Origin of the sequence: Brasilonema sp. UFV-L1, from assembly GCF_012912105.1 — a bacterium.
Classification (GTDB): Bacteria; Cyanobacteriota; Cyanobacteriia; order Cyanobacteriales; family Nostocaceae; genus Brasilonema.
The window spans coordinates 1-55,080 of record NZ_QMEA01000029.1; the positions used below are offsets into that span (position 1 = coordinate 1).

The window sequence follows — 55,080 nt, forward strand, 5'->3', positions numbered from 1 at the left end:
CTCCCCCACTCCCCCATCTCCCTATCTCAAAATCTCCCTCACCCGACAACCATGAATAATCCCAATCCTCGCGACGTACAAGTTCTACCAATCGCTACAAACACGACAGTACTAAGAGCACGGAGTTGGACACGTCTACGGTTTGAAATTGAATACGCACTTGCAAAGGGTACTACCTCCAATTGCTATTTAATAGAAGGTGATAAAACTGCAATCATTGACCCACCTCCGGAAACTTTCACACAAATTTTTATTGATGCATTACAGCAATCTCTTGACCTGAAACGCTTAGACTACGTTATTTTAGGTCACTTTAATCCCAACCGAGTCGCAACTCTTAAAGTTTTATTAGAACAAGCACCACAGTTGACCTTTGTTTGTTCTCTTCCGAGTGCTGCGAATTTGCGTGCAACTTTCCCTAATCATAAATTGAACATCATGGTGATGCGAGGGAAGGAAACTCTGGATTTAGGTAAAGGTCATGTTTTGCGTTGTCTCCCTATTCCTAGTCCTCGTTGGCCTGGAGGTCTTTGTACTTATGACCAGCAAACCCAGATACTGTACACTAATAAGCTATTCGGTGCTCATATTTGTGGTGAAGAGGTCTTTGATGAAGATTGGGGCGTTTTAAAAGAAGACCAGCGCTACTATTTTGATTGCTTGATGGCTCCTCATGCAACTCACGTACAAGCAGCTTTGGAGAAAATATCAGAACTACAAGTCAGAATGTTTGGTACTCTTCACGGTCCCTTGGTACGCTATGGCTTAGTGGAACTGACTCAAGCTTATCAGCAATGGAGCCATTCTCAAACCGCTCGCGAGATTAGTGTTGCTTTACTTTATGCTTCAGCGTATGGAAATACAGCAACTTTGGCGCAGGCGATCGCCCTTGGTTTGACAAAAGGAGGAGTAGCTGTAGAATCTATCAACTGCGAGTTTGCTCAACCTGAAGAGATTCGTGCAGCTGTAGAAAAAGCTGAGGGCTTTATCATCGGTTCTCCTACCATTGGTGCTAACGCACCGACTCCCATTCACACTGCTTTGGGTATTGTGCTAGCAACTGGTGACAACAGTAAACTTGCTGGAGTATTTGGTTCTTACGGATGGAGTGGCGAAGCTTTTGACTTAATTGAAGGTAAACTTCGTGATGCGGGATATCGGTTTGGGTTTGAGACTATGAAAGTAAAATTTAAACCCTCAGATGTTCTTCTTAAAGAGTGTGAAGAAACAGGTACAGACTTTGCCCAAGCCTTGAGAAAAGCTAAAAAACTACGTCTGACTCAAACCGCAGCAACTCCTGTGGAACAAGCTGTTGGTCGGATAGTCGGCTCAGTTTGTGTTGTGACAGCAAAGCTTGGAGAAGTCTCTACTGGAATGATGGGATCTTGGATTTCTCAAGCCACCTTTAACCCACCAGGTCTTACTGTTGCTCTTGCTAAAGAGCGGGCGGTTGAATCTCTGATGTATCCAGGCGGTAAGTTTGTTCTCAATATCTTACCTGAAGGTCATCAACAAGAATACATGAAACACTTCCGCAAATCTTTTGCGCCTGGAGAAGACAGATTTGCAGGTTTTTCTACACAAATTGCGGAGAATGGTTGCATTGTCCTCACTGATTCTTCAGCATATCTTGAATGTTCTGTCAACAAACGCATGGAATGCGGTGACCACTGGGTTGTGTATGCGACTGTTGATAATGGGAAATTACTGAAACCTGATGCGGTGACAGCCATTCACCATCGCAAAGCGGGAAATCATTATTAAGCTTTGAACAAGTAGTCAGAATTACAGCGTATTGCAAGTAATTGAAGTACAGCGCTCTTGTCTAAAAGCCAGACATAAAGCCATTTTTACTTCTGACCGGATCTCCGGAGTCTGGTGGCTCCGCTTCTGAATTCTGCTGTAACAATTTTAGTTAATCCCCATAACTAAATGTTAGGGGATTTAACCCACATTCGGCACCCTAGAATATCACAAAGGGTTATTACTGAAACAAAATATGAGACAAAGAATAAAATAATACTGATTGTCGTTCATCAGTCAGATTGAATATTTGTATTTGATGATGATAATTGTGGCACAACGGCTCAAATCAGCGGCGGCAGATAACTTTGAACTCAGCACCAGCAGCTTTCGTCTGTCCGCTGCATTTGATATTGTTAGATGCCCTCCTGACACGCTAGAACTTCCACACATGGTCTGGATTATCAAGTGCCGCTTTCACAGTAGATAGATCAGCAAGATCTTTGAAAGGACTGGACTTTGCTAACTCCACAATTGCATGTAGTGCCAAGCCAAGCTGTTGATTATCACCGGATGACATCGCCTGATCAACTGCTTGAAAAAGTGACTGAAAATTTTTAGCACGCTCATCAAACGAACACTCAAGATAACCAACTAGGAAATCGCGTTTTGCCTTAATTTCAGCAAGAGTAATTTTCTCCCAAGCCTCGATTTCACGGCGTTTAGTTTTTTCCTCTTCAGCAATTTTCAAGTACTCAGTCCACGCTTGAACAATTTCATTCAAGTATTGGGTAGGACTAGCAAACGCTTCAACACCTCGCACAAAATCCATAGAGGGCTTTTTACTTGCCATGTTTTCCCTTAAATAGTGTTGTAACTTGCTTTTAACCTTGCTGTAGCCTGATTTAGATTGCCCTCAGCATCTAAAATAGGAGTTTTCATAATTTTGGCTAGTGCTTTAATTAAAAGTGCAACTTGTTGAAATTTCGCTGCATCTCGCTCACGCACAAAAGGCTTTGACTCAAGCTCTACCAAGCCATTAATAGCTCTATCATTTAAACCCTCTACAAGCTCCTTTAATTCTGTAATTCGTTGTTGTACTTGTCCAAGAAAATCCTCAAAGGCACTGAGTTTTGCGATCTCAGTATTTGCTTTCGCTTCATAGTCACGCGCCTCAGTCAAAGCTTTTTCCCCTTGTTCTCCCAATACAAAACCACCAATCATCAAAGCTGGTCCTACTGCAATCCCACCTAGCACTAAAGTACCTAACGCCATGCCACCACCACCTGTTGCTAAGGAACCTCCACCAAGCCATGCAAGAGTAGCATTCCAGGCAGCAGCACCACTAAGCCCACCGATTGCTGCTCCAGTGCTGGCTGTACCAAAAAGTCCCACGAGTGCTACTGTACCTTGACCTGCCGCATACGCAGCTCCAACGGCTGTGAAACCACCTTCTGCAAAACGCTGTGCCTCCAACGCCGCTGTTTTATATTCCTGGAGCTGCTGAGGCGAAACCCCCTCCAATCCCTCCAAAAACTCCATATCGCTTTGCGAAGCCTGTTGACCGATTCGTTCAATAAAAGTAACTAAGCGTCCAATGGTTTGAAGTTTGATTTGGATTTGAAGCTGACCATATTCTTCTGCCAAATCCTGAGTCACCTGTAACGCGCTCTCTACCGATTTTTGCTTCTGTTCATACCGTTTTTGAGCAGCTTTTCCAAGCTTCTTCGCTTCTTCGATTTTGGAAACGCCATCTACTCCTGCTGCAACTCCGACACCAGCAGTAATCAAAGCAGCAGCACCAAGAATGATTGGAATGATGAAAATCATGAGGAATCTCCTAACTACAAGGGTACACTTCGCTGAAAAAAAGGATGTGGTAAATTTCAAATAATTTATACCAACATAGCAATAGAGAACGTAACGCACCCTCAGTAGATACTCTTATTCTGATGTTTTAGGGCATCTAACTCTTTTATGTATAAAATTTTATATATTAACCAAGCAAATAGAGCATTTAAAAACTTCTCCGATTCAAACAGTTATTCCTAGAAACCAAGCATTTGTAGTCGGTTCTAATGCTTTCTAGCTGGGCATACAGTCGATTTTACGAGCTACTAGAAAGTATTCTAAGCAACCGAGGTATTTACCTTATCAAAGTCAATCCGGCGTACACCAGCGTTATTGGATTGGTAAAGTATGCACGTCAGTATGGTCTAGCTAGTGGTGAAGCTGCTGCTATGGCTATTGCTAGACGTGGTATGCGCTTGAAAGAAAAAATGCATGGCTCCGTCTCCGCCTATCTCTCCGTGAAGGATGGAAAGCACGTGTGGAGCCAGTGGAATCAACTGAATAAAACTCTTAAGTCTCGTACTCTAACTGGGGATTAGTGGTGAGCCAGGCGCTAACAGCAGGTTCCCCTACTTGAAGCGACTGGCGTTAGCGCAGCGTGTCCGAAGCGCGCAGCGTGCCCGCAGGGCATAGGTCATACCCGTAAGGGTCAAGGAACCTGAGTCACGAGGCGATGGAACCAAGCAAAAACGCACTTCTAATTGAGCGAACTTACACCGTGGAGTTGGACTTGTTCACATTTGCTGATGCTTGAGTAGGTTTGAATAGGTTTTTAGAAGCGGTAGCTTTATTTCCACCATTGTGTACTAGTAGGATGGTTTTTTACGCTTGAGTACTAAAGGTGTGCCGATAGTGCCGAGGACAAGTAAGCTAAGGATGGAGGTGGTTTCAGGGACAGTGATTATGGTTGCAGAAAAACGAATGGGTAACTCACTATCTTCCACTCCCAAATTTTCAAAACCGGGTACAATTGGCGGCGCAGAAAAAACCTCTAAATAACCCGGTGTCGCCAAAAAACTAGCGAAAAACGGACTAGAATAGTTTCCCCCTGAAGTGGAATACCCAAAACCGTCACCCGTTAATTGCTGAGTATTAAGACTAATTAAATTGTCAACCTCAAAAGGTTCGTTTCCTGGTATCGGAGTTCCCACAGGTTGTAGAGCAGTAATTGTTTCACCATTTCGTGTACCAGTAATTCCAGTAATCTGGTAAAAACCTAAATCGTTAGGGGTGTCATTAGTGGTGAAAGTACCGCTCGCTGTTATGCCAGTACCAGAATAATTCCAGTTCCAATTTAAAGCAAAAGCGTCTTGCATTGTCCCGAAAATCAATCCAGATGTGGCAGCAAGGGCTATGACAGATAGTTGAGCTAGATTTTTCATGAGGTCATTAGTGTGATCACGGATCTTGTAGCTTGAGTTAAGCTACAGCTCAACTTAAAACCTATGGTAGTTTAACACCACCGTGAATCTTGCGTATAATATCCCTCTAAGTAGGTCAGTACAAATGTGGATTGATGATCATTGTGCCTACAGCCGTATGATGCAAAAGTTTTAAGTACGGTTTTGTAGGCGAGGCGGAATGACGACCTTAGACACTGGGTCATTCAACGTACAGTTAAAACTTGCCGTCGTTGCCAAAATACGGAATCAGTCCAACGTCTTTCCTGTTTATAATACTCTACGCGTGTGTGCAGATAGTTTGTAAAGTTTTTTTCTACTTCCTGAGTGTATTTGTCTAGTGAATCCTGACAACCGTTTTGGCTTTCGTTGATAACTTTAGCAGCAGCAATACCTGATTGCAGAGCCTTGTAAATTCCTTGGGATGATAATGGATCGAAAGCAGAGGCTGCATCTCCAATAGCTAGCCACTGAGCATCAGCAACGCAATTTCTACGATAGCTCGAAGCTCCTACACAAACAAGACTAGAACTCCATGAGCATAATTGAACACGTGATAGGGTGTGAGGAGCTTTTTGAAGACATTTTTTCCAAAAATCAGCCAAAAGAACATGACCTTTTGGAAGTAAGTCAGCATCTGTCATGTAAGCAACAACGAGATTGTTATCAGGCAAAACAGCAGAATACCACCAGCCTTCCTCACTGGCTTCCACTAAGGTATAATAATCACTCTCAAGAGTGGGAGAGTTAACTTTCAAAAGCTTTATCACTCCCATAAGTTTGTCGTAGACAATTTTTTTTGTTGCAGGTTTCCCTGTGAGTGAATGGGTTCGTCCAGTCGCCTCCACTAAAAAGTTCGCCTGGAAACGAATCGGTAAACTCTCATGCATTGCTTCAATCCACCAACAACCAAATGGTTGCCGAGTACAGGTTACGACTCGTGTAGAAAGGTGTATACTGACTCCAGTCTTCTGTGCGGCTAATGCAAGCATCGCATCAAAGCGGCGGCGGTCAAGATGCCATCCACATCCGTAGGGATTGAAAATAAAATCGTTTTCATAACGTTCTGGACTACCCCAAGCAGAAATAATTCCAGGAGACGGGATATGACCATCACTTTGGAAATGGTCCCACACTCCCAGTTGGGATAGCAACACGCGTGCTGCTGGTGCTAGAGTTTCTCCGACTCGGATTTTCTCATAGCGCGATCGCTCAAGAACTGCTACGCTATATCCGGTTTTTGCCAGCGCGATCGCACAGGCGGTACCTGCAGGACCTCCGCCAATAACAACTACATCCACTCGTTGATTGGATGGCATATTTAAGACAAAATTCATTTCCAACAAATAAAACACATAAATATATGAGCATAAGTTATCAGCACTCAGCTAAAAGCTCACAGCTGAGTGCTACTGAGTACAACATTGCACAAGTTCGTAGCGTTATGGCAACTATAGCAATCCGCGCAGGATTCATGAGATAAAGAAACCCGGTATCTGAGAGATACCGGGTTTCTAAGGCTCAGTATCTTCTTACAAATGATTCCGGATTGCTATGGTTGCGCTAAGGGGGGACCACAAAAATAAAATACCAGCCGTCAGACCTAGATCCCTCGACACCAACCCGTTACCGTTAAACACGGCTGGTATTTTATTTCCAGGCAAATGCCTAAGCGCACGCTTAGCGCAACTACAAGCTTTTATTGCGATACGAATTGATGAAATGCAGTACTTAGGATCACAAGGCTAAAAACGACAAGGGAAATTAAGGACGAGGGAAATCAGAGTTACGCTCTTGTTCTATAAAAACGGCCGCCCCTGCTGAATTCGTTGTTTGTACGACAAACCCAAGCTTACTAAAATTGTTAACCATGTCGCTGTGACTAGAAATTCCAGCTTCCCACTGTTGTCTTGGTGGACCAGATTCAGGTGTTAGTTGAACCCTGTTAGGACGTTGAGAGGGCCACCAATTGGTACCGCATTTCCAAAAATCTGCTTGCCAGGGTATAGACATTTCTTCAGTGATTTCGCCAGGAACAAGAACCGTGTGAGATAGTCGAAAAGCCTCAGAATAGATCTCAGGTTTTGTCATGCTTTCTCCTGCTTCAATACCTGGTTCAAAACCTCCACCAATACAGGCTTCGAGTGCTGCTTGATCTAACTTTTCAGGTGTCACAGTTAGATCAGGAGTGGTTGGGGTTGTCCAATCATCCTTATAATTACCATTTCGCCACTGGTTAAGTATTGACAATTGAACCTGTGTAAGCTGCAAACTATTAATCCGATTTGTTCTTATACGGTTAAAGGTTTGTTCTCGTATTGGCTGTGCAGTTGGATCTTGCTTATCAGAAAGCTTTTTCCAGTCTTGCGAAATTCCATTCCAATAGTTCCAATCATTAACCCACCGTAGTGAAGCTGCACGATTCAAAATTGGAAAGATATCAAACTTAAATGATGGTTCGCTGGGTGCAGACAACCATCCACGGTCAACAGCTATTTGATAGGCTATGTCATACAAGGTAACAAGAGGTTGAATCTCAGGTGCAAAGTCTGATGGTCCTACAATCACCCAAGCTGGATGGTTAACTTCTTGTGGGGGTTGTCCAGCAAATGTAATTTTTGCTGTAACAGGACCATCTGAAATATCATCATACCACTTGGGATTATGTATAAAATTGACCTCTTCGCCAAATGGAGAAGCTGCATTTCCTCTACCACCAAGAACAAGGAGTCGTCCCAAAGAGTCCGTCTTTAACTCTCCTAAATAGACTTCGACTCCAAAACATTTGCCTTGAAATTCAACACCCTGTTGCTGTTGTCCAGAAATATTTTTTGCTCCTGGATCGTTAATGAGTTGGTCTTGAGGGATGTCTGGATTAAGATTATTCCATGCTGGTTTACGATTCGCAACATGAACCTGCCACTCGATAGTAGCTTCGTCAGAAGTGATCTCACGTCCGGCGCTTAAAGCACCTGTCGCATCATCCTGCTCATATTCAAAAACTCTAAAACGAGCAGCTTGTCGCTTAATCAGACCATTTTCATCTTTATACTTTGCAAGAGGCTGTTCTACTCCATTAACAATTTCGATGGGCGATGCACCTGGTATTTCTGAACCTATATAAAACTGAGTCGGACTATTTCCTACTCTAGCAATACCAATTGATGGATGGATTTTGTAGATTTTTGCCATTGATGTCTCCTGGATAATTTCTAAACAATTTAAAAGTTAAGCAACTCAATTTACCAGCTATTTTTAGCTATAAAATCTCGCTTCCGGTTGAATCTGAATAATTTAAAAATCGCACGAGGCAAGAGAGAACACACCAGAGAAAAAGGAGAAATAATTCCGAGACAAACGGATTTGATGAAATCAGCTAAAATTAGGGCGAAACAATCTTCAGCCAACTGGAATTTGAGCGTCAATTGTAGCTGTACGCATATTATTTAAGTCATGTAAATCGTCTAGCAATGATTGGTCTTCTTCATTGATATCCGGTCGTTGTTGGAGTTGTTCAATCAATTGATTTGTTTCTTCAAACAAATTTTTTTGCAATTGCCATTGCTGCAATTTTTCCTCCGGTATAATTTCTTGTGGTAATTCAAATGGAGAACCGGCAAATTTAGAACCAGAGCCATTATCAGATTCAGTGCGGTTGAGTGTTGTTAAATGTATCGCAGTTGCTCTTAAAGACTGCATCATTTCTACAAATGACCATTGAATCAATGTGTTACGTAACCGTGAATCTGTAGTTTTACTTAACAATAAACTCTGGGCAATCGACAAAAGAAGTATGTGATACCTACAGTTAAATAGTTTTGCCCATAGGCGACTTTTTGGGTGGGTGATACGACCATTTTCCCAAGATGGATTTGTCTGCGGCTGTTCAGATGTATTTGGAAAAGTTGGCACATCCAGGCTGGGTTGAGAAGACAAATTATCAAATTTTTGGTAAATTTCTAAAAACTTATCAAAGTGTGACGAGTTATTTTGATCAATTGGTCCCTCTCCTTGTCGTGCAATTTCGTAGATAGCTTCTAAAGCTTGTTGACGATTTGTCACTGGCTTAACATAAATGTCTCTACGAGCACGCCACTCTCTACTATCTGCTTGAATAGTGTTTAAAAAAGTTGCATCTTTAAAGTCTTGAGAATTCAGATGAGATCCTGAAGGGAAAGGGATATCATTAGGAAGCTGCCAAGGTCCTTGGGAAGTATCGCTCTCCTGAAACAGCCAGTAAAGTTTTGCATATATTACCCCAACCCGGTCTATTCTCTCCCCTGCTGCTGCTTGCGCTTCTTGGACAATTCTGTCCACTATCGGTTTGCGAGGATCTGTGCTGTCAAGTATGGGCATTTCAGCTGCAACATATTTTGCAAGCGATCGCTTACTTAAAGGCTCAAGAACAAAAGGGAATGGCTCGAATTCTCTGTCAGTCGGTTGTGTTTCCCGGTCTAAATGCAAAGAACCACCAATAGATAGTAGCAAGTTTTGGACTGTCAGTAAGTGCCCCATTTCTTGCTCTGCAATTTCAACAATGGTAAACTGCTCATCAATAGCAATTGCATCTAAAGAATAAGCGGCATATAAATATTGCACCAGCAAAGCATGCTCGACTTTAGCAGCGACTTGCAGTAAAGCAATCGCTTCTTCCCGAGGAGTCGTTGCATTGATGACGGTAGGAATACCTACTTCATTAATCAGCCTGATGAGCGGATCTACCTCGCTGACTTCTCTACCGACTTCTTTACCTATGAGTTGAAACTGTGTTTTCGGTTTTATCCATTGCAATTCAACTGCTGTGCTTTGACTCATGAGTATATTTCACTTATTTACAAAAGAAGTGAGCTTCGGGAGCTTGCGTTTCTTATTCTTGGTAGATGTAAGCAAAATTAACTTATGCACTTTACAAGAAAAGCAACAAACAAGAAACTTCCTTCTGATATTTTGAATACCGCACTTGGAGACTGATTTCCGGAGTCAAACCCCAAAATTCTTGCTAGTAAGCCAACGCTATACAGTCCTTGTATCCGACGTCAGGTGAATAAGCGTGCTCTTGTTCTTGTTTCCCACGTCTAAGCGACTAGTACATGAAGGCAGAAGTAGGGAGGCAGAGGGCAGAAGGCGCAAAAGCTTTTATTGTCAGCTTTTTGTCTGTTACTAATGGTTGCCTTATTTACGCGCCCGTTGTACTAGTCTCATCATATGCCGGGACTGTTCACTGATTTAACTGACCTAGAAATAGGTCAGTTTCTGAGTCGAGAACCTAAAACTCTTACAGAGACTACAATAAAGAAAATTAACTTAACTTTGAATTTACTCTGAAAATCAGGCAGAGGGCAGCTATGCTGAAAGAGTAAGGATTTTCATCCGTAGTGCTGTACTACAAGTTTATAATCCACTAAACTCTAACTGATAATTGGTAACCCTTCGGGAACGCGGGTCGCCTACGGAGGGAGACCCTCCTGCAGCGCTGGCTCACTAATAACTGTTTTAATAACCACAACAGGGCTGCTAAATTGGAAATATGTATTGTGCTGCTTCAAAAACCGACCAACGGATAGAGAGCATGTTTATTATGAAGAGCAAAAGTCAAGTCATCTTCGCCTTATTGTTGAGAAGCGCCATCATCTTCTCACCTATCTTAGTGTCCGTTGGTATTGCCAGTGCCCAAAAAACACCTTCTTCCCCACAGCCTCCAGTAGTTTCCACTCCATACCAGGAGGAACTACCGCGACTGACACAAGAACATCGTACTTATCTTCAGAAAACTATCTTGTTGAATGTCTGGCTAGCCATACTGACTCTGGTTCCATTCACAGTCATTGTTACTTTGTTGCTCCTGCGACGGGCTGCTATCCGTGAGATAATTGATAAAGCAATGGAACGGGTACACGGACTGGAAGAATTAGAAGAACAGTTAACCACTGTCAAGCAAGAAGCACAAACGCTCATCCAAGAAACTAGAAATCTTACTTCTGACTTAGACAAGGAAGTAAAGGTACTTCAACAAAAAGTGATCACAGAGCAAGAAAGTTTATCTAGACTTCCATCTGAGATATCTCATTTCAAAAAGCAACTCATAGCAGAATTAGAAACAGCACTAAGAAATTCTACACAAGAATTAAAAAGTTTAGAAAACAGATTTACCTCTCAAATTTCTGAGTTACACTTGCAAGCGCAACAGCAAAAAAATACAACTCTTGAGAATTTGAGAAAAGTAGAATTAGAGCTTGCATCTCAACTATCAGAATTACAAGACGGTGTTCAACAACAAAAAGATATTGCCCTTGAAAATGTAGAACAATCCCGCTTGGAATTTGCAAATCATTTATCCGTATTACACTCTGATACTGAGCAGCAAAGGAACAATATTTTTGAGGGTTTGGAGCAATTACGTTCCGAAGTCGCATCTCGACTGTCAGCATTACAAAATGATGTTCAAGAACAAAGAAATATCGTCCTTGAAAATCTAGAAAAATCGAATCAGGAGTATACATCCCAAATATCGGGATACCAATCAAACGCAGAGCAGCAAAAGAATAGAGTCCTCGAAAATCTGGAGCAATTGCGCTTAGAATTTACGTCACAAGTATCGCAATTACAAAACAGTGTTAAAGAACAAAAGGATATTACTCTCGAAAATCTAGAAAAATCGAATCAGGAGTACATATCCCAAATATCGGGATACCAATCAAACGCAGAGCAGCAAAAGAATAGAGTCCTCGAAGGTCTGGAGCAATTGCGCTTAGAATTTACATCACAAGTATCGCAATTAGAACAGAGTATTCAAAAACAAAAGAATATTAGCCTCGAAAATCTAGAAAAATCGAATCAGGAGTATACATCCCAAATATCGGGATACCAATCAAACGCAGAGCAGCAAAAGAATAGAGTCCTCGAAGGTCTGGAGCAATTGCGCTTAGAATTTACATCACAAGTATCGCAATTAGAACAGAGTATTCAAAAACAAAAGAATATTAGCCTCGAAAATCTAGAAAAATCGAATCAGGAGTATACATCCCAAATATCGGGATACCAATCAAACGCAGAGCAGCAAAAGAATAGAGTCCTCGAAGGTCTGGAGCAATTGCGCTTAGAATTTACATCACAAGTATCGCAATTAGAACAGAGTATTCAAAAACAAAAGAATATTAGCCTCGAAAATCTAGAAAAATCGAATCAGGAGTATACATCCCAAATATCGGGATACCAATCAAACGCAGAGCAGCAAAAGAATAGAGTCCTCGAAAATCTGGAGCAATTGCGCTTAGAATTTACGTCACAAGTATCGCAATTACAAAACAGTGTTAAAGAACAAAAGGATATTACTCTCGAAAATCTAGAAAAATCGAATCAGGAGTACATATCCCAAATATCGGGATACCAATCAAACGCAGAGCAGCAAAAGAATAGAGTCCTCGAAGGTCTGGAGCAATTGCGCTTAGAATTTACATCACAAGTATCGCAATTAGAACAGAGTATTCAAAAACAAAAGAATATTAGCCTCGAAAATCTAGAAAAATCGAATCAGGAGTATACATATCAAATATCAGAATACCAATCAGACGCAGAGCAACAAAAGAATAGAGTTATCCAAAATGTAGATAAATTGCGTTCCGATTTTGTATTTCTCCTCTCTAAACTACAAGTGGATGTTCAACAAAGAAAAGAAGTCATTGTAGAAAATTTAGAAAAATCTGGCGCTGAGTTTGCATCTCAATTCTCGGAATTACAGTTGAATGCTCAACAAAGAAAAAATACAATCCTTGAGAAGTTAGGAGAATTAGAAGCAGAATTTGTCTCTCAACTTTCTGAATTGCAGAAGGATGCTCAACAAAGAAAAAAAGTCATGCTTGAGCAATTATCTGTAGTGACACCCGTGACACCTCCTCCGTCTCTCCCAGAAGCCGCAACCCCAAAAGTAGAGGAAAAAATACAAGAGGTTCCACAACAACAACCAGAGGTGAGAGAACAGACTCAGACTCAGGAAGAATCAAAAGTTGATGATTTTCTCAAACAAGGAGATATTCTTTTCTCCCAAAAACGCTACGAAGATGCACTTGCTATTTACAACCAAGCAGTGAAAGTTAAGCCAAAAGACGCTGTTGCTTGGTTGAATCGGGGTATGGCTTTAGGAAGGTTGAAAGATTACAAACAGGCGATCGCCTCCTACGAACAAGCTTTGAAAATCAAGCCAGATTACCATCAAGCTTGGGTTGACAGGGGTGTCGCATTAGGATATTTACAAAGACACAAGGACGCTTTTGTTTCTTTCAAGAAAGCAACGCAAGTGAAGCCTGATGATGGTGTCGCATGGTTCAACCGAGGTTTAGCTTTGCAAGAATTGGAACGATACGAAGAGGCGATCGCCACTTTTGACAAAGCGATTAAACTCAAGCCTGACTCCTACAAAGCTTGGAATAACCGAGGTTATGCCTTAGTGAGGCTGGGGCGCGATGACGAAGCAATGGAAAGCTTCAACAAAGCGCTGGAAATGAAACCAGACTACGCCAGTGCTTACTACAACAAAGCCGCTTGTCATGCACTGCAAAAACAGGTGGAGTTAGCTTTAGAAAATTTGCAACGGGCAGTTGAGATTAATCCTAATTATAAAGAAGAAGCTGCAGCTGATATAGATTTCGATGAAATTGCTAGAGATAAGCGTTTCCAGCAACAAATTGCTGGGGAGAAGACAACAGATAACGGTAACTTGAGGAGGTTACAGGAATTGAAGCAAAAAACCCATCAGTAGCACTTTGAACAAGAAAGAACTCAGGAGCAATTTTCAGGTAATTGAACCACGAACTACAGTAAGCTAGACTCTGCTCTGATGTTGGCTGTCTTTAAAATAAAAGGGGCGCAGCCATACTCACTATCCCAAACAGAAATTCAATATTTCACGCCCTTTGTCTCATATTTTCTGCTATCAAGGCAAATTCAGACTTTGGAATTCAAAGAACGCGATACGCGTCGCGTCACTCGCTAGCCCCGCTTTCTTGGGCTGCGCTAACAAATTCAAAAAAGGTCAAGCCTTACTTTGCAAAGCGCACGCTGCTTTGTTAGCGCAAGCCTCCGCAGGACTTACAGCTGATCGCACTACAGGATGACGCTTTGCGTCATCCCAACATCTTATATTTTTTGAATCTGTCTATGTAATTTGGCGGTTGTTTTTAATTTATTTATAACCTGTTTGTACTTAAATCTTCTCCTTTATCTTCTGTCATATTTTTGTACTCGTTATTTGCCTTTTACGAGTTTGTTCGCTTAGGTGCATTTCGGTGAACATCCGACTGGCGGCTGCAGCCACCCGCTACGAATGAAAGAAACACCTTTTTTCCGTGATCCCCCTACACCTCTACATCCGCTTCCGTTGCGGGCTAGGTCAAGGTACAGATTGACCGTTTTCACCTTGAAAAACACCTCTAAAACCCTTGTTTTTGAGAGGCTTTTTAATTATTAAATACTATTAAATAGGAGTCATCACGATGCAACCAGGTATTTTGACGATATACAGATTAGAAGATAATTTTAGTTGTGTTTACCGTTTAGTTTTTACAACTTATGAACCAATTCCATCGCCAAAAAATAGAGAAACATGCCTTGAAACATGGCGAGTGGACGATATTGAACACTGGCACAGTTACGTTAAAGACAATTTTGAGTATTTAGGAAATGATTACTATTTAATTCCTCAGTACTACGAATTCTCTAGATTACTCCGAAGTAAGGTAACACACCCAAATATTGTGAAAAGATTTCTAACGTCAGTTGTGCAACGTGCAGCACAACTCAGTTTAGACGTAACACCCCCAAATATCGTGAAAAATTTTCTAACAGTTCCAAATATTGCCAAGTTTCTTCTCGTCAGTACAATTATAATCATAGCTACTTCTATTTACCTGCAATGGAATAGCGACACACCACGGACACATCAAGAAATCAAATCAACACAACCATAGTCCCAAAGGCTCGAATGGTTCCCAAGGCAGTGCATTGGGGAGGACAGTGCTGGGGTGAAGCAGCGCTTTTGGTACGGTTTCCCGACAGTCGCGCACCTGTCCGCCTTTGCCAGTAGTTGATGAGTGTTTCCCGACAGAGGCATCCGGCAACGCCCGACTAATGGTATAAATTTTCTGTCTTTATACCATTGCTCTATGAAGTTGAGCTTAATTCAATCCCCCTGTTGTCCCCCTAAAGCATCGGAGAGAGGAGAGTACCGGATGGTAATTATTAAGCGCGTTGTTCCAGAACATTAGAACTATTAGATTGAATGAAACCTGAGTTTACTTATATTTCGCAGATGTCTATTATCCTTTTTACTTTTCAAAGCTCGGCTTAATTACTGATGTTAAGTGTATAATATAGGGATATCTGTTTCTAAAAAACAATAGAAATCTATTGTCACCGTTGAGAATGCGGAATCTCAGTACTTATAATGAGGCAGGAGAGTGGATGGACAACAATTTATTTCCAGTACCGAGTGTTGGTGAAATGACTTTGGTTGACCTGTTACGCAAAAGAGCGCTACAGCAACCAACGCAAGTGGCATATACGTTTTTGGTAGATGGAGAAGCTCAAGAAGTTAGCTTAACTTATCAAGCATTAGACCAAAAAGCGCGATCGCTTGCAGCTGTGCTACAAAGCATGAAAGCTACTGGAGAAAGAGCACTACTTTTGTACCCGCCTGGACTGGAATTCATTGCCGCTTTTTTCGGGTGTCTGTACGCAGGTGTTACTGCTGTCCCTGCGTATCCACCACGCCGCAATCAACGCATGACAAGATTACAAGCTATTGTCAAAGATGCCTCAGCTAGTTTCGCCCTCACAACAACATCTGTTCTTACCAAGATTGAACATAGCTTAAAACAAGAACCAGAACTAGCAGCTTTGCATTACATAGCTACCGAAAATCTTACCGACAACTTTGCACTCTCTTGGCAGCCTTTAAAAATAAATAACGACGCTTTGGCATTTCTACAGTACACCTCGGGTTCTACAGGGACACCGAAAGGGGTGATGGTAAGTCATGGTAATTTGCTGCACAACCAGGAAATGATCAAGACAGCATTCCAGCATACAGAAGAAACTATATTTGTTGGTTGGTTGCCCTTATTTCATGATATGGGATTGATAGGGAATGTACTACAGCCTTTGTACTTAGGGATACAAAGCTTTCTGATGTCACCTACGGTATTTCTCCAGAAACCTTTGCAGTGGTTAATGGCAATTTCCCGCTATAAAGCAACTTCCAGCGGTGGGCCCAATTTTGCTTATGACCTGTGTGTTGACAAGATTACCCCCTCACAGCGCTCTCAGCTTGATTTGAGTAGTTGGCAGGTTGCTTTCAACGGTTCTGAACCTGTGCGTGCCCAAACTATTGAGCGGTTTTCAGTCACCTTTGAAGATTGTGGCTTTAGAAGAAGTGCTTTTTATCCCTGCTATGGAATGGCTGAAGCAACTTTATTTGTGTCTGGGGGTTTGAAAACAGTTCCACCAGTTATTCGCTCACTTAAGAATAAACCTTTGAAGCAAAACTTCGTAGAGACTGCACCTGAAGAACAAGAGGATATTAGGGCAATTGTTGGTGTAGGTAGAAGCCCCTTAGACCAGAAAATTGTTATTGCTAACCCAGACTCATTAACTAAGTGTCCAGATGGACAAATAGGAGAAATCTGGATTTCGGGACCGAGTGTAGCTGGTGGCTACTGGAGGCGATCTCAGGAAACTCAACAGACCTTTAATGCACAACTGCAAGACACAGGAGAAGGGCCGTTTCTCCGCACTGGAGATTTAGGATTTTTGCTTAATGGCGAGTTATTCGTCACAGGTCGCATCAAAGACATGATTATCATCCGTGGGCAAAATCATTATCCCCAGGATATTGAATTGACAGTCCACAAGAGTCATTCAGCACTGCGAGCGAATTGCTCTGCTGCATTTTCTGTGGAGGTAGAAAATGTTGAACAGTTAGTCATTGTTCAAGAGGTAGAACGAAGTCACTTACAAAAGCTAAATGTAGATGAGGTACTTAGGGCTATTCGTCAGGCAGTGTCTGAGCAGCACCAGCTACAAGTTTATGCTGTTGTGCTACTCAAGACAGGGAGTATTCCCAAAACATCAAGTGGTAAGATTCAGCGCCTAGCTTGTCGGGATGGTTTTTTGAATCAAAGTTTGGATGTCGTCGGAGATTGGACAGCAAGTCTTCAACAAATAGACTTACTACAACTCCAACAAGAAGTAGAAGCCCAATGTGACTCAGTGCAAAAAAATTCAAATGAGTCGCAAGCAGGTCGGGAATCGTTAAAACCAGCTTTTACATCTGAAGCGATCGCTCATAGGCTAGTTTCTCATCTCGCCTTGTGCCTACTCGTGTCCCCGGATGAGATAGATATTCAAGAGCCTTTTGCTGCATACGGTCTAGATTCCTCCGTAGCAGTCAGTATGACAGGTGAATTAGCACAATGGATTGGCTGTGAACTTGAACCCACTCTTTTCTGGGAGTACCCTAACATCGAAGCGCTTGCTCAGCACTTAGCAGCCCAATCTCTGTCATCACAATTAATAACCTCTCCAGTTGGTGTTTAAGGAAATAATTATCATATGGAGCAAGTTAACAATACCAATAACACGAACAAAAACATTATTGATAATAATAATATCCAAAAAACTAGATCAGCAAAAGCATTCAAATTTAATCCTTTTGACAAAGAGTTTCACGTTAATCCTTATCCAACTTACTATCGCCTTCGCTCCGAAGATCCCGTACACCGCTACTTTGTTGGAGGTGATTGGGTACTTGGCCGCTATGCTGATGTGAAAGCAGTTTTGAGAAGTGGACGTGTTCGCACTCATGATCAGCCAGAATTAATCCAGCAAAAGAATCTATACCTCCAAGGTAAGGGGAAAAACCTGAATGTCCTTGCCTATACCAGCAACAAACTTTTGTTTTATATGAATCCGCCAGACCATAGTAGACTACGCTCTTTGGTCGTTAAAGCCTTTTCTCCTACAGTAGTTGAGCGTATGCGTCCCCGTATCCAAGAAATTGTGAATGATTTGCTGGGTCCAATTCATAACAAGGGTACTATGGACATTATTGCCGATCTTGCCGGTCCACTACCTGTGACTGTTATTAGTAAAATGTTGGGAATACCAAACGAGGCTCAAGACCAGCTTCATCAGTGGTCTAATGTTTTCTCTCGTATCTTGGATTCTTTAGTGTCGTTAGAAGAGTACGAAGTTATCAATAAAGTTATTGAAGACTTTCAAGAGTATTTACGCAACCTGGTTGCCGAACGAGAAAAAGATCCACAACAGGACCTCATTAGTGACTTGATTGCAGCTAGAGAGCAAGGTGAAAGACTGAGTCAAGAGGAACTATTGGCAACTTGTATATTGTTATTTATGACAGGTGAAGAAACTACAGTGAACACAATAGGCAATGGCATGCTGGCATTGCTAAGTCACCCTGAGCAAATGGAAACGCTCAAACGGGAACCAACAATGATCCAAAATGCTGTTGAAGAAATACTTCGCTACGATAGCCCAGTTCAGATGACAAACCGTATTGCTATCGACAATATAGAAATAGGTAACCAAACAATTAAAACAGGCGAAAAGATAATTCTTTGTCTAGGGTCTGCTAACCGAGATCCAGCTCAGTTTCCTGACCCGGATCAGTTCAATATTAATCGATGTCAGGATAACCATCTTGCCTTTGGTGATGGTATTCATTCTTGCTTAGGATCTGCGCTAGCACGCGCTCAGGCTCAAATTGCTATCAATACACTCGTACAACAATTCCCCGATTTGAAGTTAGTTCCAGACAAACTAGAGTGGCGAAAGAACATAGCCTTACGGGGTTTAAAAACTCTCCCTGTAACTTTCACTTGTAGGTAACCTTTTTTAAATAAGAATGAATACAGAACCAATCGCCATCATTGGAATAGGATGTCGTTTTCCTAAAGCTAATAGTCCAGAAGCTTTTTGGCATCTACTGTGCAATGGGGTGGATGCTATTTCAGAAATGTCTCCTTCTCGTTGGGACTTAGATCCAAACTCAGAAAAACTAGACAAAATAAATACTCGTTGGGGTGGTTTTCTAGAGCAGGTAGATCAGTTTGACCCCAAATTTTTTGGTATTTCTTCACGCGAAGCCACCAGTATGGATCCCCAGCAGCGGCTGTTGCTAGAAGTTACCTGGGAAGCATTAGAAGATGCTGGGCAAATACCGAAGTATCTAGCAGGTACGCAAACAGGTGTCTTTATTGGAATATCAACTCAAGATTTTTCTGTGTTGACATGGGGCAATTCTGGTCAAGACATCTATATGACGACTGGGACTTCTCATTGCATCGCAGCTAACCGCATTTCCTATGTATTTAATTTTACAGGACCAAGTATAGCGTTTGATACAGCTTGCTCCTCTTCACTTGTTGCAGTTCACTATGCATGTCAGAGTTTATGGAAGCAAGAGTCTACCCTTGCCGTCGCTGGAGGAGTGAATGTCTTGTTGTTGCCAAAAGCCACAGCTAACTTTGCTCTAGCAGGGTTCATGGCTCCTGACGGTCGTTGCAAAACCTTTGATGCTCGAGCAGATGGCTATGTTCGTGGCGAAGGGGCAGGCGTCGTCATTTTGAAGCCTCTATCGCAAGCTTTGGCTGACTGCGATCGCATTTACGCACTTGTTAGAGGAAGCGCAGTCAACCAGGATGGACGTAGTAATGGACTTACCGCTCCAAATCCACAGGCACAAGAAGCTGTTGTGCGTTCTGCCTACCAACTCAGTGGTATCTCGCCTGGGCAAGTTCAGTATATTGAAGCTCATGGTACAGGTACAAGTCTGGGAGATCCTATAGAAATGAAGGCTTTGGGAAAAGTGCTCTCCCAGGATCGGTTGCCAGGAAACGTCTGTGCTGTAGGTTCAGTTAAAACTAATATTGGACACCTAGAAGCAGCAGCAGGAATTGCCGGGTTGATTAAAGTGGCATTGTCTCTCAAACATCGACAAATTCCACCAAGCCTGCATTTTCAAAAGCCAAATCCTTATATTCCCTTTGATAAACTGCCGCTACGAGTTCAACAAACCTTGTCCCCTTGGCCACAAGGAAATGATTTGGCACTAGCTGGGGTAAGTTCCTTTGGATTTGGCGGCACAAATGCTCATGTGGTTTTGGCAGAAGCACCCTCAGAAATTCAAAATTCAAAATGGACTGCGTCCTTGCACTCTACGAAAATTCAAAAAGAAGATTCAATTGAACGTCCTTTGCATCTTCTGACCTTGTCAGCTAAAAGTGAGAAAGCACTCTTAGAGATGGCACAACGTTATCAGGAGTTTCTTTTGAACCATCCTGAGGTGTTGCTAGCAGATGTTTGTTTTACTGCTAACACGGGGCGCGAGCATTTTAACTACCGCCTCGCTGTTGTGGCTGAATCTAAGGTGCAGTTGCAAAAAGAACTATCTGCTTTTACTGCTAATCAGGATACTACTACAGTTGTCAGTGGTCAGGTAAAAAGTAAGAAGCATCCAAAAGTCGCATTTTTATTTACTGGACAAGGTTCGCAATATATCGACATGGGACGCCAGCTCTACGAAACAGCGCCCATCTTTCGGCAAACCTTAGACCGTTGCGATGAAATTTTACGTTCCTATCTAGACAAGTCACTGCTAAGCGTTCTTTACCCCCAACCGGGAGAGACTTCGCTATTAAACCAAACTGCTTATACCCAACCGGCTTTATTTGCTATTGAATATGCACTTTTCCAGCTTTGGAAATCTTGGGGTGTCGTACCCACAGCCGTAATGGGTCATAGTATAGGAGAATACGTTGCTGCGACTGTGGCGGGAGTCTTCAGCCTGGAAGATGGACTGAAGTTGATTGCTTCTAGAAGCCTCCTGATGCAGGGTTTACCGCCAGACGGAGAAATGGTCGTAGTGTTTGCGGCATCAGAAACTATACGTAATGTTGCTGAAATAAATGATAAAAAAGTAGCTTTTGCTGCGATGAATGCACCTCAAAATACTGTAATATCTGGAGAACGGCAGGCGGTTTTGTCAATTTGTACTGCCTTAGAAGTAGAGGGAATTCAGACAAAAAAGCTACAGGTTTCCCACGCCTTTCACTCACCTCTAATGGAGCCAATGCTGGCAGAATTCCATCAAATTGCTGCTAGTGTCACATATGGTGCTCCTCAAATTGATCTAATCTCTAACTTGACAGCAAAAACATTAACTAAAGAAGATATTACGCCTGAGTATTGGGGGAAACATTTACGCAACTGTGTGCGATTTGCTGACAGTTTAAAGACACTTCATGCTAATGGTTATGATATCTTTGTTGAGATTGGACCAAAACCAACCTTGTTGGGGATGGGGCGCAACTGTCTTCCAGAAAAAGTAGGCGTTTGGCTGCCAAGTCTACGTCAAGGGCAGGATGATTGGAAGCTTTTACTCCAGAGTTTAGGAAAATTATATACCTGTGGAGTACCTGTAGACTGGTCTGGTTTTGACAGCAGCTACAGGCGACAGTTGATCAGCCTACCAACTTATCCCTGGCAGCAGCAACGCTATTGGATTGAAACTTCTGAACAAAGACATCAACAAGCAGAGTCTTTATCGCCAGAAAATATCCAAACTCCGATCACTAAATTGCTTGAGGCGGGAAATATTGAACAGTTAGCTCAGTTAGTGCAAAAGGTGGGGAATTTTTCACCTGAACAGATAAAATTACTGCCTGAATTGTTATCAGTCTTAGTCAGGGAACACAAGCAACACTTAATACCAGACTTCATCCAAGACTTGTGCTATGAAATAGTTTGGCGAGAGCAAGGGAATATACAGAAACAGTCATTTGGAGATGACATACCAGCTCCTACAGAAGTTCGCGATACGCGTAGCATTAAGCCTCCGGCTGATCGCGCCTTGCGCGGCTCCCTTTGGGAGCATCGCGAAGCGGCTCCTGTGGAGCATCGCCTAAAGCTTCAAGCAGAGCAGTTGATGTCGCATCGTAGTATGCAGCATAGTATATTTTTATATAATAAAATCAAAACAAAACCAGGAAGTTGGTTAATTTTTGCTGACAATCAAGGTATTGGTGAACAGTTAAGTGTACTGTTGCGATCGCCCTTGGCGCAAGCCGTACCCGGCTTATCGCAAAAAGAAGCTTGTATCCTCGTCTTTCCTGGTACGGAGTATAAACAAATATCAGAGCAAGAGTTCAGTATTAACCCAGCCTCACCAAAAGACTTTCAGCAACTGCTACTTGAACAGGTGGCTAAAGATAAGGCTCTCTGGCGTGGAGTAGTTTATTTGTGGAGCTTAGATACAGTTTCGGCAGACGCTCTAACAGTAGCAGATTTAGAAGTTGCCTCGCAAACAGGATGTGGTGGTGTCTTGTCCCTAGTTCAGTCTTTAATTAGTAAAGAATTTTCCCCGCCTCCTACCTTGTGGCTGGTGACGAAAGGAGCACAACGAGTGGGTGTAGAATCTACTCTTGTTGGGGTAGCCCAATCGCCTGTGTGGGGATTAGGAAAAGTAATTACAAATGAGCATCCAGAATTTAACTGTACCCTGGTAGATCTAGATCCTGTAGGAAATAACAACGCACAAGCCTTATTTGCAGAAATTTGTTCATACAAGCCAACTAATAGTGAAACTCATATAGCTTTTCGCAATGGGCAACGGTATGTTAGCCGATTAGTACGCAGTGATAAAATTGTCAAAAAGTCTTTGCAGCTAAAAGCTGATGCTACCTACTTAATCACAGGTGGTCTTGGTGGAATTGGTTTACTAGTAGCAAAATGGATGGTAGAGCATGGGGCAAAGCACTTAGTTCTAGTAGGGCGTAGCAAACCTGACGAAGCTGCTACAGCAACCCTAAGAGCACTTGAAGAGACTGGAACTCAGGTTGTAGTAGTTCAAGCTGATGTATCACAAGAAGAACAAGTGACTTCTTTACTCACTCAAATCAAAACATCTGTACCGCCGTTGCGAGGCGTTATCCATGCAGCAGGTATCTATGATGCTCGTTTGCTACAAGAATATCAATGGGAACAGTTTGCCAAAGTTTTTGCACCCAAGGTGAGTGGTGCATGGAATTTACATACCCTAACCAAAGATATGCCTTTGGACTTCTTTGTACTTTTCTCTTCAGCTGCGTCTATATTTAGTTTTTCAGGTAGTTTTTCAGGGTTAGCTAGTTATGCAGCGGCAAACACCTTTTTAGATTCTCTGGCACATCTAAGAAAGCTACTAGGTTTACCAGGGTTAAGCATCAATTGGGGACCCTTGTCAAGAGTCGGTATGTCACAGATTGTCGATAACAAGCGCTTTGCCCAGTTGATAGCTCAAGGAGTAGAGCCACTCGAATCGCAGCAGGTACTAGAAATTCTTGAACAAGTAGTGCAAAAAGATACCGCTCAACTCGGAGTCATACACATTAACTGGTCGAAGTTTCTTGAGCAATTTCAATTGAGTGGATACCCTGCTTTGATTGCTGAGTTAGTACCAAAAGTTCAGAAACTAGAACTATCTGAGCAAAAGGCAACCCAACTGCCCCAAATTTTAGACCAATTAAAGACAGCCTCAACAGAGAAACGTCAATCACTGTTAATTATTTACCTTCAACAACAGATTGCCAAAGCTCTAGGAATAAGCGCACTAGGACTAAATATTGATGAGCCTCTTAACCGCACGGGACTTGATTCCCTGATGGTTATCGAACTTAGGAATCGTCTGAGAGCAGAGTTAGGAGTGGACATCCCAATAACAAAATTCTTGGATGGTTTGAGTGTCGTCGATTTAACAAAACTTGTCAGCGAGCAACTTTTTGAGGTTAGTTATACCTCAAAAGTATCTATTGTACCCACAGTTACATTAAGTCAGAACAGTTGGATTGAAGGAGAATTATGAATTTAACAGATCTGCTCGAAAATCTTTCAGCCAAGAATGTTGAACTGTGGGTTGATGGAGACAAGCTGCGCTATCGAGCGCCTGAAAACGTATTGACTCCTGAATTATTGGTAGAAATTAAGCAATATAAAGAAGAAATTATTTACCTACTGCAAAAGCGTACTGACACTGCAAAAACTGACCCTCTTTCCTATAGACAAAAAGCACTTTGGTTCTTATACGAACTAGCACCTAATAGTGCTGCTTACAACCTTGCATATGCAGCACGCTTAGTGTCGAATGTAGACATTCCAGCATTGCGACAGGCAGCGATCGCCTTAATTGAGCGCCATCCAGTTCTGAGAACTACCTACACCGTACAGCACGGTGAACCAGTGCAAACGATTCAAGAAAATCAAGAAGTCTGCTTTAGTGTGCAAGAAGCTGCTAATTGGAGCCAAGATGACTTTCACAACTGGCTTGTGAGTGAAAGCGATCGCCCCTTCGACCTGAACAACGGACCTGTACTACGCTTTAATTTGTTGATTAAAAACACCTTAACAGATGCGTCAGCTGGAAAAGAAGTGATTCTGCTAATGACGGCACACCACATAGTTGTGGATTTTTGGTCTTTGGAATTGCTTGTCAGTGAACTTAGGGTGTTTTATGAAGCAATCAAGACAGGTCAACAGGTCGCACTCCCACCCCAAAACCTGCAATACTTTGATTACGTACGGTGGGAAAACCAAATGTTAGCAAGTCAGCAAGGAGAGCGGTTGTGGAACTACTGGCGTGATCAGTTAGCTGGAGAGTTGCCGATACTGAATTTGCCAACAGATCGACCCAGACCACCAGTGCAAACTTATGAAGGCGCTTCCTACTCTTTCGTTCTAGAGGAAAAACTGACCGATAAACTCTTGGAACTAGTAAAAGCAGAAGGTGTAACTCTTTACACAATCGTGCTAGCAGCATTCCAGGTACTATTACTACGCTACACAAATCAAGAAGATATCTTAATTGGCACTCCAATGGCTGGTCGCAGCCTAACTGATTTTGAAAGGATTGTTGGTTATTTTGCTAATCCCGTTGTATGCCGTGCGGATCTTTCTGGAAATCCTACATTTCGAGAGTTGCTTTGCCGAGTGCGTTCTTGTGTGTTAGGTGCGCTAGAACACCAAGACTATCCGTTCCCGGTGCTAGTCGAGCGACTGCAACCGTTACGCGACCCAAGCCGTTCACCACTTTATCAAGTGGCGTTCGTCTGGGATCGCTCTCGCCAAAGTGAGGGACAATTATCACTGATGGATAGTGATGGGTTAATTGTGGAGTCTATAACTCCAGAGTCAAAAGGGGCTGCTTTTGATTTAACTTTGACCATTTTTGATGTCACAGGACCGCTCAAAGGTATCTGGAAATATAACACCGACTTGTTTGATAGCAGTACTATCGAGCGGATGGCGGGTCATTTCCAGACATTGCTTTGTGGAATTGTTGCCAATCCTATTGAGTCAATTTCCCAATTACCCCTGCTTACTGAGCCAGAGCAACAGCAGTTACTCGTGGAGTGGAATGACACGACTGTGGAGTATCCTACTGATAAGTGTATCCATCAGTTGTTTGAGGAACAGGCACAACGCACCCCGGATGCTGTGGCAGTTGTGTATGTAGACGCGCTCTGCGCGGCTTCTCGAAGAGTAAATCAACAGCTTACCTACTACGAGTTGAATTGTCGCGCTAACCAATTGGCGCATCAGTTGAGAAGTTTGGGTGTTGGTCCTGAGGTGCTGGTTGGTCTGTGTGTGGAACGTTCACTCTTAATGGTGGTGGGACTACTTGGGATACTCAAGGCGGGTGGGGCTTATGTGCCGCTTGACCCAGAATATCCAACACAACGTCTTAGTTTCATGTTAGAAGATGCTACTGTAGGAATACTGCTGACGCAACAGCACTTAGTTGAGAGATTACCACAGCATCAAGCTCAAGCGTTCTGTTTGGATGAGGTCTGTGAACAAATCGCCCAAAACTACCACCATAACCCGATCAGTGGGGTGAGGGCTTTTAATCTGGCGAATGTGATTTACACGAGCGGATCTACAGGCAGACCGAAGGGTGTGATGGTTACGCACACCGGACTTTGCAACTTAGCTCAAGCCCAGATTCAGACTTTTGGCGTCCAAAACTCAAGTCGTATTCTTCAGTTTGCCTCTCTCAGTTTTGATGCTTCTATCTCAGAAATCGTGATGGCTTTAGCCTCAGGGGCAAGACTTTACCTGGGAACAAAAGACTCTCTACTGCCTGGTATGCCGTTAATTCAGCGATTACGCGATGATTGCATTACGCATATTACGCTACCACCGTCGGCGCTCTGTGTCCTGCCTGTTGAGGAACTCCCCGCACTGCAAACAATGATTGTGGCAGGAGAAGCTTGTTCTGCTGAGGTGATAAGACTTTGGTCTGCTGGCAGAAACTTCTTCAACGCTTACGGGCCAACAGAAGCTAGTGTCTGTGCCACTGTGGCAAAATGCACTGATGGCGACAACAAAGCCTTCATCGGTCGCCCAATCGCCAATACGCAAATCTACATTCTAGACTCGCATTTACAACCAGTCCCCATCGGTGTACCAGGAGAATTACATATTGCTGGTGCGGGGTTGGCAAGAGGCTACCTCAACCGCCCAGAATTGACAACTGAGAAATTCATCCCCAACCCCTTTGAAAATTCAAAATTCAAAATTCAAAATTCAAAATGGAATCGTCTGTACAAGACAGGAGACTTAGCCCGTTATTTGCCTGATGGCAACATCGAATACCTAGGACGCATCGACAATCAGGTAAAGATTCGCGGCTTCCGCATCGAATTGGGGGAGATAGAAGCAGTATTGAGCCAACACCCATCAGTTCACTCAGTTGTGGTCACAGCGAGAGTTGACACCCCAGGGGATCAGCGCCTAGTCGCCTACATCGTGCCACAACTTCCCACAGCGCCCACAATTAGCGAGTTGCGTCAATTTCTCAAAGTAAAGCTGCCAGAATACATGGTGCCATCTGCAATAGTCATTTTGGAAGCTTTGCCCGTAACGCCCAACGGTAAAGTAGACCGCCGTGCCCTGCCAGCGCCAGAGTTACATCGTGAACTGTTAGACAAATATGTTGCCCCGCGCACCCCAATCGAAGAAATGCTGACGCACATTTGGGCTGGTGTCCTGAGAGTGAAACAAGTAGGCATTCATGATAACTTCTTTGAACTTGGAGGACACTCGCTGCTGGCAACCCAACTGATTTCACGCATACGTACCTGCTTGAAAGTGGAACTTCCATTGCGCAGCGTGTTTGCAGCAGTGACAGTTGCACAATTGGCGCGAGAGATACAGCAGTGGCAGCAACAGCAGTTAGAATTGACAGTACCACCGCTTTTACCAACCCCAAGGAATGCAGACTTACCACTGTCATTTGCTCAACAGCGTTTGTGGTTTTTAGACCAGTTAAAGCCCAACAGTGCTTTCTACAATATTCCTGGGGCTGTGCGACTGCAAGGTCAGCTTCAAGTGACAGCCTTAGAACAAAGCTTGCGAGAAATTATTCATCGCCACGAAGCCTTACGCACTAACTTCATTACAGTTGATGGACAACCGGTTCAAATCATTCACTCAGAAACTGCTTGGACATTGTCAATTGTTGACTGGCAGCATTTACCCATAACTGAGCAAGAAATCGCAACACAACAATTGGCGAGCTCACTTGCGCAGCAACCGTTTGATCTAGCAAGTGAACCGTTATTCAGGACGACATTAGTAGTACTTAAGCAGACAGAATATATTTTACTTGTGTGTATGCATCACATCATCAGTGATGGATGGTCAATGGGTGTGTTTGTTCAGGAACTGGCAGCGCTGTATAATGCTTATTCTCAAGGTCAGCCCGGCCTGCGGGACGCTACGCTAACACCTTTAGCGCCACTAAAAGTTCAGTACGCGGACTTTGCAGTGTGGCAGAGACAGTGGTTGCAAGGGGAAGTACTGCAAACCCAACTGGCTTACTGGCAACAACAACTGGCAAACGCACCAGCTTTATTATCGCTCCCCACCGACCGACCCAGAGGGGCAGAGCAAACCTTCGCTGGGGCACATCTTACCTTTGCACTGTCTTCTAAGCTAACTCTTGCGCTCACACAACTGAGTCAGCAACAAGGAGTCACCTTATTCATGACGCTGTTGGCCGCGTTTGATATATTACTTTATCGCTACACAGGTACGGAAGACATCCTGGTGGGGTCTCCCATTGCTAATCGCAATCTTCGTGAACTTGAAGGGTTAATTGGCTTTTTTGTCAATACTTTAGTTCTGCGTACTGATGTCTCAGGTAATCCCAGCTTTAGTGAATTACTCGGTCGCGTCAGGGACATGGCAATCGATGCCTATGCTCATCAAGATTTGCCATTTGAAATGTTGGTGGAAGCATTGCAGCCACAACGGGACTTAAGCCATACACCGCTGTTTCAGGTGATGTTTGTCCTCCAGAATGCGCCTATGCCTCAACTCAACCTGACTGGGTTAAGTGTCAGTCCATTAGTGGCAGAAAGCGCAACTGCAAAGTTTGATTTAACTTTATCAATGGAGAACACTGCTACGGGACTGGTGGGTGTGTGGGAGTACAACACTGACTTGTTTGATGCTACCACTATCAAGCGGATGGCGGGGCATTTCCAGACATTGCTTGAGGGGATTGTGAGCAATCCACAGCAGCCGATTTCGCAATTGCCCTTGCTGAGTGAAGTTGAGCGACAGCAGTTACTCGTCGAGTGGAACTCGACGACTGTGGAGTATCCTACTGATAAGTGTATCCATCAGTTGTTTGAAGAACAGGTAGAGCGCACCCCCCATGCAGTGGCAGTGGTGTATGAAAATCAACAACTTACCTACGATGAGTTGAATTGTCGTGCGAACCAATTGGCGCACTACTTGCGGTCTTTGGGTGTAAGAGCAGATGTACTGGTCGGCATTTATGTGGAACGCTCACTAGAGATGGTAGTGGGACTGTTGGCAATTCTCAAGGCGGGTGGTGCTTATGTGCCCTTAGACCCAGAGTATCCAACACAACGCCTTAGTTTCATGCTAGAAGATGCTCAAGTAGGAGTGCTTGTGACCCAACAACACTTGGTTGAGAGACTACCACAGCATCAAGCGCAGCTTGTATGCTTGGATACTGAGTGGTCCCTTATTAGTCAGTTGAGTCAGAATAATCCAATCACTGGTGTGCAAGCAAGTCATTTGGCTTATGTGATTTACACCTCCGGTTCTACGGGAGCGCCCAAGGGAGTGCTGGTTGCTCATCAAGGACTGCTAAATCTGGTGTTCTGGCACAAAAGAGCCTTTGAAATCACTCGATTAGACAAAGCCACTCAGCTAGCAGGAACAGCATTTGATGCTACAGTATGGGAATTATGGCCCTACCTTACTGTGGGAGCAAGTATCTACTTAGTTAAATATGAACTGCTTGGCTCACCTGTTGAGTTGCGAGATTGGTTGATATCACAAAAGGTCACTATCAGTTTTTTGCCAACACCACTTGCACAGGAATTACTGTCTTTGGAATGGACACAAAGTTTAGCAATGCGTTATATACTGACTGGAGGGGATAAGCTTCATCAGTATCCATCAGATTTACTCCCCTTACTCGTAGTAAATAATTATGGTCCAACTGAGAATACTGTTGTCACAACTTCTGGGCTGGTAGTTGCCAATGGGCGAGAGCATATCTCACCTCCCATCGGTCGCCCAATCGCCAATACGCAAGTTTACATCCTAGACTCGCACTTACAACCAGTGCCAATTGGTGTACCAGGAGAGTTGTACATCGGTGGTGCTGGTTTGGCACGAGGCTATCTCAACCGCCCACAGTTGACAACTGAGAAATTCATCCCCAACCCCTTCAGCACTGACCCAAATTCCCGCCTCTACAAAACCGGGGACCTAGCACGCTATTTGCCTGATGGCAATATCGAATACTTGGGACGTATCGACAACCAGGTAAAGATTCGCGGCTTCCGCATCGAGTTAGGCGAGATAGAAGCAGTACTGAGTCAACACCCATCAGTTCACTCAGTTGTGGTCACAGCAGGTGTTGACACCCCAGGGGGTCAACGCTTAGTCGCCTATATCGTGCCACAACAACACAAAGCACCCACAATTAGCGAATTGCGTCAATTCCTCAAAGCAAAGCTGCCAGAGTACATGGTGCCTCAGGCGATAGTTATCCTGGAGTCCCTGCCTCTGACTCCGAACGGTAAAGTAGATCGCCGTGCCCTACCAGCACCAGAGTTAAATCGCGAACTGTTAGACAAATATGTTGCCCCGCGCACCCGAATTGAAGAAATGCTGGCGCACATTTGGGCTGGTGTCCTGAGAGTGAAACAAGTGGGCATACATGATAACTTCTTTGAACTCGGTGGAGATTCGATTCTCAGTATTCAAATTATTGCCAGAGCAAATCAGATAGGAATTGTGCTCAGTCCCAAGCAGCTGTTTATGCATCAGACAATATCTGAGTTAGCAGCAGTAGCAAGCACAACTGGGGCTATCGTGGCAGAACAAGGTCTGGTGACAGGAGCGGCACCACTGACGCCGATTCAACACTGGTTCTTTCAGCAGAATATACCACAACCACACCACTTCAATCAATCATTTCTGCTATCTGTGCCACCTGAGTGGAAACCAGAATTATTAGAGCAAGTTGTGCAGTACTTGCTGTTACATCATGATGCCCTACGCTTACGCTTTGTATTGTCTGAGTCTGATTGGCAACAGATTCACGTCAAGAGTGCTGATAACGCTGCTTTCTTGTGGGTAGATTTATCTACACTATCAGCAGGTGAGCAAACAACTGCGATTGAAACGACTGCAGCACAATTACAGGCTAGCTTAAATCTGTCAAAGGATTTAGTGCGAGTTGCCTTTCTTACGCTGGGTGTTGACAAACCGAGCCGATTACTCATAGTTATCCACCATTTGGTAGTTGACGGCGTTTCCTGGCGAATTTTGCTGGAGGATTTGCAGACAGCTTACCAGCAAATTAGTCAGGGCAAAGTGCTGGCGTTACCTCCCAAGACAACTTCTTTCAAAGATTGGGCTTACCGACTAGCAGAATATGCGCTGGGAGTTGCTCTCAAATCAGAACTAGCTTATTGGCTGAGTGAATCTCGCTCCTCAGTTTCTTCTATACCAGTGGATTATGCACAGGGAATTAACACTGTCGCATCTGCTAGTACAGTCAGAGTGTCGTTAAATTCGGCAGAAACAACAGCGCTGTTGCAAGATGTGCCTAAAGCTTACAACACTCAGATTAACGATGTGCTGTTGACTGCTTTGGTGCTCTTATTGGGGAGATGGACGAACTCTAATTCTGTGCTGCTCAATTTAGAAGGTCATGGGCGGGAAGATATTGTTGAGAATGTTGATTTATCACGCACTGTCGGTTGGTTTACGACGATTTTCCCTGTGCTTATAGAACTAAAAGTAACAGACAATCCCAAAGATGCCTTAAAATTGGTCAAAGAACAGTTGCGCGCCATTCCAAACAAGGGAATTGGCTATGGCTTATTGCGCTATCTTAGTCGGGACGCAGAAATCAGCACCAAACTACAAACACTTCCTCAACCACAGATCAGCTTCAATTATCTGGGTCAATTTGATCAAGTTTTAAATACGTCTTCTGGTATCCAACTAGCTACTGAGTCTGCTGGAGCTAACCAAAGTTTGCATGGCAGTCGCACTCACATGCTAGATATTACTGGCATGATTATTGGAAATCAACTGCAAATAAATTGGACATACAGCACAAATATCCATAAACACGCCACAATCGAGAGTATAGCGCAAGAGTTCGTACTGACATTGCGTGAGCTGATTGTTCATTGTTTAGCTCATGAAAGCGGAGGTTATACACCTTCAGATTTTCCATTAGTCAAGCTTAGCCAGCTAGAACTCGACCAAGTGTTGGTAAGCCTAGCATTCAAACAAGAACTGGGCAAAACCAACTGGAAAAATATTGAGGATATTTATCCGCTCTCGCCCATGCAACAAGGCATGCTCTTTCATAGTTTGTATGCCCCAGAATCGGGAGTGTATTTTGAGCAGTTGAGTTGCACCTTGAGGGGAAACCTGGAAGTGCAAGCCTTTGAGCAAGCTTGGCAGCAAGTGGTAGCGCGGCATTCCGTCTTGAGGACTGTTTTTGTTTGGGAACACTTGAGCGAACCACTTCAAGTAGTGTATCACCAAGTGAAAGTCACTGTAGAGACTCTTGACTGGCGAGAGTTATCTGTTGAACAACAGCAACAGCAATTAGAAATTTTCTTGCACTCACAACGGCAGCAGGGCTTTCAACTTTCTGTTGCACCATTGATGCGCCTCAATCTCATTCAATTGGATAAGGACTGTTATCAATTTGTTTGGAGTTTTCATCACATATTGCTTGATGGCTGGTCGGTACCTTTGATTTTCAAAGACCTATTGTACTTTTATCAAGCATTTTCTCAAGGTGAAAGTTTGCGTTATGAACCAACTGCAAGCTACCGAAACTACATCGCTTGGCTACAGAAACAAGACTTAGCACTAGCTGAAAAATTTTGGCGACAAAAACTCCAAGGCTTTATTGCACCAACTCCTTTGACAGTGGATAAACCATTGTCAAACCGAGAGCAGTCACACTCTAGCTACAGTGAACAACAAATCCAGTTGAGCGTGCAAGCAACAGCTGATGTACAGTCTTTTGCACGACAGCATCAACTCAGTGTGAATAATCTGGTGCAGGCAACCTGGGCACTACTGCTGTGTCGTTACAGTGGAGAAACAGATGTCGTTTTTGGTGCCACTGTGTCTGGTCGTCCGCCATCTCTTGTGGGCATAGAATCTATAGTGGGACTGTTTATCAACACCCTGCCAGTGCGAGTACAAGTCTCAAGAGAAACACAACTGCTGCCTTTGTTAAAGGATTTACAGGCACTAGCATTTGAGTGTGAGCAATACTCATATAGTCCACTAGTTGAGATTCAGGGCTGGAGCGAAGTCCCCAGGGGAACCTCCTTGTTTGAGAGCATTGTAGTGTTTGAGAATTATCCAGTCGATGCTGCTGTGCAACCACGCAATGGCAGTTTGGAAATTTCTAGTATTCGGGGCATTGAACAAACCAATTATCCCATAACAGTAGTGGCAGCTGTCTTTGGTGAGCAATTGTCTGTGAAAATCAGCTATGATACTAACCGATTTGATGATGCCACGATTATCCGTATGCTGGGGCATTTCCAGACATTGCTTTGTGGGATTGTTGCCAATCCTATTGGGCCGGTTTCCCAATTGCCCCTGCTTACTGAGCCAGAGCAACAACAGTTACTCGTGGAGTGGAATGATACTACTGTGGAGTATCCTACTGATAAGTGTATCCATCAATTGTTTGAGGAACAGGCACAACGCACCCCGGATGCAGTAGCAATTGTGTATGTAGACGCGCTCTGCGCGGCTTCTCGAAGAGTAAATCAACAGCTTACCTACTACGAGTTGAATTGTCGCGCTAACCAATTGGCGCATCAGTTGAGAAGTTTGGGTGTTGGTCCTGAGGTGCTGGTTGGTCTGTGTGTGGAACGTTCACTCTTAATGGTGGTGGGACTACTTGGGATACTCAAGGCGGGTGGGGCTTATGTGCCGCTTGACCCAGAATATCCAACACAACGTCTTAGTTTCATGTTAGAAGATGCTACTGTAGGAATACTGCTGACGCAACAGCACTTAGTTGAGAGATTACCACAGCATCAAGCTCAAGCGTTCTGTTTGGATGAGGTCTGTGAACAAATCGCCCAAAACTACCACCATAACCCGATCAGTGGGGTGAGGGCTTTTAATCTGGCGAATGTGATTTACACGAGCGGATCTACAGGCAGACCGAAGGGTGTGATGGTTACGCACACCGGACTTTGCAACTTAGCTCAAGCCCAGATTCAGACTTTTGGCGTCCAAAACTCAAGTCGTATTCTTCAGTTTGCCTCTCTCAGTTTTGATGCTTCTATCTCAGAAATCGTGATGGCTTTAGCCTCAGGGGCAAGACTTTACCTGGGAACAAAAGACTCTCTACTGCCTGGTATGCCGTTAATTCAGCGATTACGCGATGATTGCATTACGCATATTACGCTACCTCCGTCGGCGCTCTGTGTCCTGCCTGTTGAAGAACTCCCCGCACTGCAAACAATGATTGTAGCAGGAGAAGCTTGTTCTGCTGAGGTGATAAGACTTTGGTCTACTAACAGAAACTTCTTCAACGCCTACGGGCCAACAGAAGCTAGTGTCTGTGCCACTGTAGCAAAATGCACTGATGGCGACAACAAAGCTTCCATTGGTCGCCCAATCGCCAACACGCAAATCTACATCCTAGACAGCAATCTGCAACCAGTCCCCATCGGTGTACCAGGAGAGTTGCACATTGGTGGCGTTGGTTTAGCGCGAGGCTACCTCAACCGTCCACAGTTAACACAAGAAAAATTCATCCCTAACCCCTTTTACAATTCAAAATTCAAAATTCAAAATTCAAAATTATATAAAACTGGGGACTTAGCACGCTATTTACCGGATGGTAACATAGAATACCTGGGACGCATCGATAACCAGGTCAAGATTCGCGGCTTCCGCATCGAGTTAGGCGAGATAGAAGCAGTGCTGAGCGAACACCCATCAGTTCACTCAGTTGTCGTCACAGCTAGAGTAGACACCCCAGGGGAGCAACGCTTAGTCGCTTACATCGTGCCACAACAGCACAAGGCACCCACAATTAGCGAACTGCGTCAATTCCTCAAAGTAAAGCTGCCAGAGTACATGCTACCATCTGCAATAGTGATGCTGGAGTCGTTGCCCCTGACGCCCAACGGTAAGGTAGACCGCCGTGCCCTGCCTGCACCTGATACAAACAACCTTTCTGTGCAAGCTAGTTTTGTCCCACCCCTTGACATCGTAGAACAGAAACTGGCCCAAATTTGGGCAGAAGTTTTGAAAGTCTACCCTGTTGGAGTAAAGGATAATTTCTTTGAACTGGGTGGTCATTCTCTTTTAGCGGTGCAATTGATGGCTCAGATTGAGCAGCAATTCAAGCAAAATCTACCCTTGGCGACACTCTTCCAAAACTCAACTATTGAACAACTAGCGACTATTCTCCGCCAGCCGATAGATGCTTTAAATTGGTCTCCTTTAGTACCTATTCAACCTAATGGTTCTAAGCGACCTTTCTTCTGCGTGCCTGGAGCGGGTGGCAATACTATCTACTTGTACAACTTGGCACATCATTTAGGTAAAGAGCAACCATTCTATGGACTACAATCACTCGGTCTTGACGGGGAATCAAAACCGCACACACGAATAGAGGATATGGCAGCTTATTATATTGAAGCAATACAGTCCATTCAACCCTCTGGACCGTACCTTTTGGGTGGTCATTCCTTTGGCGGTATGGTAGCTTTTGAGATGGCGACTCAGTTACATAAGCGGGGATATGAGGTCGCTCTACTTGCCCTTTTGGACTCTGTTGCACCAGGTTATAGAACTAATGAACTAAATTTTAATCACCTGGATGATGCTGGATGGCTGAACATGATTGCTAGCTTATTTGAAAAGGTTTACGCAAAAAGTTTAAACGTATCTGAAGAAGCTCTCAAAGTTCTTGATCCTATGGAGCAACTGAACTACTTCAAACAGCAGTTACAAATGGTCAATTTACTACCTCCTAATGTTGGAATCAAGCAACTTCGCGGAGGCGTGCAGGTTTTCAAAACTAACCATCAAACTGCTTCTGTTTATATGCCACAAGCAATCTCTCCGGCTGTGATTACGTTTTTTAACGCTAGCGAGATTGATGCTGTTAGTCATGCAAACTCTGAGATTTTAGAAGAACTAGGATTTGGCTGGGACAAGTTTTCTGCTCAACCTCTGGATATTCACCTTGTTTCAGGTGATCATATAACAATGCTGAATGAACCTCACGTTCAGGTTTTAGCAAAAAAACTGACTATCTGCATTGAACGGTCACAGGGCAGATGATTGAGCAATCAGAGATCACAAGACAGGGGACGGGGAAGAATTCTCAATTTTGAATTTCTCCGGATTGCGAATGCGTGAATTGATTCGTCCCCTTGTTCCCCCTCTACGGATAAATCAAAATCTTGTACGTCTCGGCAGTAGGAGCGATCGCCTGTTCTACTGCTGCTGATAAATCTTGTAATGGATAGCGATCGCTAATCAAGGCCTGCACGTCAATGCGTCGATTAAAAACAATATCAGCCGCTAGACTTTGAATGCGGTATGATGAACTATAGCTGCCCATCAAATCAATTTCCCTACGGTAGAGAATATTCGGATTAATCGGAATTTCTACCTGATCCGGAAACTCCGCGAAAAAGAGGATTTTGCCGCCTTTGCGAGTACAATCAAGAGCTTGAAAGAAAGCTTTCTCACTTGGGACAGCAAGTAAGCTCACATCAACACCCATGCCATTGGTTAACTCATGAATTTTGGCTGGTAAATTGGCGTCACGGGCATCAAATGCAGCTTCTGCACCTACACTTAAAGCTTTTTCAATGCGGGATGGGAGTAAATCAGTGGCGATCGCCCTTGCCCCAAAATACTTCACCAACATAATAAACATTAAGCCGATTGGTCCAGCACCAGTGATCAAAACTGTTTGTCCTGGGGCAATTTGAGCTTTCTTCACTGCTTTTAGGCAGCAGTTTGTTGGTTCTACAAAACTTGCTTCTTCAAAACTAATATTATCAGGAATGGGAATTAATCCTCCGTTTTGCACAATATGACCGGGAACTTTGACATATTCTGCAAAACCTCCGCCGCTTGGTGCAAACCCTGCTGTCGTGCAGATATTTTTGTAGGTTTCGCACATGGAGAAATTATCACTTAGACAGTAGCCGCAACGCATACAGGGAATGTGATGCATCACTGCCACCCGTTGTCCAATTTGCCAGCCTGTTACTTCAGAACCAATTGCTGATATGGTTCCAGCAGTTTCATGCCCAAAAATTCGCGGTGGTTCATACAAAGGATAACGAATTTTTTTGATATCCGACTGACACAACCCGACGACTTGCACCTGCACCAACACTTCATCCGGTTCGAGTGTCGGTACGGGGATATCTTCGTAAGAAAGTTGATTAACGCCTCTAAATACTTGTGCTTTCACGTTGATTTCTCACTGCTCAACGATATTGACTTAAAAGATGTTATGAGACAGACTGAAGTCATATTTCTCTACCAAGTTCGCTGCTTATTTGACTCTTAACTAGACTATTGCCAGTCTTCGCCAGATCGTCTCCACAGGCAATGAACACTTTGTATCCACGACGCGTGCGATCGCAGATAGGTACAGTCTTAGACTACGTTTATGCCCTTACAGTCTAGCTATGGATATCCTGCATGGGCTGTCCCCAGTCATTACTGCATCAGAATTATAGCAGGTAACGCATTGTTCCCTAAAAATTTAGCAGTTCTCAAATGATCAATCAAAATAATCACTACCAGAACCATACTTCCAGCTATCACTCCAGCGATTCCAATAATATTTAGGTATACTAGGTAAACTTTTCTTCCACGGTTCTAAAATTTGACTGAACCAAAATAAAATAGAGTAAGTTCCTAAATTTCCATAGTGAAGCATCCAATCCAGTAAAGTTCCCAAACCAACTTGAGGAATGACTTTGGCAACCAACCCTGGATGTGTTAAGAAAGTTTTTATGAGTGTTTTTGTCAGTGCTGGAAACTGTACTATATCTTGTAGAAAAGGTTTGAGTACAGGTTCACCGAGTTGTTGCATTTGTTGAAAGACTGCAGACAAGAGTTGGTTAATTTGATTTGGCTCAATTTTTTGATTGACGTTAACACTCATTGCCTTTTGAAACAGCCAAGTCACTGCTAAGCTAGGTTGGTATATTTGTAGTTGTGTCATTCCCTTTGCAGATAACTGATCTGTTTGCAGCGCTTCGTGAATGCCTAATGTTAAACGCTGCAAATGACGCACCATTGCACCAAAACCACCAAAACTTAAGGGAGACTGACTTCCACTGCTATCTCCAACGGGTAGAATGCGACTCCAAGATATCTTTAGAGGATGACGATAGGAGGGGAAAAAGCCAAAAAGTGCGCGTTGAAATGTCAACTGGCTCAACTCCACGCCTTGATATTGTGGCATGAAACGTAGATAATCCTCAAACAGAGCTTCTAAACTCAAGCGTTGTGGATTGGCATCCATGTAAGTAAATAGATAAGTCGTTCTACCATCTCTTGCTGGAAAAGCTTCCCAAAAGTATTGACATTGATTTTGCACAGGCGTACACGATAACAATAAGTCGCCTGTGTGGTTTTCTGGAAAACCTTGAGCACAAGTTCCCACAACTAAACACAGTGCATCTGGTTTTTGTCCCTGACGTGCTTGTTGTACTATGGGAGAAAGATGTCCCATTGCATCAATTAATAACCTGGTTTTGAATTGGTTATTGACTACCACTCCATCAGGATGAATAACTGCTTGTGTAAATGGAGTGTTTTCAAATAACTTTCCACCAGATGCAAGAAATCGCTGCTTTAAAGTTTCCAGCAAATAAACTGGATCGACACCGATGTTGAGGACATCTTTTACCCAAACTTCTGTACCACCATAAAAGCTAACTCTAGCGGGGTTGTATTTTGTTGCGATCGCCTGTTCCAATTCTGCATCCGTCAGTAAACCTAACTCCACAAAAATTTGTAATTCTTTACGAGAAATATTCCATTCTTGTTCTCTTCCACGCAAAATTGAGCGTTCTATTAACGCGACTCGCACGCCTTTCAAAGCTAAAGCACAACCAATTAAAATGCCTAATGTCCCGCCACAAATCACAACATCCCAATCTACAACACCATTAGGTTGCTGAGTTTCTTTCACCACGACTGGTACAGCGGCGTCACCTTCTCTGAGTGATGTCAAAATCCGATCAGCTTGACGTAACTTGTCTAAAACATTGCCTGGTAGTTGCGCAAGAACATTTTCAGTTAGGGACATGACTGTAAACTTAACCAGAATAATTCTTTAATATTCTTTAATATAAGGTAGCGTAGTTTTGTGGTATCGCAATTTTAATATGCGATAGTACTATATATTACATAAAAGGTGAGATTGATGAATCGTGGAAAAATAGTTGCAATTATCACAGGTGCTATTTCCATCATTTTGGCAGTTGCCTACCTTCTGCTTGTGCAACTGCTGGACTTTCGGGGTGAAATGAAGCCTGCTCCCATCAGTCAGCTTTCATACCAGTCATCAATAATTGCTCACAGTTTATCAGAAAATGGGCAAGTCGTAGAAAGAATTTACTAACTCAAACGAAAAGCATCGCACCAGACGCAACGAATTGCGTCTGGTATTTTTGTATATTGAACAACATATAGAGAAAAAATAATAGTTACTCTTGGAAATTCCAATAGTATAAGAATTTATTACAGTAAACATCTATTAATTATTTAGCTAACTTATTCCCCTTTTCATTGATATGGGGTAATCTATGATTTAACAAAAATAAAATAAAGGTTAATTTTTTCAATTCGCATATCTGTGTTATCCAAAGCAACGGTTGTTGGTTGACAACTGTGCTCTGTTGTGCAGCAAATTGAGAGGAGAATTAATGGATCATTTTCTAGTTGAAACTGTTTGGTTGGTTCCTTGCTATGCTTTAATTGGTGCGGTTTCAGCCGTACCTTGGTCTCCAGGAATCATTAAACGCACGGGACCAAGACCAGCAGGTTACATTAACTTGGTCATGACATTTCTTGGGTTTATTCATTCTGCTTTTGTATTACCAATCGCCTGGAATCAAGTGCCATATGAGATATCTATACCTTGGCTAAGTACGGCTGGTTTAAATCTTTCGATTGATTTAGAAATCTCCTCATTAAGTGTCGGCGCGATGGTTGTCATTACCGGCTTAAATTTGCTAGCACAAATTTTTGCTGTCGGCTACATGGAGATGGATTGGGGCTGGGCGCGCTTTTATTCACTTTTGGGATTGTTTGAAGCTGGGTTATGCGCCCTTGCATTATGTAACTCTTTGTTTTTCAGTTATGTGATTTTGGAAATCCTAACTTTAGGAACCTACTTACTAGTAGGACTTTGGTTTAGTCAGCCTTTGGTTGTCACAGGTGCTAGAGATGCTTTCTTAACCAAGCGGGTGGGAGATTTATTTCTGCTGATGGGAGTTCTGGCAATATGGTCACAAGCTGGGACTTGGAACTACACCAAATTAGCAGAATGGGCGGCTACTGCCAATGTCAACCCAACCTTAATAACATTAACATGTCTGGCATTGATGGCAGGTCCGATGGGTAAATGTGCTCAATTTCCCTTGCATTTGTGGTTAGATGAGGCAATGGAGGGACCTGTTCCGAGTACAATTTTACGGAATTCCGTAGTTGTTGCGACTGGTGCTTGGGTGCTGATTAAGCTGCAACCAGTTTTCAGCTTGTCGCCTGTCGCAACTTCTGCAATGGTAGTTATTGGTGCAGTCACAGCAGTGGGTGGTTCTTTAATTGCGATCGCCCAAGTTGACATCAAACGCTGCTTATCATACTCTGTCAGTGCCTACATGGGTTTAGTATTTATCGCCGTAGGAACACAACAAGATGAAGCAGCACTGTTGTTAGTTCTCACTCACGCTTTAGCCTCAGCACTCCTAGTCATGAGTACTGGTGCGATTGTTTGGAACAGCATCACTCAAGATGTCAGCCTCCTAGGGGGACTTTGGTCACGCCGTCCAGTTTCTGGAATAGCCTATATAGTAGGGACTCTAGGATTAATTGGGTTTCCACCATTAGGCGGCTTTTGGGCGCTACTGAAATTAGCGTCAGGAGTGTGGACAACACAACCTTGGCTTGTGGGAGTGATTATAACAGTCAACGCTTTAACAGCTTTTAGCTTAACCAGGGAATTTAGTTTAATATTTGGCGGACAACCAAAGCAAATGAGCGATCGCTCACCAGAAGTGAGTTGGCAAATGGCTCTACCTATGATTATTTTGCTTGGTTTTACTCTCCATTTACCCTTAGTTTTGCAAAGCTTATCACTACTACCAACTTGGGCAAGTCTTAACAAAGATGTCGCACTTTTGTTAATTTGGTCAAGTATTTTTAGTTGCAGCATTGGTAGTGTGATTTATCTAGGTAATGTCATTCCCAAACCAATTCGCTTTCCTTTGAAACCTTTGCAAGACTTGCTAGCATACGACTTTTACACTCCAAAACTGTATCGGATGAGCATAGTTTTCGGTGTTGACATGATTTCAAAACTGGCAGATATGATTGACCGCTTGATATTCGATGGAATTGTGAACTTAGTTGGTTTAGTTTCCATATTGAGTGGAGAAGGTTTGAAATATAGCACCTCAGGAAAAACCCAGTTTTATGCATTCATCGTGCTTTTAGGAGTCAGCATCTTAGGAACAGTCGTAAGTTGGCAATACTGGGGATTTCATCTCTTAAACTTGATTTCTTAGTTTCCAGACCCCTGAGTAACATGGGGCGCAAAACCTTGCGCCCGTAAAAATAGTCAAGTCACAACTAATAACGAACAATCAAATTTGTCTGCGTGCATCTGCGTTTTTAAAAACTTTAAAATCTGATTTTTGCAAGCCATCAAAAGAAACATCACCAATTTGAAATATCAGGAAAAGAACAATGATTAAGAAAAACATTTCTAGAAGGTCTTTGGTCAAATTTGGTGCAGGAGCACTAGGAACAGGAATTTTAACAGCAGGAATTAGCTCTAATTTAGTTGTTTCTGAACAAGCAGTAGCACAAGCAGTAGTACAAGAAGAAAAAAAAGATTTAACTCCCGAACAGGCTTTGCAATCGTTAATAGAAGGAAACCAACGCTTTGTCACAAGAAAACGTCGCAGCCCCAATCAAACTCCTACACGTCTTGTTGAAGTCGCAAAAAGTCAGAAACCGTTTGCATCTATTCTTGGATGTGCAGATTCAAGAGTTCCTGCTGAAATTGTTTTCGACCAAGGATTTGGGGATTTATTTGTATGTCGTGTCGCTGGTAATATCGCCACCTCAGAAGAAATTGGCAGCTTAGAATTTGGCAGTTTAATATTGAATTCAAAAGTCATTATGGTACTTGGTCATAAAAGATGCGGTGCAGTAGATGCCACAATAAAAGGTGCTCAAGTTCCTGGTCACATTTCTAGTTTGCTGGATGCCATTCAACTAGGTGTAGAAAAATCAAAAAACTTACCAGGCGACAAAGTAGAAAATGCTTGTAAAGCAAATATTTTGGTGCAGGTACAAAAGTTGAAATCATCACTAGTTCTTTCTCAGTTAATTGAGCAAGGAAAATTGAAAGTTGTAGGAGCTTATTACGATTTAGACGATGGGAAAGTCACTCTGTTGAGTTAACAATATACCTAAGAAAAATTCCTCTCTCTTCTCTCTTCCTCTGCGTTCTCTCTCTTGAAAAGATCTGAGCGGAGGTTTCCTCCGCTCAGACTTTTCGCTGCGTCCTCTGCGGTTTTTTACTCTTTTTGTCAATCACATCACGAACCAATTTATGCTCAGTACCTTAATTTGGCTACCTATTTTAGGAGCCGCTGTGATTAGTTTACTACCTCGTTCTCTTCCTGCAATCAATGTTCGTTTAACAGCCCTAACCATTGCTGGATTTGTTCTTCTTTGGAATATTTTCCTGCTGCTGAAATTTGATATCTCTCTTCCTGGAATGCAGTTGCGGGAATATCTACCTTGGAATGAAACCCTTGGTTTAAGTTACCAATTAGGGGCTGATGGACTTTCCATAATCATGCTGCTGTTAAACAGTTTGCTCACCTGGATTGCTATTTACAGCAGCAATCAAACAACTGAACGTCCCCGCTTTTTTTATTCCCTCATTTTATTAGTCAGTGGAGGAGTTGCAGGTGCATTTGCAGCACAAAATTTGTTGCTCTTCTTCCTGTTCTACGAACTAGAATTAATACCCTTCTATCTCCTGATTTCCATTTGGGGAGGAGAAAAGCGGACTTATGCGGCGATGAAGTTCCTAATTTATACCGCCGTTTCAGGAGCATTAATTCTAGCAACATTTCTGGGTACAGTTTGGCTCACAGGTTCAACTAATTTTGATTACAATACACTCTCGACTCAAACCTTATCAACAGCACTGCAAATCATTCTACTTCTAGGAATCCTGCTAGGATTTGGAATCAAAATTCCTCTCGTTCCCTTACACACTTGGTTACCAGATGCTTACGTTGAAGCTTCAGCCCCGATTGCGATTCTTCTTGGTGGAGTGCTGGCGAAGTTAGGAACTTATGGCGTTTTACGATTTGGGATGGCACTGTTTCCCGAAGCTTGGAGTATTCTTGCACCCAGTTTAGCAACTTGGGGGGCAGTTAGTGCCATATACGGGGCTGTGACTGCGATCGCTCAAAAAGACATCAAGCGCATGGTTGCATACAGTTCCATTGGTCACATGGGTTATATATTGTTAGCAGCAGCAGCCAGTACTCCGTTAGCACTGATTGGTGCGATCGCCCAAATGTTCAGTCACGGTATTATCCTCGCCATCCTCTTCCATTTGGTGGGAGTTGTAGAAGCCAAAGTCGGAACCCGTGAGTTAGATAAACTCAATGGCTTAATGAGTCCGATACGCGGATTACCCCTAATTAGCGCTCTACTCATTTTAGGAGGTATGGCAAGCGCTGGTATTCCGGGTATGACAGGATTCATTGCTGAATTTATCGTATTTCAAGGCAGTTTCTCTATCTTTCCGATACCAACATTATTGTGTGTCGTCGCCAGTGGCTTAACCGCAGTTTACTTTGTCATCCTGCTTAACCGTACCTGTTTTGGCAGACTTGACAACGACTTAGCTTACTATCCCAAAGTTCTGTTGTCTGAGAAAATGCCAGCTTTTATCTTAGCAGCCCTCATCTTGTTCTTGGGAGTACAACCTAATTGGTTAGTGCGTTGGAGTGAGACAACAAGTGCAGCAATGGTTGCTGCTATTCCTCCTATTGAAAAAACCGTAACGACTCAAGTTGCTCTCAATCAATAAATCCGCCTTGAAAGTCTACTTTTGTCCCTTGTTAGAAACGTCGTTCATAGTGTTTCTTGCAAAAGTCAATTGTATAAATAGGACTTACGCAAGAACTCTTTAAAACTCTTTTCTTTGCGTTCTTTGCGTCCTACCCTGCGGGAAGCCGCTCCGCGTCTATGCGGTTCGTTTTTCATAATCTTGCCCAAGCCAAGAGGAAATAAAAATGGTACAAACTCCCAACAAAACTGAAGCCAAATTACCTCCTTCTACCCATGAATTTGCAGAAGTGATTCATCGGTTAGAAGCAGGCGGAGCAATGTTGCCCGATACGCCAGAAAACTTAATGCAAATCATCGGTCTTTACAAAGCATATGCAGTACCGATGGACTTTTACTGGCGTGACTTATTATATATTGCTGAGCAAGTATTCTTAGATCCATTTCCCTTTTTTAAATACTTCATTTCTCAGGAGTATTTAGAACGTCACAATCATTATGCTGGTGATGATGCCGACTTAAGAGTTTGGCGCGGGGAAGCAACTGCTCATCCAGAACTCTTAGCATTTATGGAGAAGGGTGAAACCTTCAAAATGCCCAAGTTATTGCATCACTTATTCCATGACAGAATCAATATGGAATTTGCTGAAGCTTGTATGCGAGCAATGCTTTGGCATAGAGAAATGGGTGGGAAATTTGACCCTTACCTGGATACTGAAGAATACAAAGCGAATGCCGACAGAGCAATCAAAGCTTACTTCAAAGGCAATCCATTCATGTTAGGACTCTACAAACTGTTCCCAGATATGTTTATAGAACAGTGTCGTCAGATGTCTTACTACGCTAATCTGGGTTTGTTTTGGGAAGTGATGGCTCCCGTATTTTTTGAGATGTCAGACTTATATGACGAAGGAAAAATTACAAGTGTCCCAGAAGCAATGAATTTTTTGGTAAATGGAATTTTTGCAGTTGCAAATCGTCCTATTTACCATAACGTTTATATTCGTGGAGAATGCTACGAAATCGTTCCCAAATCTAAAGGTTTTGTCTGGCTTCACGAAGCTGCATTACCTTATGTGGAAGCTGTTTTTTATCGTACTGCTCCCTTTAGAGGTACAAAGTCTTATAATGCTCAAGCAAGACAAGTACCAACAGACCAAAAAGACTTTCACTATGGAATTCTCTATGCGGATGTCTTTCCAGTAGGTACTGCAGGTATTCCACCAACACTGCTCATGCAAGATATGTTGCATTTCTTGCCATCTTATCTTGTTGATTACTACAAGCAATATTGCCGAGGAGAAGAAGATACGTTGATTCAGTTGGGAATTAGTTTCCAACGTTCAATGTACTGCGTCACTTCTGCAGTGATTCAAGCATTGCGGACTGTACTTTGTCATCCTTTAGATGATCCAGATCCTGAACATTTACAAGCAAATCGAGACTTTTTTGAGTCTCAGTTAAATCGTTTTACTCGCCCTGAGTATGGTATTCGTGATGCTGCTCGCTTGCGGGATATTCAGAGGCAAGATTATAGATAGTAAATGTCGTTTTTAGTGCAGGCTAAAAGTCTGCACTACGAACAAATATTTATCAATTACCTGAGAATATAAACATGAAGTTAAATATCTTCAGTTAAATGACCTCTCGCAGTCTACCTAGCACAAAAGATTTGTCTAAGTATGACAACAAAGCGCCTGCTTTGGGACCACGTTCTTTACCCAAAAAAGACAAGTAAACAGCCTTGAATGCATTAGCCGGTTGAATCTGCAATTCCTTTGATGTCGTAAATAAGGTAGTTTGTAACTCCTCACTGTCCCAAGCGACTAAGTTATCTAAATTCTCTATTAACCTTTCCAGGTAAGAAACTTGCTCTTGAGTCAAATCTCCAGCTTTTTCAGGAACTCGCTCAAGATAAAGAACGAGTTTTTCTTCTTCATCCGCATAGTCTTGTAGCCACTTCTTAGCAGCAGCAATCCTTTGATTTAAAACTTGCCAGTCAAACTCACTCAAAGACTCAGGACTGCGTTGCGCTATCTCCTCTTTTATATCAATATGAGGAATTTGCAAAAGCGAAATTATCGTACTGAAATCAAAAGGATAGTAAGGTTTAATATTATCACCCAACTGTGCATAATATAGAGGCATTAACTCTTCAGTCAACTCTGGTTTTTCAGCGTTAGCCTCAATCTGAACTTGATATTTTCCAATCAAAGTATCATAGTCTCGGAAAAGACGGGTGATTGTTTCGTAATTGGGAGCAAAATTGATAACTGTTCTTGGCTGAGTACGCAGCATCAAGAAACGCAGCAATTCAGGAGGAAGTAAATCAGCAATTTCTTTAGCACTTGAACCTACTCCCTTGGATGAGCTCATCTTAGTGCCATTCACCAAAATAAATTCATAGGGAGAATGGAATGGAGGTTGCTTGTTTAAAACCTTACGACAGATAGCATTTGCCACATCTCTAGAACCACCTTTTTGAGAGTGATCCTTACCTGCCATCTCGATAGTCACACCCAATAAATCCCACTTTGCAACCCATTCTACCTTCCAAGGAAGCTTACCGTTGCCATTAAACGGAGAAACCCAGCCTGAGTGTCCACAACCTTGCACCCAATTTGTTGCATCCGGCTTACAAGTGTAAAAAACTTCTGAACCGTTGTAGTCTGTGACAACAGTTGTAGCGATTTTACCGCAGTTTTCACAAATAACCTGAAATGGATACCAATTACTTGGGCGATCGGCCTTACTCACCTCTTTATATGCTTCTCGGACTAGGTGAGCATTTTTGAGAAAAATATCGATATAATGGTCGAGTTTTCCAGAACGATATAAATCGCGCAGGTAGTAAACTTCTGGTTTGACTCCCAGATAATCAAAGACTTCTAAGAATTCACCCATGAAATACTTGGCATAATCACTGGCTGTATCTTTTGGTGAGGGAACATTGCACAGTGGAAAACCAAGATAAGGCGAAAACTTCTCGGCTTCAAGGTACTTAGGCACTGTATCTAGTGCATCGTAGTCATCTACGCCGTATGAAAACTTAACGGGCTTACCTGCGTGTTTCAAGGCTCGATAAATAACGTCATGGATAACCACGCCCCGTAACGATCCTACATGTACCCTTCCAGAAGGTGTCTTGGAATCGTTAACAACTTGGTAGCCTTGTGCATCAGCAGCGATTTTGTCAGCCCAAAACATTGTTGATTTACATCTGTTTACAGTGCTTACATTTTAGCTCTACACATGGCTTGTTGGAATAAGCTAGGAAGATGTCTGGTGATCAGTCGCTATCTTTCGAGAAAGGTTTCACCGAACGCATTTGGGCACTTAAGAGCGCAAATCTTTATGGTAAAGTCCAGTTTTCCAGTTGTAGTTCGGTAATGCGCTCATAATGACGGGTATTGTTCGTAACTAAAATATAATTTTCTGTAAGAGCAACACTAGCAATGAGTAAATCAAAATCGCCGATTGGTTGTCCTAGTCTGCGGAGTTCTGCTTTTAATTCTCCAAAGCGTCTGACAGCAGAATCAGTAAGAGGTAAAACAGGTAGCTGTTCAATAAAAAATTCTGCACGAGCAAAATTTTCTTCAACTCGATTAGAATTAAACGCACCAAAGTACAGTTCAGCAGCAGTGATAATGCAAATGGAAATGTGATTCCATCCTACTTGCCTAACCTTTTCTCTGACTGAATAACGATTACTCCCTTCCCGCCAGAAGAATACCTAATTTAACGTAGACGCGCAGCGGCTTCCCGCAGGGTACCGCAAAGACGCGTTAGACGCGTTTGCGCAGCGCCCCCTTAGGGGCTAGCGGCGTGCCGAAGGCTAGGACACGGAGCGCGCAGCGTGCGCCCTTGGCGCATAGGAAGAAGAAAAAGAAGATAGGTAATCTTAGACCACCGAAGGGAGTAGTAAGCCAATAAATGCAAGTATCAGTATCAAGTAAATAAGTCACAGACTATATTTAGAGTTAGAAATAGTACGGCTATCATATATCTCTTTGATGATTTCTTCTGGTGCGCGTTCGTCTTCCCATGCACCAAAGCTTTCCATAAATGTTTCCAGTGGATGCTCTGTTGGTACATCTTCAGATGGCATGATGATTTCAGTAGCTATTAGCTGATCTACATCCGTAAGGCCTAATTTTTGAGTTTGCTCTTTAGCTGTAACAAGAATTTGCATTAAGGTAATTGCCTGACGCAGAACATCGCTTTTAGTTCCACCAGTTTTTTTCGCAAGTTCTTCTAATACCTGATTAAGTTCTGGTGACAAATCTAGATTAAAGCGAACCATTTCTTGAGTGTTAGTCATGGTTTCATCCTTGTGTAAAATCTTTAGTAAATCATAGCTTACAGATGGTCAAGATAATTTGTGACTGCCTATCCATTGAAAAGGTGAGAAAAATGATTGCAGAACTTGATAGAATTATTCTAACAACTCATATTTCAGAGTACGGATTAGAACAGGGTGATATAGGTACAGTTGTTTTGGTACATCAAGGTGGTAAGGGATATGAAGTGGAATTTCTCACCTTGAATGGAGAAACTGTGGCAATTGTTTCACTATTCGCTGCACAAGTTCGTCCTATTGGTGGCAGAGAAATCGCTCATGCACGAGTGATAGATTGATGGTATTGTATAAAATTAAGTCTCAAGCAAAAGAAGAACTGGGTTCAAATAATGTGAGTTGTGTCGGATATTTGTGACGAAGCACATGATTACATAAACCAAAATTTTGGTATTCTTTTATATCTATAATTATTTTACTGGCAAGCTCTTTGGCTAGTAATACAGGTACAGCATTTCCAACCATTTTATATCCATCAAGTAGATTGTTATATTTGAAAATAAAATTATCTGGAAAAGTTTGAATTCTGGCACATTCTCTAACGGATAATCTCCGGTACGGTTTTAATGAATTGGGGTCAAACATCCATTTGTCTTTCTCAACCCAAATCATTTTTTGTGCTTGGGGATGTATCGGAGCATGTCTACCACCTGCCTGAATTGTAAAAGATGGCTCATCCCAGCTTCTGACTCTATTTCTTGACATATAAATACTAGAAAAGCTACCTTCCATATATTCATGATTAGGTACTAACGGATGAGTTTTAGATACCTCTCCTGCTACTGGTATAGGTTCAATTTCACTTAGATCGTAAATAGCATCTCTAAGAGTTAAAATGTTAGCGCTTTCCAGAGGAAATTCAAAGGTTCCCCCCATCTCTTCTCTATATCCTATAATAATTACCCGTTTTCTATCTTGGGGTACTCCATAATTGCAAGCATTCAGTAATTTATAAGTTACCTCATATCCAGCATCTTTAAATTGATATAAAATATTTGTAAAAGCTTTGTTATGCTTTTGAGCTAAAATACCACTTACATTTTCAGCTAGGAAAAAAAGAGGTTTTTTTTCTCTTATAATTCTAATGTAATCATAAAATAACTGACCTCTGCTATCATTTATTCCTCGTCCAGCACCAGCTTCGCTCCAACTTTGACAAGGAGGACCACCAATGATACCTACGCACTCAGGTATCTCATCAGGTTCAATAGCTCTAATATCTCTTCTATCTAGTTTTACTTCTGGATGATTAAATTCATAAGTATCCCAAATTGACTTATCATATTCGTTTGCCCAGACTATCTTAAAACCAGCTTGCTCAAAGCCTAAATCTAAACCTCCACAACCGGAAAAGAGAGACACTATATTCATATTTTTTTCATTTGCTCAATTTAGTGTTTATTTTATAAATAAACATTTTAGCACGAAGAAGTTGAGCAGGATTATTCGGAGATTTAATGTTGACATTTTGGCTTTGGAAGTTAACATTAGATATACCTTCTATTTCTTTTCGGTTCTCTTGAGAAAAAGAGAAATACTTTTCTTCTTTCATAATGACTACTACTTGTAAATTTTCTGTAGTCTGATATGGAAAAATATAATCATAAACAAAAATCGGATTTCTTATTCCCCACATTCCTCTAATCCTCAAATCTGTGATACCTAGAGGATCTACTTTATTCACTCTTCCTAGTTCTCTAGTTTCAGAGAATTCAACATCTTTTATTTCTGTAATGCCGCTACTAATTTTTTTAGCAATTCTTTCATATATTTCTCTGTCGGCAGCATAGCAATCACCATATATAAACCAAAGAAGTTTCAGTTTTCTATCTTTTGGAACACCAATTACATAAATAATGTCTTTTTCTTGCCAATCTTCGCATTGACGACAATGTTTTGTGAGCAGTGGACTATTATAATATAATTTCGATTTTGGATAGGAACTGTTTAATGCAATACTTGCTTTGAGTGATTCTATTTTTTTAACTTCGATTGCATCACCATTTTTTAAAATTAAGTCGGGTGGGTTATTTTGATTACCTATATAAGAGAAAACCTCTGAATATCTCTCATTTTTGAGAGCCTGGTCGCTTTGACTTAAAGTTTCGGCAAAGATATCCTTTACAAAACATTCTAAAGCATCACCAATACCGTTAATTCTATTTTTACCTTGGTAGTAACTGACTAAATCTGGAATGGGATTATCAACAATTGTTTTAATTGCTTTAAGTAAGTCTGCCATAAATCTATGTTACGTTTATGACTATATTTTAATTAGATAATAAAGATTATGCCGCTCCTCATGTATGAAGAGCGGCAATACCCTATCGTATCAGATTGCGAAATCTAACCCACTAACTCAATTCCCCGTTTCACCAACGCCTGTGCAGTCAAACCATTAAACGCCATCAACTCGCCAGCACTCGCTGTCGTCTCCCCACGCTTCCACGCGAAAGTATCCCGCTTGCTTGTACTCCGTAACATGATAGGTTCTAGCATCGCCGCAGCGCCACCAGTCACACCAATGAGTGCATCCCCATCAAACAATTCGGCAAATTTTGCATCATCCACAAAATCGCCATCAGGTTCAGAACAAGTATCCCAAGCAGTGTCATGAGGACGATACAAACGACGGGGGTTAATAACAGAAACAATTCTTGCGCCAATACCTTCTTTTTCTAATAAAGCAGCAGCTTCAAAGACTGGTATTAATGTCATATCCCCAATCACAGCAAAGACAACTTTCTTGTTACCAGAAACTTCTTGCAAGACGACTGCACCATCGCGTAAAGCTTGACTTGTTTGTTCAAAAGTGGTGCGAATTGGCAATGGTGATTTACTCGCAGTAATCACAATTCCCTTATTCTTAGTCGTCAACGCCCAGTCATAACAAACTTGAATACTGTTAGCATCAGGAGGAAACAATGGGAAGACATTACCATTGCGCATTAACGAAGCAAAATAAGCTTCAATTTCCGGACGTTGGTGAGTCCAACCGTTGCGTCCTTGCTCTAATGCACCAGCTGTGAATAATGTAATAGTTGAGGGAGTACGACGCCGCAATTCTGCCATTGCTTGCGTGACTGTTTGCCAAATTGGTAAACCGTTGATGGCAAAAGATTCGTAAGAACACCACAAAGTCCGCGCACCCATTAACGATAAACCAGCAGCTAAACCTGCACAAGCATCTTCACTCAAAGGTTCGTAGACTTGTCCATTGGGTGCTTGGTTGTATAAGTCATCTGTCGTGGGGTGGATAATCTTGAGTGCTTGGTTGATATTGGCAATACCAGATGCTTCGTTACCGTCGGCGTTAGTCACGAAGAAGTTTTTATCTATCTGTCCAACTTTTCCTACCAATCTTCCCATCGCTGTGGTGGAAACTTTTGCTTCCCCACCTACGGGATATTCTTCTAAAGGCAATTCGCCTAATTCTGGTAACTCATATTCAAATTCTGTCACAACTGTCTTCGCTGCGGGACCTCCGCCTGCGCGTTCACAGTTTGTCCGCACGAGTTGCCAAACTTCTGGCGGTAAGGCACGTTCTTTTAACGCATTCACAATATGAGGAGCATCCAAAGTATCTTTAGGATAGAGGTTATGAGACTTGGCACCTCGTGCATGAACTCCTGCACCTTTGAGTTGTTTTATAATAAACGCAGTTAGTTTGCCACTCAATGCAGAACGCGCTGCTTCATCTACACCTGTGAGTACAGCTTTGGTAAAAGCTAGCCGCTGCTCAAAGGAAAAGGCGGTACTATCAACATAATCCCCGCTTTGGTTGGCATCATCAAAGTCTTTGGCATCGACTAACACGACTTGTTCAAAACCGTTACCTTGCCAGTATGCCTTCATTTGTTCATTGGTTTTGAGGGAAACCATGCTGTGGTGTTCTTGGCTATAACCGTTCCACACCAATATTGGTAAGAAGTTGGTGACATTTGGAAAAGCGGTGTGAAAGTGTGCTATGGAACTGATGATATACGGTTCACCCAACCCACCGTCGCCAACGGTGAAGGGGAAAAGCTTGTCTTTGTGCAGCAATGCAGCTGCCATTGCAAAGTGTTGCCCTTGTCCCAAAGGACCTGCGGGTGCGAGAATACCAGGAATGTAGCCAGAAAGATGTCCTAACAGTCCGTGTTTTTCTCGGAAGCGATCGCGCAATTGTTGCACTGTCTCAATTCCCATGTCCTCTAGCGATCGATCCAAGAACATGGCACTATAAAATCCAGGGGCATGGTGTCCCACTTCGGTAATAATGTTCTTGTAACCGAGCATGACAAGTGCTGCATAAGCTTCCGCTTGAGAAGCAAAACCGCCTGGGTGTCCAGAGGCTTTGCTTCCTGTGACTTGCAGTGTTAGATAGCGCAAAGCGTCTGCAGCAAGTAAGGTTTGGAAGGCGGCGGCTGGATCTGTAGGATTGGCAGTTGTGCCTAAGTCTATCACAGGTGTTGCACCATATGTTTCAAAACCTGGGATTGCTTCACCAAAGTATTGAATACCTTCGCAAAAATTAGAAGCCGCTGAAGTTTCCTTTGGGGTTGTTGCTGTCATGCTAAGTACCTTAATCTGAGTATGAGGAGACACTAGTACCGCTTTGGGGAATTCGCTCATTCAAAATTCAAAATTCAAAAAGTTTATGATGTAAGCTTTTCGTGGATTTTGAATGATAGTTTTATTTCCGCCACGCTGTACTAGAAATGCTCGTTCAAATTTAAAAAGATTTTACCTTAAACAGCAAGAAGGCTCTTCAGCTTCTTTTGGAGTGCCATTCGTTTATCAACCACCTTATCGCCTCACTTGTTGTCTACTCACTTGCAATCTACCAACGGGTTCAGCTTTCTCAACCGAGTTGTTATCCAATCCCAGAGTTAATTGCAAAGGAATCCGTGATGGGTACGCCTTCACGACCTCTCGATAGACTTGATAGTTCGTGGGTAATACTCTTTGTTCCTCTCCCAGTCTATACTTCAGTTCGTACTTTACAGACTTCAACAATTCAGGACTACCCGCCTCTTGGGATTTTTTGCGTTGTTCTATTTCATCAACTGAAGGTCGCGGCGGTAAAACTGACCACCATAAACCCTTATCATCAGGACCAGTGACTGCTCCTTCTGGCTTCAAGCCATTACGATTTAGCAAGGAAGTCGTTGCAAAAGTTTCAAAACGCGGTACTTGCTCATTCGTTAGATCATCAGCATACTTAACTTGCCAGGTATAACGAGTGAGTGCTGTGGCTTCATACTGCTCAGTAGTTAAGGTGTTGCAACTTGCAAGTGTAAGCGTAGTTAGCATAGCCACTGTTCTTAGCAAATTGGTCTTAAGCTGTACGTGCATCTTTTTTTTCCAATAGTCGCCAACATTCACAAGCAATTTCCCAATCTTCTTCTGTATGAATTACCAAGACTCGTACCGCAGAGTCAGAGGTAGCAATATCTTTATCAAAAGGTTTGTGTGTATTTTTCTCGTCGTCAAGTTTTAATCCCAAAAATTCAAAAGCTTCACAAGCTGCAGCGCGAATCTCAGGATTATTTTCGCCGACACCAGCGGTAAACACCAAGGCATCTAATCCCCCCAAGCTAGCAAGCATTGCACCAATATAAGAACGCAAGCGATGCACGTAGATATCCCAAGCTAGTTGAGCGCGGGAATTACCTTGAGAAATTCCTTCTCTAATTTGTCGCATATCATTAGATATACCAGAAATTCCACGTAAGCCAGAAGCTTTATTTAGAACACTCGCTAGCTCATCAATAGAGTTATCAGGTTGCTGCAACAGATGAATGAGAATTCCTGGATCAACGGCACCAGAACGGCTACCCATCATCAACCCATCTAAAGGCGTGAATCCCATTGTTGTATCAATGCTGCGACCATTTTTAATGGCGGCTAAAGAGCAACCGTTGCCTAAATGACAGACAATTAACCGCATAGATGCTAAGTCTTGACCGAGAATGCGAGCCGCACGCTGAGCACAGTACTGATGACTGATACCATGAAAACCGTAGCGACGGATACCTTGTTCTATCCACTCGTAGGGACCAGGGTAGATGGCTGCTGCATCAGGGAGATGAGAATGAAATGCAGTATCAAATGCTGCAACTTGGGTGACTGTTCCCAAGTGTTTTTCAATCGCTTCTATTCCTTCCAAGTTAACTGGATTATGCTCAGGAGCGAGGTCTGCAAGACGGGCGATCGCCTGTTTCACCTCCTCAGTAATCACCACACTCTCACGGTAATCTTGTCCACCATGTACCACACGATGTCCCACCACATCAATTTCTGACGGCTGACTAATCACCTGCGTAGAACCTTTGCACATCGTATCCAGCATATGAGCCATGACTTGAGTTCGGGAGTCTGCAGGAATTTTCTCTTGTAATTGTTCGCCTTTGGCTGTTTTGACTTCGATTTCTGCAAAACCTTGTTGGTGAGTCCAGTCTACTTTCGCTTCCCAAAGCGGTTTGAGAGGTTCTTCAGGGAGAGTGTCACCTGTCATCTCGTATACACAACTTTTTTGACTGCTCGATCCGGCATTGAGTACCAGTATTTTCATACTTAGCAGAAATTGATTTAGATGTGGTTATGGCACTAACAATTATGAGATGGTTTGAGTTGACGAACATCTGTCTAATGTGCCGTGTCGCGAATATTTTTTTAGGCATTGGGGTAAAAACCCCACCCCGGTTTTGTCTGACGCCAAAACCTCCCCTCCCCTTAGTAAGGGGAGGGGTAAGGGGTGGGGTA

At 42.8% G+C, this 55,080-nt stretch carries 30 protein-coding genes; 14 read left to right on the forward strand and 16 right to left on the reverse strand.

Features of this window, described 5'->3' with window-relative positions; all coding sequences use genetic code 11:
- The first annotated feature begins 51 nt into the window (after nt 1–51).
- Nucleotides 52–1,764 (forward strand): diflavin flavoprotein, encoded by a 1,713-nt coding sequence (locus tag DP117_RS11320; protein WP_169218406.1) that lies wholly within the window; start codon nt 52–54, stop codon nt 1,762–1,764.
- Nucleotides 1,765–2,179: 415 nt separating this feature from the next.
- On the opposite strand, the gene DP117_RS11325 is transcribed toward DP117_RS11320, so the two are convergent.
- Entirely contained in the window at nt 2,180–2,596 is a 417-nt protein-coding gene (locus tag DP117_RS11325; RefSeq protein WP_211176046.1) for a hypothetical protein, read from the reverse strand.
- Nucleotides 2,597–2,604: 8 nt separating this feature from the next.
- On the reverse strand, nt 2,605–3,573 hold the full coding sequence (locus tag DP117_RS11330) for a hypothetical protein (protein WP_169218407.1): 969 nt from the start codon (nt 3,571–3,573) through the stop codon (nt 2,605–2,607).
- A 248-nt stretch (nt 3,574–3,821) separates the two neighbouring features.
- Here DP117_RS11330 and DP117_RS11335 point away from each other — a divergent pair, with 248 nt between their 5' ends.
- Nucleotides 3,822–4,133 (forward strand): transposase, encoded by a 312-nt coding sequence (locus DP117_RS11335; RefSeq protein WP_248277623.1) that lies wholly within the window; start codon nt 3,822–3,824, stop codon nt 4,131–4,133.
- 267 nt (nt 4,134–4,400) lie between these two features.
- Here DP117_RS11335 and DP117_RS11340 read toward each other — a convergent pair whose 3' ends face one another.
- From DP117_RS11340 to DP117_RS11355, 4 genes are all read right to left on the reverse strand, one after another.
- Entirely contained in the window at nt 4,401–4,976 is a 576-nt protein-coding gene (locus tag DP117_RS11340; RefSeq protein WP_169218408.1) for a PEP-CTERM sorting domain-containing protein, read from the reverse strand.
- A gap of 224 nt (nt 4,977–5,200) precedes the next feature.
- Entirely contained in the window at nt 5,201–6,313 is a 1,113-nt protein-coding gene (locus DP117_RS11345; RefSeq protein WP_169218409.1) for an NAD(P)/FAD-dependent oxidoreductase, read from the reverse strand.
- Between the two features lie 445 nt (nt 6,314–6,758).
- On the reverse strand, nt 6,759–8,186 hold the full coding sequence (locus DP117_RS11350) for a LodA/GoxA family CTQ-dependent oxidase (RefSeq protein ID WP_169218410.1): 1,428 nt from the start codon (nt 8,184–8,186) through the stop codon (nt 6,759–6,761).
- A 207-nt stretch (nt 8,187–8,393) separates the two neighbouring features.
- Nucleotides 8,394–9,809, reverse strand: coding sequence for a ferritin-like domain-containing protein (locus tag DP117_RS11355; protein ID WP_169218411.1), 1,416 nt, complete (start codon nt 9,807–9,809; stop codon nt 8,394–8,396).
- A 763-nt stretch (nt 9,810–10,572) separates the two neighbouring features.
- Between DP117_RS11355 and DP117_RS11360 the strand changes: the two genes are divergently transcribed.
- The 6 genes from DP117_RS11360 to DP117_RS11390 all read left to right on the forward strand — a co-directional run bounded on the left by DP117_RS11360 (nt 10,573) and on the right by DP117_RS11390 (nt 35,954).
- On the forward strand, nt 10,573–13,749 hold the full coding sequence (locus DP117_RS11360) for a tetratricopeptide repeat protein (RefSeq protein WP_248277624.1): 3,177 nt from the start codon (nt 10,573–10,575) through the stop codon (nt 13,747–13,749).
- A gap of 733 nt (nt 13,750–14,482) precedes the next feature.
- Nucleotides 14,483–14,956 (forward strand): hypothetical protein, encoded by a 474-nt coding sequence (locus tag DP117_RS11365; RefSeq protein WP_169218412.1) that lies wholly within the window; start codon nt 14,483–14,485, stop codon nt 14,954–14,956.
- A gap of 493 nt (nt 14,957–15,449) precedes the next feature.
- Nucleotides 15,450–17,582, forward strand: a complete 2,133-nt coding sequence (locus DP117_RS11370) for an AMP-binding protein (protein WP_169218413.1) — start codon at nt 15,450–15,452, stop codon at nt 17,580–17,582.
- 15 nt (nt 17,583–17,597) lie between these two features.
- Entirely contained in the window at nt 17,598–18,896 is a 1,299-nt protein-coding gene (locus DP117_RS11375) for a cytochrome P450 (RefSeq protein WP_169218414.1), read from the forward strand.
- A 16-nt stretch (nt 18,897–18,912) separates the two neighbouring features.
- Nucleotides 18,913–23,907: a type I polyketide synthase gene (locus DP117_RS36155; RefSeq protein WP_248277625.1), complete on the forward strand. Its 4,995-nt coding sequence runs from the start codon at nt 18,913–18,915 to the stop codon at nt 23,905–23,907.
- A complete protein-coding gene (locus DP117_RS11390; RefSeq protein ID WP_169218415.1) occupies nt 23,904–35,954 on the forward strand; it encodes a non-ribosomal peptide synthetase in 12,051 nt (4,016 codons plus the stop codon). The genes DP117_RS36155 and DP117_RS11390 overlap by 4 nt, the downstream gene beginning before the upstream one ends.
- A gap of 103 nt (nt 35,955–36,057) precedes the next feature.
- On the opposite strand, the gene DP117_RS11395 is transcribed toward DP117_RS11390, so the two are convergent.
- Nucleotides 36,058–37,104 carry a zinc-dependent dehydrogenase gene (locus DP117_RS11395; protein ID WP_169218416.1) on the reverse strand — a complete coding sequence of 349 codons (1,047 nt, stop codon included), beginning with the start codon at nt 37,102–37,104 and terminating at the stop codon, nt 36,058–36,060.
- 315 nt (nt 37,105–37,419) lie between these two features.
- A complete protein-coding gene (locus DP117_RS11400) occupies nt 37,420–38,958 on the reverse strand; it encodes an FAD-binding oxidoreductase (RefSeq protein ID WP_169218417.1) in 1,539 nt (512 codons plus the stop codon).
- Between the two features lie 117 nt (nt 38,959–39,075).
- Here DP117_RS11400 and DP117_RS11405 point away from each other — a divergent pair, with 117 nt between their 5' ends.
- The 5 genes from DP117_RS11405 to DP117_RS11425 all read left to right on the forward strand — a co-directional run bounded on the left by DP117_RS11405 (nt 39,076) and on the right by DP117_RS11425 (nt 45,517).
- A complete protein-coding gene (locus DP117_RS11405; protein WP_169218418.1) occupies nt 39,076–39,273 on the forward strand; it encodes a hypothetical protein in 198 nt (65 codons plus the stop codon).
- Between the two features lie 304 nt (nt 39,274–39,577).
- Nucleotides 39,578–41,440, forward strand: a complete 1,863-nt coding sequence (locus tag DP117_RS11410) for an NAD(P)H-quinone oxidoreductase subunit F (protein ID WP_169218419.1) — start codon at nt 39,578–39,580, stop codon at nt 41,438–41,440.
- A 184-nt stretch (nt 41,441–41,624) separates the two neighbouring features.
- A complete protein-coding gene (locus DP117_RS11415; RefSeq protein WP_169218433.1) occupies nt 41,625–42,344 on the forward strand; it encodes a carbonic anhydrase in 720 nt (239 codons plus the stop codon).
- Between the two features lie 151 nt (nt 42,345–42,495).
- Nucleotides 42,496–43,998: an NADH-quinone oxidoreductase subunit M gene (locus DP117_RS11420; RefSeq protein WP_169218420.1), complete on the forward strand. Its 1,503-nt coding sequence runs from the start codon at nt 42,496–42,498 to the stop codon at nt 43,996–43,998.
- 205 nt (nt 43,999–44,203) lie between these two features.
- Nucleotides 44,204–45,517 carry a CO2 hydration protein gene (locus tag DP117_RS11425; protein ID WP_169218421.1) on the forward strand — a complete coding sequence of 438 codons (1,314 nt, stop codon included), beginning with the start codon at nt 44,204–44,206 and terminating at the stop codon, nt 45,515–45,517.
- A gap of 94 nt (nt 45,518–45,611) precedes the next feature.
- Here the strand turns inward: DP117_RS11425 and lysS are convergent, their stop codons facing one another.
- From lysS to DP117_RS11440, 3 genes are all read right to left on the reverse strand, one after another.
- Nucleotides 45,612–47,183 carry a lysine--tRNA ligase gene (lysS, locus tag DP117_RS11430; RefSeq protein WP_169218422.1) on the reverse strand — a complete coding sequence of 524 codons (1,572 nt, stop codon included), beginning with the start codon at nt 47,181–47,183 and terminating at the stop codon, nt 45,612–45,614.
- 145 nt (nt 47,184–47,328) lie between these two features.
- Nucleotides 47,329–47,637, reverse strand: a complete 309-nt coding sequence (locus tag DP117_RS11435; RefSeq protein ID WP_339381177.1) for a PIN domain-containing protein — start codon at nt 47,635–47,637, stop codon at nt 47,329–47,331.
- Nucleotides 47,638–47,937: 300 nt separating this feature from the next.
- Complete coding sequence (locus DP117_RS11440) at nt 47,938–48,297, reverse strand: hypothetical protein (RefSeq protein ID WP_169218423.1); 360 nt, start codon at nt 48,295–48,297, stop codon at nt 47,938–47,940.
- Nucleotides 48,298–48,389: 92 nt separating this feature from the next.
- Here DP117_RS11440 and DP117_RS11445 point away from each other — a divergent pair, with 92 nt between their 5' ends.
- The gene (locus tag DP117_RS11445) at nt 48,390–48,614 is read left to right on the forward strand and encodes a DUF4926 domain-containing protein (RefSeq protein WP_169218424.1); all 225 of its coding nucleotides are present in this window, start codon (nt 48,390–48,392) and stop codon (nt 48,612–48,614) included.
- 22 nt (nt 48,615–48,636) lie between these two features.
- Here DP117_RS11445 and DP117_RS11450 read toward each other — a convergent pair whose 3' ends face one another.
- The 5 genes from DP117_RS11450 to DP117_RS11470 all read right to left on the reverse strand — a co-directional run bounded on the left by DP117_RS11450 (nt 48,637) and on the right by DP117_RS11470 (nt 54,889).
- Nucleotides 48,637–49,704 (reverse strand): DNA cytosine methyltransferase, encoded by a 1,068-nt coding sequence (locus DP117_RS11450; protein WP_169218425.1) that lies wholly within the window; start codon nt 49,702–49,704, stop codon nt 48,637–48,639.
- A gap of 7 nt (nt 49,705–49,711) precedes the next feature.
- A complete protein-coding gene (locus DP117_RS11455; RefSeq protein ID WP_169218426.1) occupies nt 49,712–50,575 on the reverse strand; it encodes an NgoPII family restriction endonuclease in 864 nt (287 codons plus the stop codon).
- A gap of 104 nt (nt 50,576–50,679) precedes the next feature.
- Nucleotides 50,680–52,887, reverse strand: coding sequence for a phosphoketolase (locus tag DP117_RS11460; RefSeq protein ID WP_169218427.1), 2,208 nt, complete (start codon nt 52,885–52,887; stop codon nt 50,680–50,682).
- A 234-nt stretch (nt 52,888–53,121) separates the two neighbouring features.
- Entirely contained in the window at nt 53,122–53,670 is a 549-nt protein-coding gene (locus DP117_RS11465) for a hypothetical protein (protein ID WP_169218428.1), read from the reverse strand.
- Nucleotides 53,654–54,889 carry an acetate kinase gene (locus tag DP117_RS11470; protein ID WP_169218429.1) on the reverse strand — a complete coding sequence of 412 codons (1,236 nt, stop codon included), beginning with the start codon at nt 54,887–54,889 and terminating at the stop codon, nt 53,654–53,656. The genes DP117_RS11465 and DP117_RS11470 overlap by 17 nt, the downstream gene beginning before the upstream one ends.
- Nucleotides 54,890–55,080: the final 191 nt, after the last annotated feature.

Excerpts from the sequence above, each read along its gene's own strand:
- DP117_RS11320 (WP_169218406.1), top strand. The coding sequence starts at position 52 with ATGAATAATCCCAATCCTCGCGACGTACAAGTTCTACCAATCGCTACA.
- DP117_RS11325 (WP_211176046.1), bottom strand. The coding sequence starts at position 2,596 with ATGGCAAGTAAAAAGCCCTCTATGGATTTTGTGCGAGGTGTTGAAGCG.
- DP117_RS11330 (WP_169218407.1), bottom strand. The coding sequence starts at position 3,573 with ATGATTTTCATCATTCCAATCATTCTTGGTGCTGCTGCTTTGATTACT.
- DP117_RS11335 (WP_248277623.1), top strand. The coding sequence starts at position 3,822 with ATGCTTTCTAGCTGGGCATACAGTCGATTTTACGAGCTACTAGAAAGT.
- DP117_RS11340 (WP_169218408.1), bottom strand. The coding sequence starts at position 4,976 with ATGAAAAATCTAGCTCAACTATCTGTCATAGCCCTTGCTGCCACATCT.
- DP117_RS11345 (WP_169218409.1), bottom strand. The coding sequence starts at position 6,313 with ATGCCATCCAATCAACGAGTGGATGTAGTTGTTATTGGCGGAGGTCCT.
- DP117_RS11350 (WP_169218410.1), bottom strand. The coding sequence starts at position 8,186 with ATGGCAAAAATCTACAAAATCCATCCATCAATTGGTATTGCTAGAGTA.
- DP117_RS11355 (WP_169218411.1), bottom strand. The coding sequence starts at position 9,809 with ATGAGTCAAAGCACAGCAGTTGAATTGCAATGGATAAAACCGAAAACA.
- DP117_RS11360 (WP_248277624.1), top strand. The coding sequence starts at position 10,573 with ATGAAGAGCAAAAGTCAAGTCATCTTCGCCTTATTGTTGAGAAGCGCC.
- DP117_RS11365 (WP_169218412.1), top strand. The coding sequence starts at position 14,483 with ATGCAACCAGGTATTTTGACGATATACAGATTAGAAGATAATTTTAGT.
- DP117_RS11370 (WP_169218413.1), top strand. The coding sequence starts at position 15,450 with ATGGACAACAATTTATTTCCAGTACCGAGTGTTGGTGAAATGACTTTG.
- DP117_RS11375 (WP_169218414.1), top strand. The coding sequence starts at position 17,598 with ATGGAGCAAGTTAACAATACCAATAACACGAACAAAAACATTATTGAT.
- DP117_RS36155 (WP_248277625.1), top strand. The coding sequence starts at position 18,913 with ATGAATACAGAACCAATCGCCATCATTGGAATAGGATGTCGTTTTCCT.
- DP117_RS11390 (WP_169218415.1), top strand. The coding sequence starts at position 23,904 with ATGAATTTAACAGATCTGCTCGAAAATCTTTCAGCCAAGAATGTTGAA.
- DP117_RS11400 (WP_169218417.1), bottom strand. The coding sequence starts at position 38,958 with ATGTCCCTAACTGAAAATGTTCTTGCGCAACTACCAGGCAATGTTTTA.
- DP117_RS11405 (WP_169218418.1), top strand. The coding sequence starts at position 39,076 with ATGAATCGTGGAAAAATAGTTGCAATTATCACAGGTGCTATTTCCATC.
- DP117_RS11410 (WP_169218419.1), top strand. The coding sequence starts at position 39,578 with ATGGATCATTTTCTAGTTGAAACTGTTTGGTTGGTTCCTTGCTATGCT.
- DP117_RS11420 (WP_169218420.1), top strand. The coding sequence starts at position 42,496 with ATGCTCAGTACCTTAATTTGGCTACCTATTTTAGGAGCCGCTGTGATT.
- DP117_RS11425 (WP_169218421.1), top strand. The coding sequence starts at position 44,204 with ATGGTACAAACTCCCAACAAAACTGAAGCCAAATTACCTCCTTCTACC.
- lysS (WP_169218422.1), bottom strand. The coding sequence starts at position 47,183 with ATGTTTTGGGCTGACAAAATCGCTGCTGATGCACAAGGCTACCAAGTT.
- DP117_RS11440 (WP_169218423.1), bottom strand. The coding sequence starts at position 48,297 with ATGACTAACACTCAAGAAATGGTTCGCTTTAATCTAGATTTGTCACCA.
- DP117_RS11445 (WP_169218424.1), top strand. The coding sequence starts at position 48,390 with ATGATTGCAGAACTTGATAGAATTATTCTAACAACTCATATTTCAGAG.
- DP117_RS11450 (WP_169218425.1), bottom strand. The coding sequence starts at position 49,704 with ATGAATATAGTGTCTCTCTTTTCCGGTTGTGGAGGTTTAGATTTAGGC.
- DP117_RS11455 (WP_169218426.1), bottom strand. The coding sequence starts at position 50,575 with ATGGCAGACTTACTTAAAGCAATTAAAACAATTGTTGATAATCCCATT.
- DP117_RS11460 (WP_169218427.1), bottom strand. The coding sequence starts at position 52,887 with ATGACAGCAACAACCCCAAAGGAAACTTCAGCGGCTTCTAATTTTTGC.
- DP117_RS11465 (WP_169218428.1), bottom strand. The coding sequence starts at position 53,670 with ATGCACGTACAGCTTAAGACCAATTTGCTAAGAACAGTGGCTATGCTA.
- DP117_RS11470 (WP_169218429.1), bottom strand. The coding sequence starts at position 54,889 with ATGAAAATACTGGTACTCAATGCCGGATCGAGCAGTCAAAAAAGTTGT.